Annotated in this window: 39 protein-coding genes, 2 tRNA genes and 3 rRNA genes (1 of these 44 only partly in view); 19 read left to right on the top strand and 25 right to left on the bottom strand. The window is 40.3% G+C overall.

Features of this window, described 5'->3' with window-relative positions:
- Positions 1–174 precede the first annotated feature (174 nt).
- The 6 genes from MKL62_RS08380 (at position 175) to MKL62_RS08355 (ending at position 5972) form a co-directional block, all read left to right on the top strand.
- Positions 175–1711: ribosomal RNA gene (locus MKL62_RS08380) — 16S ribosomal RNA — on the top strand.
- A 59-nt stretch (positions 1712–1770) separates the two neighbouring features.
- A tRNA-Ile gene (locus tag MKL62_RS08375) sits at positions 1771–1847 on the top strand.
- Positions 1848–1902: 55 nt separating this feature from the next.
- Positions 1903–1978: transfer RNA gene (locus MKL62_RS08370), tRNA-Ala, on the top strand.
- A gap of 340 nt (positions 1979–2318) precedes the next feature.
- A 23S ribosomal RNA gene (locus MKL62_RS08365) occupies positions 2319–5211 on the top strand.
- A gap of 185 nt (positions 5212–5396) precedes the next feature.
- A 5S ribosomal RNA gene (gene rrf / locus MKL62_RS08360) occupies positions 5397–5511 on the top strand.
- Together the 16S, 23S and 5S rRNA genes with 2 tRNA genes alongside form the textbook arrangement of a ribosomal RNA operon.
- 122 nt (positions 5512–5633) lie before the next feature.
- Complete coding sequence (locus tag MKL62_RS08355) at positions 5634–5972, top strand: ankyrin repeat domain-containing protein (RefSeq protein WP_004843750.1); 339 nt, start codon at positions 5634–5636, stop codon at positions 5970–5972.
- A 56-nt stretch (positions 5973–6028) separates the two neighbouring features.
- On the opposite strand, the gene MKL62_RS08350 is transcribed toward MKL62_RS08355, so the two are convergent.
- From MKL62_RS08350 to ribF, 5 genes are all read right to left on the bottom strand, one after another.
- Positions 6029–6571, bottom strand: a complete 543-nt coding sequence (locus MKL62_RS08350; RefSeq protein ID WP_000964178.1) for an NADPH-dependent FMN reductase — start codon at positions 6569–6571, stop codon at positions 6029–6031.
- Positions 6572–6705: 134 nt separating this feature from the next.
- Positions 6706–7188 carry an FKBP-type peptidyl-prolyl cis-trans isomerase gene (locus tag MKL62_RS08345; RefSeq protein ID WP_000136002.1) on the bottom strand — a complete coding sequence of 161 codons (483 nt, stop codon included), beginning with the start codon at positions 7186–7188 and terminating at the stop codon, positions 6706–6708.
- A 1-nt stretch (position 7189) separates the two neighbouring features.
- Positions 7190–7720 (bottom strand): signal peptidase II, encoded by a 531-nt coding sequence (gene lspA / locus MKL62_RS08340; protein ID WP_001133879.1) that lies wholly within the window; start codon positions 7718–7720, stop codon positions 7190–7192.
- Positions 7713–10550, bottom strand: coding sequence for an isoleucine--tRNA ligase (gene ileS / locus MKL62_RS08335; protein WP_004843746.1), 2838 nt, complete (start codon positions 10548–10550; stop codon positions 7713–7715). Before ileS ends, lspA begins: the two co-directional genes overlap by 8 nt.
- Before the next feature lie 61 nt (positions 10551–10611).
- Positions 10612–11613: a bifunctional riboflavin kinase/FAD synthetase gene (gene ribF / locus MKL62_RS08330; RefSeq protein WP_000771825.1), complete on the bottom strand. Its 1002-nt coding sequence runs from the start codon at positions 11611–11613 to the stop codon at positions 10612–10614.
- 208 nt (positions 11614–11821) lie between these two features.
- Here ribF and MKL62_RS08325 point away from each other — a divergent pair, with 208 nt between their 5' ends.
- Together MKL62_RS08325 and MKL62_RS08320 are read left to right on the top strand one after the other, a co-directional pair.
- On the top strand, positions 11822–12955 hold the full coding sequence (locus MKL62_RS08325; protein ID WP_000828360.1) for a TDT family transporter: 1134 nt from the start codon (positions 11822–11824) through the stop codon (positions 12953–12955).
- Positions 12956–13035: 80 nt separating this feature from the next.
- On the top strand, positions 13036–13602 hold the full coding sequence (locus MKL62_RS08320; protein WP_001090743.1) for a 5'-methylthioadenosine/S-adenosylhomocysteine nucleosidase family protein: 567 nt from the start codon (positions 13036–13038) through the stop codon (positions 13600–13602).
- Between the two features lie 34 nt (positions 13603–13636).
- Here MKL62_RS08320 and MKL62_RS08315 read toward each other — a convergent pair whose 3' ends face one another.
- The 12 genes from MKL62_RS08315 to ubiG all read right to left on the bottom strand — a co-directional run bounded on the left by MKL62_RS08315 (position 13637) and on the right by ubiG (position 24556).
- Entirely contained in the window at positions 13637–14257 is a 621-nt protein-coding gene (locus MKL62_RS08315; protein WP_001186827.1) for a TetR/AcrR family transcriptional regulator, read from the bottom strand.
- Positions 14258–14517: 260 nt separating this feature from the next.
- The gene (locus MKL62_RS08310; protein WP_000183286.1) at positions 14518–15318 is read right to left on the bottom strand and encodes an ABC transporter ATP-binding protein; all 801 of its coding nucleotides are present in this window, start codon (positions 15316–15318) and stop codon (positions 14518–14520) included.
- Positions 15319–15331: 13 nt separating this feature from the next.
- Positions 15332–16129, bottom strand: a complete 798-nt coding sequence (ssuC, locus tag MKL62_RS08305) for an aliphatic sulfonate ABC transporter permease SsuC (protein ID WP_000031022.1) — start codon at positions 16127–16129, stop codon at positions 15332–15334.
- Complete coding sequence (gene ssuD, locus MKL62_RS08300; RefSeq protein WP_000689552.1) at positions 16126–17301, bottom strand: FMNH2-dependent alkanesulfonate monooxygenase; 1176 nt, start codon at positions 17299–17301, stop codon at positions 16126–16128. Before ssuD ends, ssuC begins: the two co-directional genes overlap by 4 nt.
- A 26-nt stretch (positions 17302–17327) precedes the next feature.
- Positions 17328–18311: a sulfonate ABC transporter substrate-binding protein gene (locus tag MKL62_RS08295; RefSeq protein WP_001164667.1), complete on the bottom strand. Its 984-nt coding sequence runs from the start codon at positions 18309–18311 to the stop codon at positions 17328–17330.
- 71 nt (positions 18312–18382) lie between these two features.
- Positions 18383–19351, bottom strand: coding sequence for a sulfonate ABC transporter substrate-binding protein (locus MKL62_RS08290; RefSeq protein WP_001173275.1), 969 nt, complete (start codon positions 19349–19351; stop codon positions 18383–18385).
- A 333-nt stretch (positions 19352–19684) separates the two neighbouring features.
- Positions 19685–21040 carry an amino-acid N-acetyltransferase gene (gene argA, locus MKL62_RS08285; RefSeq protein WP_001142457.1) on the bottom strand — a complete coding sequence of 452 codons (1356 nt, stop codon included), beginning with the start codon at positions 21038–21040 and terminating at the stop codon, positions 19685–19687.
- Between the two features lie 120 nt (positions 21041–21160).
- On the bottom strand, positions 21161–21481 hold the full coding sequence (locus MKL62_RS08280; protein ID WP_000724538.1) for an RcnB family protein: 321 nt from the start codon (positions 21479–21481) through the stop codon (positions 21161–21163).
- Between the two features lie 223 nt (positions 21482–21704).
- Positions 21705–22115: an RcnB family protein gene (locus MKL62_RS08275; protein ID WP_254946466.1), complete on the bottom strand. Its 411-nt coding sequence runs from the start codon at positions 22113–22115 to the stop codon at positions 21705–21707.
- Positions 22116–22332: 217 nt separating this feature from the next.
- Complete coding sequence (locus MKL62_RS08270) at positions 22333–23079, bottom strand: YciK family oxidoreductase (protein ID WP_000877608.1); 747 nt, start codon at positions 23077–23079, stop codon at positions 22333–22335.
- 65 nt (positions 23080–23144) lie between these two features.
- Positions 23145–23846, bottom strand: a complete 702-nt coding sequence (locus MKL62_RS08265; RefSeq protein ID WP_000973871.1) for an HAD family hydrolase — start codon at positions 23844–23846, stop codon at positions 23145–23147.
- The gene (gene ubiG / locus MKL62_RS08260) at positions 23843–24556 is read right to left on the bottom strand and encodes a bifunctional 2-polyprenyl-6-hydroxyphenol methylase/3-demethylubiquinol 3-O-methyltransferase UbiG (RefSeq protein ID WP_000080757.1); all 714 of its coding nucleotides are present in this window, start codon (positions 24554–24556) and stop codon (positions 23843–23845) included. Before ubiG ends, MKL62_RS08265 begins: the two co-directional genes overlap by 4 nt.
- Before the next feature lie 179 nt (positions 24557–24735).
- Here ubiG and MKL62_RS08255 point away from each other — a divergent pair, with 179 nt between their 5' ends.
- A complete protein-coding gene (locus tag MKL62_RS08255; RefSeq protein WP_000737567.1) occupies positions 24736–25353 on the top strand; it encodes a thiol:disulfide interchange protein DsbA/DsbL in 618 nt (205 codons plus the stop codon).
- 79 nt (positions 25354–25432) lie between these two features.
- Here the strand turns inward: MKL62_RS08255 and MKL62_RS08250 are convergent, their stop codons facing one another.
- Both MKL62_RS08250 and MKL62_RS08245 read right to left on the bottom strand, forming a co-directional pair.
- Entirely contained in the window at positions 25433–26080 is a 648-nt protein-coding gene (locus MKL62_RS08250; protein WP_001047027.1) for a TetR/AcrR family transcriptional regulator, read from the bottom strand.
- 136 nt (positions 26081–26216) lie between these two features.
- Positions 26217–26855: a TetR family transcriptional regulator gene (locus MKL62_RS08245; protein WP_000027529.1), complete on the bottom strand. Its 639-nt coding sequence runs from the start codon at positions 26853–26855 to the stop codon at positions 26217–26219.
- Positions 26856–27028: 173 nt separating this feature from the next.
- On the opposite strand from MKL62_RS08245, the gene MKL62_RS08240 reads away from it, so the two are divergent.
- The 6 genes from MKL62_RS08240 (at position 27029) to MKL62_RS08215 (ending at position 33170) form a co-directional block, all read left to right on the top strand.
- Complete coding sequence (locus MKL62_RS08240; protein ID WP_002123339.1) at positions 27029–28054, top strand: ferredoxin reductase; 1026 nt, start codon at positions 27029–27031, stop codon at positions 28052–28054.
- Positions 28055–28084: 30 nt separating this feature from the next.
- A complete protein-coding gene (locus MKL62_RS08235) occupies positions 28085–29227 on the top strand; it encodes a fatty acid desaturase family protein (protein WP_270899758.1) in 1143 nt (380 codons plus the stop codon).
- Between the two features lie 158 nt (positions 29228–29385).
- Positions 29386–30102 (top strand): ribonuclease PH, encoded by a 717-nt coding sequence (gene rph / locus MKL62_RS08230; protein WP_057694947.1) that lies wholly within the window; start codon positions 29386–29388, stop codon positions 30100–30102.
- 133 nt (positions 30103–30235) lie between these two features.
- The gene (locus tag MKL62_RS08225) at positions 30236–30370 is read left to right on the top strand and encodes a hypothetical protein (RefSeq protein WP_255787789.1); all 135 of its coding nucleotides are present in this window, start codon (positions 30236–30238) and stop codon (positions 30368–30370) included.
- Positions 30371–30391: 21 nt separating this feature from the next.
- Positions 30392–32560 carry a phosphocholine-specific phospholipase C gene (locus tag MKL62_RS08220; RefSeq protein WP_057694946.1) on the top strand — a complete coding sequence of 723 codons (2169 nt, stop codon included), beginning with the start codon at positions 30392–30394 and terminating at the stop codon, positions 32558–32560.
- A 442-nt stretch (positions 32561–33002) separates the two neighbouring features.
- Positions 33003–33170 carry an ABZJ_00068 family colistin stress protein gene (locus tag MKL62_RS08215; protein WP_000938939.1) on the top strand — a complete coding sequence of 56 codons (168 nt, stop codon included), beginning with the start codon at positions 33003–33005 and terminating at the stop codon, positions 33168–33170.
- Here MKL62_RS08215 and nadC read toward each other — a convergent pair.
- Positions 33167–34012, bottom strand: coding sequence for a carboxylating nicotinate-nucleotide diphosphorylase (gene nadC / locus MKL62_RS08210; RefSeq protein ID WP_000026924.1), 846 nt, complete (start codon positions 34010–34012; stop codon positions 33167–33169). The two genes, MKL62_RS08215 and nadC, sit on opposite strands and share 4 nt — an antisense overlap.
- 171 nt (positions 34013–34183) lie before the next feature.
- Here nadC and ampD point away from each other — a divergent pair, with 171 nt between their 5' ends.
- Positions 34184–34753 (top strand): 1,6-anhydro-N-acetylmuramyl-L-alanine amidase AmpD, encoded by a 570-nt coding sequence (ampD, locus tag MKL62_RS08205; RefSeq protein WP_000810005.1) that lies wholly within the window; start codon positions 34184–34186, stop codon positions 34751–34753.
- Positions 34754–34825: 72 nt separating this feature from the next.
- Positions 34826–36376 (top strand): murein biosynthesis integral membrane protein MurJ, encoded by a 1551-nt coding sequence (gene murJ, locus MKL62_RS08200; RefSeq protein WP_169538965.1) that lies wholly within the window; start codon positions 34826–34828, stop codon positions 36374–36376.
- Positions 36377–36421: 45 nt separating this feature from the next.
- Here murJ and MKL62_RS08195 read toward each other — a convergent pair whose 3' ends face one another.
- From MKL62_RS08195 to MKL62_RS08175, 5 genes are all read right to left on the bottom strand, one after another.
- Positions 36422–37117 (bottom strand): BamJ family beta-barrel-assembly machinery protein, encoded by a 696-nt coding sequence (locus MKL62_RS08195; RefSeq protein ID WP_000724220.1) that lies wholly within the window; start codon positions 37115–37117, stop codon positions 36422–36424.
- 49 nt (positions 37118–37166) lie between these two features.
- Entirely contained in the window at positions 37167–37889 is a 723-nt protein-coding gene (locus MKL62_RS08190; protein WP_033917750.1) for a BamJ family beta-barrel-assembly machinery protein, read from the bottom strand.
- A 192-nt stretch (positions 37890–38081) separates the two neighbouring features.
- The gene (locus MKL62_RS08185) at positions 38082–40280 is read right to left on the bottom strand and encodes a polysaccharide biosynthesis tyrosine autokinase (protein WP_038343259.1); all 2199 of its coding nucleotides are present in this window, start codon (positions 40278–40280) and stop codon (positions 38082–38084) included.
- A 21-nt stretch (positions 40281–40301) separates the two neighbouring features.
- On the bottom strand, positions 40302–40730 hold the full coding sequence (locus tag MKL62_RS08180; protein WP_001176901.1) for a low molecular weight protein-tyrosine-phosphatase: 429 nt from the start codon (positions 40728–40730) through the stop codon (positions 40302–40304).
- Position 40731: 1 nt separating this feature from the next.
- The gene (locus MKL62_RS08175; protein ID WP_001190671.1) at positions 40732–41874 is read right to left on the bottom strand and encodes a polysaccharide biosynthesis/export family protein; all 1143 of its coding nucleotides are present in this window, start codon (positions 41872–41874) and stop codon (positions 40732–40734) included.
- 162 nt (positions 41875–42036) lie between these two features.
- Here MKL62_RS08175 and tviB point away from each other — a divergent pair, with 162 nt between their 5' ends.
- Positions 42037–43314 (top strand): Vi polysaccharide biosynthesis UDP-N-acetylglucosamine C-6 dehydrogenase TviB, encoded by a 1278-nt coding sequence (gene tviB / locus MKL62_RS08170; RefSeq protein WP_270899757.1) that lies wholly within the window; start codon positions 42037–42039, stop codon positions 43312–43314.
- A 2-nt stretch (positions 43315–43316) separates the two neighbouring features.
- Positions 43317–44261, top strand: partial view of an oligosaccharide flippase family protein gene (locus MKL62_RS08165; RefSeq protein WP_033917746.1) — the 5' portion only. Its footprint extends 348 nt past the window's final position; the window shows 945 of its 1293 coding nt (coding positions 1–945); it begins with the start codon at positions 43317–43319; its stop codon lies off the right edge, out of view.

Genomic DNA, 44261 nt, shown 5'->3' with positions numbered 1-44261 from the left:
ATCATTAAGAGAATTGAAGAACAACTTGTGTGGATTTTTACTGATTGATTAATCGAAATAATTTTCATTGATTGATTGGTTTAAATTACTCGAAGTTTATTTGAGCGAAATTTAAGTCAGTAATTGATGAGCCAGAATTGGTACCTTGTCTATAAATAAGGTGCAAAATGATTTTAACTGAAGAGTTTGATCATGGCTCAGATTGAACGCTGGCGGCAGGCTTAACACATGCAAGTCGAGCGGGGGAAGGTAGCTTGCTACTGGACCTAGCGGCGGACGGGTGAGTAATGCTTAGGAATCTGCCTATTAGTGGGGGACAACATCTCGAAAGGGATGCTAATACCGCATACGTCCTACGGGAGAAAGCAGGGGATCTTCGGACCTTGCGCTAATAGATGAGCCTAAGTCGGATTAGCTAGTTGGTGGGGTAAAGGCCTACCAAGGCGACGATCTGTAGCGGGTCTGAGAGGATGATCCGCCACACTGGGACTGAGACACGGCCCAGACTCCTACGGGAGGCAGCAGTGGGGAATATTGGACAATGGGGGGAACCCTGATCCAGCCATGCCGCGTGTGTGAAGAAGGCCTTATGGTTGTAAAGCACTTTAAGCGAGGAGGAGGCTACTTTAGTTAATACCTAGAGATAGTGGACGTTACTCGCAGAATAAGCACCGGCTAACTCTGTGCCAGCAGCCGCGGTAATACAGAGGGTGCGAGCGTTAATCGGATTTACTGGGCGTAAAGCGTGCGTAGGCGGCTTATTAAGTCGGATGTGAAATCCCCGAGCTTAACTTGGGAATTGCATTCGATACTGGTGAGCTAGAGTATGGGAGAGGATGGTAGAATTCCAGGTGTAGCGGTGAAATGCGTAGAGATCTGGAGGAATACCGATGGCGAAGGCAGCCATCTGGCCTAATACTGACGCTGAGGTACGAAAGCATGGGGAGCAAACAGGATTAGATACCCTGGTAGTCCATGCCGTAAACGATGTCTACTAGCCGTTGGGGCCTTTGAGGCTTTAGTGGCGCAGCTAACGCGATAAGTAGACCGCCTGGGGAGTACGGTCGCAAGACTAAAACTCAAATGAATTGACGGGGGCCCGCACAAGCGGTGGAGCATGTGGTTTAATTCGATGCAACGCGAAGAACCTTACCTGGCCTTGACATACTAGAAACTTTCCAGAGATGGATTGGTGCCTTCGGGAATCTAGATACAGGTGCTGCATGGCTGTCGTCAGCTCGTGTCGTGAGATGTTGGGTTAAGTCCCGCAACGAGCGCAACCCTTTTCCTTACTTGCCAGCATTTCGGATGGGAACTTTAAGGATACTGCCAGTGACAAACTGGAGGAAGGCGGGGACGACGTCAAGTCATCATGGCCCTTACGGCCAGGGCTACACACGTGCTACAATGGTCGGTACAAAGGGTTGCTACACAGCGATGTGATGCTAATCTCAAAAAGCCGATCGTAGTCCGGATTGGAGTCTGCAACTCGACTCCATGAAGTCGGAATCGCTAGTAATCGCGGATCAGAATGCCGCGGTGAATACGTTCCCGGGCCTTGTACACACCGCCCGTCACACCATGGGAGTTTGTTGCACCAGAAGTAGCTAGCCTAACTGCAAAGAGGGCGGTTACCACGGTGTGGCCGATGACTGGGGTGAAGTCGTAACAAGGTAGCCGTAGGGGAACCTGCGGCTGGATCACCTCCTTAACGAAAGATTGACGATTGGTAAGAATCCACAACAAGTTGTTCTTCATAGATGTATCTGAGGGTCTGTAGCTCAGTTGGTTAGAGCACACGCTTGATAAGCGTGGGGTCACAAGTTCAAGTCTTGTCAGACCCACCATGACTTTGACTGGTTGAAGTTATAGATAAAAGATACATGATTGATGATGTAAGCTGGGGACTTAGCTTAGTTGGTAGAGCGCCTGCTTTGCACGCAGGAGGTCAGGAGTTCGACTCTCCTAGTCTCCACCAGAACTTAAGATAAGTTCGGATTACAGAAATTAGTAAATAAAGATTGAGATCTTGGTTTATTAACTTCTGTGATTTCATTATCACGGTAATTAGTGTGATCTGACGAAGACACATTAACTCATTAACAGATTGGCAAAATTGAGTCTGAAATAAATTGTTCACTCAAGAGTTTAGGTTAAGCGATTAATCTAGATGAATTGAGAACTAGCAAATTAACTGAATCAAGCGTTTTGGTATGTGAATTTAGATTGAAGCTGTACGGTGCTTAAGTGCACAGTGCTCTAAACTGAAATGTTGAAGTTACTAACTTGTAGGTAACATCGACTGTTTGGGGTTGTATAGTCAAGTAATTAAGTGCATGTGGTGGATGCCTTGGCAGTCAGAGGCGATGAAAGACGTGATAGCCTGCGAAAAGCTCCGGGGAGGCGGCAAATATCCTTTGATCCGGAGATGTCTGAATGGGGGAACCCACCTACTTTAAGGTAGGTATTGCAACATGAATACATAGTGTTGCAAGGCGAACGAGGGGAAGTGAAACATCTCAGTACCCTTAGGAAAAGAAATCAATTGAGATTCCCTCAGTAGCGGCGAGCGAACGGGGATCAGCCCATTAAGTTATGTGTGTTTTAGTGGAACGCTCTGGGAAGTGCGAACGTAGAGGGTGATATTCCCGTACACGAAAGGGCACACATAATGATGACGAGTAGGGCGAGGCACGTGAAACCTTGTCTGAATATGGGGGGACCATCCTCCAAGGCTAAATACTCCTGACTGACCGATAGTGAACCAGTACCGTGAGGGAAAGGCGAAAAGAACCCCTGTGAGGGGAGTGAAATAGATCCTGAAACCGCATGCATACAAGCAGTGGGAGCACCTTCGTGGTGTGACTGCGTACCTTTTGTATAATGGGTCAGCGACTTATATTCAGTAGCGAGGTTAACCGTATAGGGGAGCCGTAGAGAAATCGAGTCTTAATAGGGCGTTTAGTTGCTGGGTATAGACCCGAAACCAGGCGATCTATCCATGAGCAGGTTGAAGGTTGGGTAACACTAACTGGAGGACCGAACCCACTGTCGTTGAAAAGCCAGGGGATGACTTGTGGATAGGGGTGAAAGGCTAATCAAGCCTGGTGATAGCTGGTTCTCCCCGAAAGCTATTTAGGTAGCGCCTCGGACGAATACCATAGGGGGTAGAGCACTGTTTCGGCTAGGGGGTCATCCCGACTTACCAAACCGATGCAAACTCCGAATACCTATGAGTACTATCCGGGAGACAGACTGCGGGTGCTAACGTCCGTAGTCAAGAGGAAAACAATCCAGACCGCCAGCTAAGGCCCCAAAATCATAGTTAAGTGGGAAACGATGTGGGAAGGCATAGACAGCTAGGAGGTTGGCTTAGAAGCAGCCACCCTTTAAAGAAAGCGTAATAGCTCACTAGTCGAGTCGGCCTGCGCGGAAGATGTAACGGGGCTAAAACTATGTGCCGAAGCTGCGGATGTATACTTTGTATACGTGGTAGGGGAGCGTTCTGTAAGCCGATGAAGGTGTGTTGAGAAGCATGCTGGAGGTATCAGAAGTGCGAATGCTGACGTGAGTAACGACAAAACGGGTGAAAAACCCGTTCGCCGAAAGACCAAGGGTTCCAGTCCAACGTTAATCGGGGCTGGGTGAGTCGACCCCTAAGGCGAGGCCGAAAGGCGTAGTCGATGGGAAAATGGTTAATATTCCATTACTTCTGTGTAATGCGATGAGAGGACGGAGAAGGCTAAATCAGCCTGGCGTTGGTTGTCCAGGTGAAAGGATGTAGGCATGTATCTTAGGCAAATCCGGGGTACTCTATGCTGAGATCTGATAGCAAGCTGTACTTGTACAGCGAAGTGGTTGATGCCATGCTTCCAGGAAAAGTCTCTAAGCTTCAGTTACACAGGAATCGTACCCGAAACCGACACAGGTGGTCAGGTCGAGTAGACCAAGGCGCTTGAGAGAACTCTGCTGAAGGAACTAGGCAAAATGGTACCGTAACTTCGGGAGAAGGTACGCTGTTGTTGGTGATGGAACTCGCTTCCTGAGCTGACGACAGCCGCAGAAACCAGGCCGCTGCAACTGTTTATTAAAAACATAGCACTCTGCAAACACGAAAGTGGACGTATAGGGTGTGATGCCTGCCCGGTGCTGGAAGGTTAATTGATGGGGTTAGCGTAAGCGAAGCTCTTGATCGAAGCCCCAGTAAACGGCGGCCGTAACTATAACGGTCCTAAGGTAGCGAAATTCCTTGTCGGGTAAGTTCCGACCTGCACGAATGGCATAATGATGGCGGCGCTGTCTCCAGCAGAGGCTCAGTGAAATCGAAATCGCTGTGAAGATGCAGTGTACCCGCGGCTAGACGGAAAGACCCCGTGAACCTTTACTGCAGCTTGACACTGAACTTTGACCTTACTTGTGTAGGATAGGTGGGAGGCTTTGAAGCTGGAACGCTAGTTCCAGTGGAGCCGTCCTTGAAATACCACCCTGGTAATGTTGAGGTTCTAACTCTGTCCCGTGATCCGGGACGAGGACCGTGTCTGGTGGGTAGTTTGACTGGGGCGGTCTCCTCCTAAAGAGTAACGGAGGAGTACGAAGGTGCGCTCAGCGTGGTCGGAAATCACGCGTAGAGTATAAAGGCAAAAGCGCGCTTAACTGCGAGACCCACAAGTCGAGCAGGTACGAAAGTAGGTCTTAGTGATCCGGTGGTTCTGTATGGAAGGGCCATCGCTCAACGGATAAAAGGTACTCTGGGGATAACAGGCTGATACCGCCCAAGAGTTCATATCGACGGCGGTGTTTGGCACCTCGATGTCGGCTCATCTCATCCTGGGGCTGAAGCAGGTCCCAAGGGTATGGCTGTTCGCCATTTAAAGAGGTACGCGAGCTGGGTTTAGAACGTCGTGAGACAGTTCGGTCCCTATCTACCGTGGGCGCTGGAAATTTGAGAGGATCTGCTCCTAGTACGAGAGGACCAGAGTGGACGAACCTCTGGTGTACCGGTTGTGACGCCAGTCGCATCGCCGGGTAGCTATGTTCGGAAGGGATAACCGCTGAAAGCATCTAAGCGGGAAGCCTACCTCAAGATAAGATTTCCCTAGGACTTTATGTCCTCTAAAGAGCCGTTCGAGACTAGGACGTTGATAGGTTGGATGTGGAAGCATAGTGATATGTGAAGCTGACCAATACTAATTGCTCGTGAGGCTTGACTATACAACACCCAAGCAGTTGTATATGAAGCATCAATCGATTCTTAAATATGCAAGACAACTTGATTTAGTTATACCTCTAGCTAAAATGAACAGATAAAGTAAGATTCAATTCAGCCCAGTCTGTTACAGATTTGGAAAACGCTTCGGCATCAAGTAAGACCTAAGCAAGTATCCATAAACAGTTGTGCTGGCGACCATAGCAAGAGTGAACCACCTGATCCCTTCCCGAACTCAGAAGTGAAACCTCTTAGCGCTGATGGTAGTGTGGGATTACCCATGTGAGAGTAAGTCATCGCCAGCTCATTATTCTAAACACCCCAATCTCAAAAGAGGTTGGGGTGTTTTTTTATAGCAAGAAATCAATCAATAAAGAATTATTTAAATATAGAACTACAAATCATTTTTGGATGCTTACTCGATTCTATGGATATAATGAGGAAGTTTTTTATTTTTGGTGTCCCCGTGAAAATTAATTCTTTCTCTCCCATACCTGAAGACGATGAAGAACTCTCTCTTCCAGAACTGATTTATTGGGCATCTTTAGGTGATCTAGAGCAAGTAAAACAATTATTAATAGATGGAGAAGACCCTAATCAGACTGATGATGAAGGGTATAGTGCTTTGCAAGCAGCGGCTGAGAATGATCATTTAGAGATAGTGAAGCTATTAGTTGAAAAAGGGGCGCATGTCCCTTATAAAAGCGTATATACAGCACTACAGCTTGCAGAAATGGCGGGTAATACTGACATAGTGAATATTTAAAAAGTTTATAAAATTAAAAAGCCCCTTTTATTTAAAAAGGAGGCTTTTTGTTCAATTTAAGACAAATGATATTTCTGTAGTTTCTCAACAATTGATTGAAGTCCTTTTACTTCAAATTCATTGGCTTCGAATTTTTCATCTTTATTGCGTTTGAAGATATCTCGTATTTCTATTACAGCATTTGGGTCAACAATACTTAAACTTGAAGTGACTTGGCGTATTTGGCTAATAGAACGAGAACCATTTGTTGAGCCATAACCTATAAATGCTGCTGGTTTACCGCTCCATTCCTTACCAACATAGTCCAGTGCATTTTTTAAAGCTGGGCTGTAACCGTGGTTGTATTCTGGGCTAATAAAGATAAATGCATCAGCTTGGGCAATTTTATCAGCCCATTCTTGTTGTTTAGGTTGATCATAAATACCTGTAGCAGGTGGGTGAGAACCTGAAAATAAGGGTAGATTCCATTCTTTTAAATCAATTACTTCTGTTTGAAAATCTTTTAGATTAAATGAGGGTATTGTTGTTTCTAACCAATTGGCAATTTTAATAGCTGTGCGCCCTTCGCGAACACTTCCGACGATAATATAGACCAGCATATGTTTTTCCTAAGGATTTTTATCTTTATAACTTAATTCATTATATAGGTGCGTGAGAATATAGAATTTGTAAGGATTCTTATGTCATCAATAAAAGTTAAATAATAAAAAAGCCCTCAATCGAGGGCTTTTTTTTACATGATCTTAATGCCTTGCTGACCAGCTGGAGTCACTTTAAATATCTCTACTTCAAAAGTAATATTCTTGCCGGCTAGAGGATGGTTGAAATCAATTTCAGTAATATCATCATTTACTGACTTCACAACACCAAATAAAGTTGCTTTTGCTTTATCTTCAAATTCAATCATATGACCAGGAATAGGTCGTTGTTCGAATTTAACCGTATCAAAAGTTTGTATATTTTCAGGATTCCACGGACCAAAAGCATCTTCTGGTGGTAGATGTACTGTACGTCGATCGCCTGCACGTAAGCCAAGAAGCGCTTTCTCAAAGCCTGGTAACAAGTTACCGTCGCCAATAGTTAAGCTAACAGGTTCTTCACGGCTACGTGTATTGTCAATTTCTACACCATTTTCAATAGCAACAGAAAAGTGTAGGTCAACTTTAGAACCGTCAGTAATACGAATTTCTTCATTAGGTTGAATAATTTCGGTCATATTATGCATCCGAATTTTTAGGTCTTTGCTTCTCAAGGAAGAATGTATCAATGAGTAGCAAAATGGTACCTAGAGTAATGGCACTGTCCGCAATATTAAAAGCTGGAAAGTGATGATTTTGGTAATAAACATGAATAAAATCGACCACATACCCTAAAGTAATACGGTCAATTAGATTACCAAGTGCTCCACCTAAAATTAAAGCGATAGCTACAGGCAGCACCACCATTTTTTTAGGCATACGTAGCAACCAAAATACAAAAAGTATTGAAACTAAGCCTGCCAAAGATGTGAAGAAATAGCGTTGCCATCCTCCAGCATCAGATAAAAAGCTAAAAGCTGCACCATAATTATGTAATAGTGTCCAGTTTAAAAATGGAAGTACAGGTACAGGATCTGCGTAGTTCAGATGTGTACTTGCAATCCATTTTGTCCATTGATCCAACACAATGGCAAGGACAGAAAGTCCAAGCCAAATGAGGTTGTGAGGATAAAACTGGAATAAGCCTTTTTTAGCTTGTGAATTAGGCATATTTTCTCACTTCGCCACGACCAGTGACGTTCACAATACAACGACCACATAAACCAGGATGATCGGCATGTGTATTTACATCCGGAAGGACATGCCAGCAACGTGCACATTTTTCACCTTCAGCTGCAGATACTTGTACACGTAAGCCTTCCATTTCAGTTGCTTCACCTTGTTCAGCAAATGGATGTACTACTACTTGCGAAGTAATAAGAACAAAACGGAGTTCATCAGCCAGTTGGTTTAAAACTGTTTGTAATGATTCATTTGCCCAAAGTTCAACTTTGGCTGAAAGATTACTACCGACAAGTTTAGCGTTACGAGCTGCTTCAATCTGTTTATTTACTGCAGATTTTACGCTAATCAATGTTTGCCAATCTGCTTCAGAAAGCAAGTTTGCTTTTGATGAAACAGGTAGGTCATACCATTCAGCTGTAAATACATACTTCTCAGTTTGTTCTGGGATAAGTGGCCAAGCTTCTTGAGCTGTGAAGCTAAGAATAGGGCTCATCCAGCGAACAAATGCTTGTACGATATGGTAAAGCGCTGTTTGTGCGGAACGACGTGCTTGTGAGTCAGCCTTAGTGGTGTATTGACGGTCTTTGATAATGTCTAGGTAGAAGCCACCTAAGTCATTAATACAGAAGCTTGTTAATGCACTACACACGACATGGAAGTTCATTTCTTCATAGGCCGCGATAATAGTTTGTTGTACTTCATTCGCACGTTGCAAGATGTATTGATCGAGGGCAATAAGGTCATCTACTGCCAGAGCATCAGTACTTGGTTTGAAACCATTTAAGTTTGCAAGTAAGAAGCGTAGCGTATTACGAATACGACGGTAGCTATCACTTACACGGCTAAAGATTTCTTTCGATGCTGCAATTTCATAGCGATAGTCGCTAGATGCTACATATAAACGTAAACCATCGGCACCAAGGTGTTTGATGATTTCTTCAAGCGGAATATAGTTGCCTAAAGATTTCGACAATTTACGGCCATTTTCATCCACTGTAAAACCATGTGTTAACAAGGCTTTGTATGGCGCACGATTGTGAATTGCCATAGACGTTAATAAAGAAGATTGGAACCAACCACGGTGTTGGTCTGAACCTTCTAAATATAAGTCAGCAGGACTTTCTAATTCGTCGCGTTGCTCAAGTACAGCGTAATGCGTTGTACCAGAGTCAAACCATACATCAAGTGTATCGCGAACAGCATTGTACTGTTCAGCATCTTCACCAATGAAGTCTTTCGCATCACGGTTAAACCATGCATCAATACCTTCTTTCTCGATAAGTTTGGCAACTTCTTCGATGAGCTCAGGCGTACGAGGGTGCAATTCGTTCGTATCTTTATGAACGAAGAAAGGAATTGGTACACCCCAAGTACGTTGACGTGAGATACACCAGTCCGGACGGCCTTCGATCATTGATTCAATACGGTTTTTACCCCAGTTCGGTACAAACTCGATATCGTTTTCAATGGCATTAAGCGCACCGTCACGTAAACCTTTTTGATCCATGCTGATAAACCATTGTGGTGTAGCACGGAAAATAATCGGAGTCTTATGACGCCAGCAGTGTGGGTAGCTGTGTTTAATCGGTTGATGAGCCCATAAGCGACCTACAGCACCTAAAGCTTCAATAATCTTTGGATTGGCTTTATAGATGTGCTCGCCAGCAAAGATTGGTGCGGTTGGTAAGTAAACACCGTTACCACCCACTGGGTTTTCAACTTTAAGGTTGTATTGAAGACCTACTTTATAGTCATCTGCACCGTGGCCAGGAGCAGTGTGTACAGCACCTGTACCGCTTGTTGCGATAACGTGTTCACCTAAAATAACCGGAACTTGACGATCGGTTAGTAAAGGATGTTGTAGGGTAAGGTTCTCAAGAGCTGAACCAGTAAAGTCAGCTAAAACAACTGGGTTTTCAAGCTTGTAACGCTCAATTGCAGAAGCAACTAAGTCTTTAGCAAGAATAAAGTTTTGCTTACCACGTTCAGTAGTCACTTGTACCAATTGATATTCAATTTCGGCATGCAATGCAACTGCTTGGTTCGCGGGTAATGTCCAAGGAGTAGTGGTCCAGATCACGATATCCGTTGGATCTTGAACTTCTACATTTACACGAGCGCTTAAATCTTTTAAATCTACAACGCCAAAACCAACGTCAATTGCGTCTGATTTTTTATCTTCGTATTCAACTTCAGCTTCAGCAAGTGCTGAGCCACAGTCCATACACCAGTTCACTGGCTTTAAGCCCGGCTGGATATGGCCATTTTTTTGGATTAAACCTAAAGCACGAACGATATCGGCTTCTTGTTTGTAGTTCATGGTGAGGTAAGGATTATCCCAGTCCCCTAAAATACCAAGACGTTTAAAGTCAGTACGCTGTAAATCAATTTGCTTTAGCGCATATTCACGGCAGTGTTTACGGAAAGTGGCTGCATCAACTTTTTCACCAACTTTACCTACTTTTTCTTCAACTTTTAGTTCGATTGGCAAACCATGACAGTCCCAACCTGGTACATATGGCGCATCGAAACCTGCCAAAGTACGGCTTTTTACGATGATGTCCTTAAGTACTTTGTTAACCGCATGGCCCAAGTGAATTGTACCGTTCGCATATGGAGGGCCATCATGCAAAATATATTTTTTCTTGCCAATACGCGATGCACGAATCTGCTGATAAATGTTGTCGGTATACCACTCTTCTAACCATTTCACTTCACGTACTGCCAAATTTGCTTTCATTGCAAATTGAGTATCCGGCAGGTTTAGCGTGGCTTTGTAGTCCACTGCATTTTCAGTAGTTTGCTTATCGCTCATGCAAGTTGTCTTCCAGTTTAATCAGCTTGGGAGCCGACATGTTTTACAATCAAAATTCGAATTAAAAAGGAAATTGTGTCGTGTCGTTACGATATTGTCGTAATTGCTGCACGTCATTATCAATTCCTGCCTTAAGTGCTTCAAGCGAAGGGTAGTTCAATTCACCATGAAGATAGTGAAGAAAAGTCACCCGCATAAATAAGCCATACAGATTAGCAGAAACATCAGGGAAATGTACTTCTAATCTCCACTCTGGATGTTCTTGCTGAATGGCTGGACGTGTACCGACATGACCTGCACCATAGAGGCTGTTTTCATGATATCCGGCAATTCCGGGCTTTTCAGGATTATCCTGAAGCACTTTTTGAGTTAGCGAAGTTGTTTCGCAAATGACTTCAACGCCATAAATACCATTTAAACAAGGCTTATGACGGTTGAGACGAACATTAATCGTTGGGAAATCTAAAGTTCGTCCAATTTGGTCACCATATTGAACACGACCGGTAATACTGTACGGACGGCCTAATAATTTAGCTGCTAAAGCGAGATTACCCACTTGAAGCACTTGGCGAATACGGGTTGAACTGACGCGTTCACCTTCGAGTTCAATCGTATGTAAATTTGTGACTTGAAAGCCGTAATTCTTTAAAAATTCGCTATTGCCTTGACGGTCTTTGCCGAAATGAAAGTCATCTCCTAAAACCAAAGCTTGAGCATTTAATTTGTCTTTTAATAGATCTGCAAACTCAGAAGCACTCATGCTACGGAAATGCTGGTCAAACTTGGCAACCGCGATGTAATCCACCCCAAGTTCAGCTAGATATTCAACTTTTTCCCGTAATGAATTAATACGAGGTGGGGCATCGTAGCCTTTAAAGAACTCAAGCGGTTGGGGCTCAAAAATCATGACCAATGTTTTTAAGCCTTGTGCTGCAGCAATTTTTTTGAGTTGAGCAATCATCGCTTGGTGACCTAAATGGACACCATCAAAATTACCAATAGTTACCGCTGTTTGTGGTAACTGGAAATTGGGCGATAACGCATTAAGACGAAGCAGTTTCATGAACTTAAAATATGGCTATTTTTGCAAGGGCTATATATTGCCATAATCTCACAGATTCGTCTTGTTGTTGTGTTTTTACTCAGGTATTTTTCAATACGAATACTTTTTATATCTAAAAAATTGATGAATTAAATAAAAATAAATCAATTTTTCTTATTATTAATTTATCCTACTATAGCCTCATCCACTCTTTGATTAGAGACTTAAGATGAAAAGACCCTTTTACCAATTAAATCAAAGTAAAGATGTTATACGGCATTTTACCCCAAATTGGTTTACAGCAACTATGGGTACTGGCGTGGTCAGTATGATTTTAATTCAGCTTCCATTTGCCAAATCATTTTTATTTATGCTGGCTACGCTGTTATGGCAATTTAATATTGTTCTATTTAGTGTTTTTTCAGTTCTCTATTTATTGCGGTGGTTTCTTTTCCCTCATGAAGCGAAGCAAATATTTAATCATCCAAATATGAGCTTGTTTTTAGGTGCTATACCGATGGGGCTTGCAACCATACTAAATGGCTTTTTAAGCTTCGGAATCGGGCTTTACGGCGAAGTGGCAGTTCATATCGCCCAAGCTTTATGGTATATCGACGTCTTTTTAGCACTGGCTATTGCGTGGATCGTACCATTTTGTATGTTTAGCCGTCAGAATCATCAACTACATACCATGACTGCAATTTGGCTTTTACCGGTGGTTGCATGTGAAGTCGCAGCAAGTTCTGCGGGCATGTTGGTTGCACATTTACCAGCAGATGTGCATAGCTTTCATTTATTGTTAGCGGGTTACGTACTTTGGGGAATCTCTGTTTTACCTGCATTTGCCATTTTAACGATTTTAATGTTGCGTATGGCTTTGCATCAGTTACCAGAAAAAGAAGTCGCGATTTCTAGCTGGCTTTCTTTAGGTCCGATTGGGACAGGTGCTTTAGGTCTATTGTTGCTAGGTGAGCAGGCACAAAGAGTATTTGTAAATGTTGGCTTTCCTGAGTTGGCCCATGTATTTAAAGCCTTGGGCGTTGTGGGTAGTCTGGTACTTTTAGGCTTTGGGTTATGGTGGCTTGGCCTTGCGATTTTAACAACACTTCGTCATGCAAAGACAGGTATTCCATTTAACTTGGGTTGGTGGGGTTTAACCTTCCCATTTGGTGTGTTTATTTTGGCTTTATTTAATTTAGGTCATCAGATTGAAGTTGTATTTTTACAATATGTCGCTGTAGCATTCAGTATTTTATTATTAGTGATGTGGAGCGTGGTAATGAAGAAAACCTTAGCCGGAGCATACAGTGGCAAGCTATTCTTCTCTCCATGTTTAGTGGCTTTACAACAAAGAATGCAGTAAAGGGGAAAAGGTGCAAAAAGCTTTTGCACCTGATTTATACTTACTTTCTAATTTTGTTAATTCTGATTTGAGCTTTTTGAATGAACACAGATACCGCTTTAATTATGGCACTTCCCAACGAGTCTAAAGGTTTATTCGAGCAAGCAGGTATCGAAGTCCATTACAGTGGTATTGGTAAGATCAATGCTGCTTTTAAAGCGTTTGAAGTTATTCAAAAAACAGGCTGTAAAACTTTAATTAACTTAGGTACAGCAGGAAGTTCATCTTTTAATCGGCACGATTTAGTAGAAATAAAAACTTTTGTACAACGTGATATGGACGTTTCACCTTTAGGATTTGAAGTCGGGGTAACGCCGTTAGATGATCACTTGGCGGCTGAAATTCATCTCCAAACGCATTTTGCGGATTTACCAAAAGGAATTTGTGGGACAGGGGACTCATTTGAAACGGGTCAGCCGAAGGTCGCTTGTGATGTGGTCGATATGGAAGGCTATGCGTTAGCAAAAGTTTGCCACAAGTTAGGTGTACGTTTAATTTCGGTGAAATATATTACTGATGGGGCAGATGATACGGCCCATTTGGATTGGGAAGAAAACTTATTATTGGGTGCACAAAAGCTTTTAGCACTTTATCAAAATCATTTCTAAAAAAAGATCGGCAAATTTGCCGATCTTTTTTATTTTAGCGAGGTAATACGCCGTAGAGCATCATATGTACCGTATGCTCAATCGAACGCTGGAACATACTGCGGTTACGAAGCGTTTTCCCGGTTACCATTTCCATTTGAGTCGCAAAATCAGCATAGTTTTGCGTAAGACCCCAAATATTGAGAATTAAAAGTTCCGGGTCGATATCCGGTGAAATTTTTCCTTGCTCTTGCCAAGTTTGAATGACCTTAGCTTTGCGCTTAAATAGCTTTTTCAAGGGCCCTTTCAGTATAGGCAAAATATGCGGTGCCCCTTGAATAATTTCTAAAGCAAATAGTCGCGAAGCTTTTGGTTGGCTACGAGAAAGTTCAATTTTTTGAATTAAATAATGAGACAAGGCTTCGGCTGGTTCTAACTCAGCTTCTAAGGTTTGTAAGGGAGCTAGCCATTTTTGTAAAACTGTGGTCAGCACTTCCACATATAAAGACTCTTTATTTTCATAGTAATAGAAAATATTCGACTTATGCATGTCAGCGAGTTGGGCAATTTCATCCAGACTTGCGCCACTGAACCCATATAGTGAAAACACATCAAGGGCGGCAGCAAGAAGCTGATTGCGCTTTTGGGTACTCTTCTTTTGTTCCATTTGCTGCATAAATTAAAAAGATAGTGTTCCCATTGTAAGGTAAATCGTTTGATTTGTGCACAGGTGTCTCACTTTTTTAGTGAAAAAACGGATAGTTATTTGAGCAATAGATATACTATTGTGCAAAAAATAGAGAGATTCACTAGTTTATTGTTATTCTTAAAAATATTTTTTAATCTTCGCCCTAAAAAAGAGCAATAAATCATCAGTTTTATTGCTCGTTAATTGGGCATTTTTCGGTTGAATGGTTCTCATTACTCATCTCAACCTTAAGTGGCTAAAACGGCATCGAGTACTTGTTGTTCAAGCTGAGCAAAAGTAATGCTCTTTTTCCGTGGACGCGGCAAATTAACTTGAAAACTTTGAGCAATCTGACCTTTATCTAACAATATAATGCGGTCAGCCAGTTGCACTGCTTCACTTACATCGTGTGTAACTAAAATGGCAGTAAAACCTTGCTCTTTCCATAAACGTTCAATCAAGCTTTGCATCTCAAGACGAGTTAACGCGTCTAATGCACCCAAAGGTTCATCTAACAATAAAATACGGGGAGTATGAGATAACGCACGGGCTAGGGCAGTACGTTGTCGTTGACCACCTGAGAGCTGTGAAGGCCATTGTCCAGCTTTTTCTTTTAAACCTACTTTTTCTAATAATTCTTCTGCCAAAGCATGTTGCGATTTTGGTAGCCCAAGTTGCACGTTCTGAAGAATATTTCTCCAAGGAAGTAACCGTGGGTCTTGAAACATAACCCGTATGTCATCGTTAGTAATACCTTCACGCAAATGTCGGGCAGATTTAAATTTGATTTCTCCAAAACTGGCTTTTTCAAGTTGGGCAATTAAGCGCAATAAAGTACTTTTACCGCAGCCACTACGACCAACAATAGCTAAAAATTCGCCCGGTTGAATATGAAGGTTAAGATCTTCAAGAACTTTAACTTCACCATAAAACTTATAAAGCTGTTCAATCAGAATCTCTGCGCCTACCACAGGTTCTTGTGACTCTGGATGGTTTTCTGGAATGAGCTCTACGTCATTCTGATTAATATTTAAATTCAGATTTGTCATATTTTAAGCTCCTTTATTTTTGATAACCGGCATGCCAGCGTAGTAAATAACGTTCCAAAAGTTGCGCTAGAACATCGGCTAATTTGCCTAATAGGGCATAAAGAAGAATACCGACCAGAACCACATCAGTTTGCAAAAACTCTCGTGCATTCATAGTCATATAGCCAATACCTGCTTGTGCTGAAATAGTCTCAGCTACAATGAGCAGCACCCAAACCAGACCTAAAGCAAAACGTAAACCAACTAAAATAGAGGGCATCGCACCCGGTAGAATAATTTCTTTGTAAAGCTGCCAACGTGAAAGACCATAGCTTTTACCCATCTCAATTAATTGTGGATCGACTGAACGGATACCGTGATAGGTGTTGATATAAATAGGGAAGAAGACTCCGACCGCCACCAAAAATAATTTGGCTGTTTCATCAATACCGAACCACAAGATAACCAGTGGAATAAGTGCTAATGCTGGGATGTTACGAATCATTTGCAAGGTTGTATCGAGCAGGGTTGAGGCGAAACGCGAAGACCCATTGAGCAGACCCAATAGCAAACCTAAACCACCACCAATAAATAGTCCGAGTAAGGCCCGTCCTGCACTGACTTTAACGTGCTGCCATAGCTCGCCGCTAATGAGTAGATGCCAAAAAGCAGAAACGACAGCCGTAGGAGCCGGCAGAATACGATTTTCTAAAAGGCCTGAACTCGATGCAATTTGCCAGACAACCAATAGAACAATCGGAAAAATCCAAGGCAGCAGACGCTGCCCGACTTGCTTCGTTCCACGTGAAACAATATTTATATCTTTGCTCATGCAGGCTCCTTGACGGAACTATTTTGTTTCTTCTCGTCTGGAACATAGTTGTTGGCAATGATTTCACCGAATGGACCAGTTAAGTTTGGTTGAGCAAGTTTAGCTCGGGTCTCGATTGGTAATAATGGGAATACTAACTCTGCAAAACGGATTGACTCTTCAAGGTGTGGATAGCCTGAGAAAATAAAGGTATCGATACCTAAATCCGCATATTCCTGAATACGTGCAGCAACGGTTTCTGGGTCGCCGACAAGTGCTGTACCTGCACCACCGCGGACTAGACCGATACCTGCCCAAAGATTTGGAGATACTTCAAGTTTATCTCGATTACCGCCGTGTAGAGCAGCCATACGTTGCTGACCCACGGAGTCCATTTGTGCAAATTTTTTCTGTGCTGCAGCAATAGTTGCATCATCCAGATACTGGATAAGCTCGTTAGCTGCTGCCCATGCTTGTTCATTGGTTTCACGAACAATGACATGCAAACGAATGCCATAAGTTAATTTACGGCCCTTAGCCTCAGCTTTGGCACGGACATGTTCGATCTTTTCTTTCACGGCTGCTGGTGGTTCACCCCAAGTCAGGTAGGTGTCAACTTGCTCAGCCGCGAGTTCAACAGCGACATCTGAAGAACCGCCGAACCAAAGTGGTGGATAAGGCTTTTGTACAGGTGGGTAAAGTAGTTTTGCATCATCTACTTGTAAGCGTTCACCGTGGAATGTAAAAGCTTCACCCGTATGTGAGCGTGTCAAAATTTCACGCCAGATTTTTACGTATTCATTGGCTGTTTGATAACGCGTTGAGTGATCTTCATATAAACCGTCACCGCGTAGTTCTGCTTCATCGCCACCTGTCACTAAGTTGAGTAGAACACGACCATTCGACAAGCGGTCAAATGTTGCAGCCATACGAGCTGCCAACGCTGGTGTTGTTACCCCTGGACGTAATGCAACTAAAAACTTAAGGTGTTGAGTTGCATCGATTAGGCTAGCCGCCGTAATCCATGGGTCTTCACATGAACGACCTGTTGGAATAAGTACTCCTTCGTAACCCAAGTTATCTACTGCCACAGCAATTTGCTTCATATAGGCATGGTCAACCTGACGAGCGCCTTTACTTGTACCTAAATAGCGACTATCACCGTGGGTAGGAATAAACCAGAAAATTTTCATGTGCATTACCTATATATCTATTGAAATTACTTGGCACCCCAAACAGCTTGTTTAATGCTGATTGGTTTAGGGATGATGCCTTGTTGAGTAAAGATGTCTGCAAGCTGCTGTTGTTCAGCAATGACTTTGCTGTTAAGTGGAGCTGCCGATGATGGACGTGGACGGCGTTTAATAAATAAGTCACTGGTCGCAGGTTTTAGGCCTGTACTTTGGCCAATCGCACTTGCAGTTTCTGCTTGATGGCTTTGGACCCATTTGTCAGCTTGATTGATCTGCTTGATGAGTCCTGGAACAGCTTTTGGATATTGCTTAACAAAATTTGGAGCGGCTAAGTAAAAGGTATAGTTCGGGCTTAGGCCTTTACCAGATGCAAGAACACGAGCTTGGTCTTCTAGTTGTGCTGAAGCGTAGTACGGATCCCATATTGCCCATGCATCAACAGCACCCTTTTGGAATGCAGCGCGAGCATCGGCAGGTGTGAGCCAAATTGGGGTAATGTCGCTCCATTTTAAGCCTGCTTTACGCACGGCCTGTACAAGTAGGTAATGTGAGCTAGAACCTTTCTGTAGCGCAATACGTTTACCTTTTAGGTCCTTAAGCTGTTTTAGTTGTGAGTTTTTGGGAACTAAAATTGCTGAGGCCAATGGTTTGGCTGCTTCATAAGCAATGTAATATAAAGGCTTGCCAGCGGCTTGAGCGTAGACCGGGGGCGTGTCTCCAGTAACGCCAACATCGAGTGAGCCAACAGCTAAGGCTTCTAAAATTTGAGGGCCAGCGGGGAACTCATTCCAAGTGATTTTGGCATTTGGAAATTCTTGTTCAAATAGTTTTTGCTGTTTGGCAATCGCGAAGTTAATCGAACTTTTTTGAAAACCAATACGAAGTTCTTTCACTGTTGGGTCAATTGCCCAAGCAGGTGCTGCGATTGTGAAACCTAATACAGCGACCGCGCTAAAGCGCTTAACTAACTGAGTCCACTGACTCTTATTAAATAATGACTGATGTTGCATATTGATATCCTTGTTCCCTTAACACAAGGCACAGCATTTATATCGTTATTTAAGCTGTGCCCAAGCTGGGTTTATTTCAGTTTTAAAATGGCTTCTTGAATGGTGAGCTTGTTGGGAATGAGCTTTTGCGCGTAGAAGGCATCAGCTACATATTGTTGTTCTTGAGCTACCTTGTCAGATATTGGCTGAACTCCAAAACCCATACGTGAAATGGAGGTTTTGAGTACATCGAACTCAAGTGCCGTAGGTTTTTCGAGTAGCTTGGCAGCCTCATCCTGGTGTGTGCTAACCCATTCAGTTGTCTGGTTTAGCGTTTGTACAACCGTGTTCAGAACTTTTGGATTATTTTCTGCAAATTTACGATCAGCTAAGTAGAACTGATGATTGCTTACCAAGTTTTCACCTGTTGCCAGAACGCGGGCCTGAATCTGATGTTCAGCTGCTGCAAAGAACGGATCCCAAATCACCCATGCGTCGACAGCTCCTTTTTCAAAGGCAGCACGCGCATCTGATGGTGGTAAATAAACAGGTTGAATATCACTCAAGCTCAAGTGATTTGCTTCTAAGACTTTTAATAAAAGGTAGTGAACATTCGAACCTTTATTCAGTGCGACACGTTTTCCTTTTAGGTCTTTAATAGACTGGATTGGAGAATCTTTTTGTACCAATAACGCTTCTGCTTTTGGTGCAGCAGGTTGATTTGCAACATAGACTAAATTTGGATTGGCTGCTTGAGCAAAAATAGGTGGTGCTTCACCTGCTTCGCCTAACGAAACACTTCCTACATTTAGGCCTTCAAGTAATTGAGGTCCCGCAGGAAACTCGACCCATTTCACTTGTACGCCTTGATCTTTGAGCGCTTTTTCCAAGTCACCACGTGCTTTTAGAATAGGAAGGATGCCATATTTCTGATAGCCGATATTTAAAGTTGTTGTGGTGTGCTCCTCTTTTTTGGCACAACCACCTAGCATCATCACTCCCGCAAGGCTGGCAGCAATGACTGAATATTTTGCCCATGAAGTGGAATTAAAAAGTGCCATGTGGTTTCGTGCTCCCCGAAAGAGAAAAAGAAAAATAATTGGATGAGCAGATACCCTAAAGGGATTTTTATTTCGTAAAAAATAAATATTCAGTCTTTATTTATACAAAAAAAAGCTAAAAACTTTCGGCGATAAACTTATGCAAAAAAATGATTTATTGAACAGGACAATATTTATAAAAAGATATTTAAGTAGATGTAAATAAAGTAAAAGTTATTAAAAGAATAAAATTTAAAGATTTAAAAAAAGTACAACCATACATTAATTACCTTTATGGTTGTACTTTTTAGACTAAGCTTATCTGAAATAAGAATATCTTAAAAAATGCATAGTCTAGGGAAGCAATTTTTTAAAGACTAAAGAATTTCTTTGATAGTTATAAAGTGCCTGACGGGCATTTGGTAAGTCATCCACACTCACCTGATGGAAACCGTGCTCTAAGAACCAGTGCGCGGTACGGGTGGTTAAAACGAACAATTGACGAATGCCTTGTTGTTTGGCCTTTTCTTCTAGAAATTGCAGAATTTGGCTGCCACGGTTCGATTTACGATAACTTGGGTGTACTGCCACACAAGCAATTTCTGCTGAACGTGTTTCATTAAACTCAGTCGGAATTGGATAAAGGGCAGCGCAAGCCAAAATCATACCGTCTCGTTCAATGACAGCGAACTGGTTAATTTCTTGTTCTAAACGCTCACGTGAGCGATACACCAAAATACCTTCTTCTTCTAATGGGCGTAAAAGGTTCATTAACCCGCCGACATCTTGAATATGCGCCATACGAACTTCTTCATAATGCGCATCGGTAATCATGGTACCCACACCATCACGCGTAAAGAGTTCTTCAATAAGCGCGCCATCATAAGAATAAGAAATTAGATGGACACGATGTACACCCGATAAAGATGCTTTTTTTGCTTCTTGCAAATGTAGGGTTAGGGTTGGGTGTGTGGTTTGGTATTGTTGAATATAGTAATCAAGCTGGTGTGGGCTTAATTCACGCAGTAATTGCCCATCTTCGTTAGGTAAACCTTGTTGCTCACCTAAAAAGATTAATTTATCTGCCTTTAAATAAGTCGCAGTTTTGGTTGCAACTTCTTCAGCTCTTAAATTAAATACTTCACCTGTGGTTGAATAGCCCGTTGGGCCAAGTAAAACAATATTATTGTTATCAAGATGACGTTCAATCGCGTCTGTATCTATTGAACGAACTTCGCCTGTAAGCTGAAAATCCATTCCTTCACGAATACCATAAGGTTTAGCGGTTACGAAATTACCTGATACGACATCTATTCGAGCGCCATACATTGGAGAGTTAGCTAAGCCCATAGATAACAATGCTTCGATTTCTAACCGAATAGACCCTACAGCACTCATGACACAGCTTAAAGATTCGCGTGTAGTAATACGGCAGTTATCATAAAAAGGGGTTTCAATCCCTTTTTCTTTAAGGTTGTGATTAATTTGTGGACGTGCGCCATGCACTAAGATTAAACGGATGCCAAGAGAATGTAATAAGGCAATATCGTGAATAATATGTTCGAAATTAGGATCGCGGACTGCTTCACCGCCAAACATTAAAACAAAAGTTTTATCACGATGCGCATTGATGTAGGGTGCTGAATGTCGGAACCAATGTACATAATGCTGGGTATTATTATGTGATTTCTCTAAAGACTTAGTTGGCATACCGATCTCGAATCAACAGCAAAAAGATATAAAGAGGATTCTAAACAAAAAAGCTCAAAGTCGCATGTTTTAGATAAAAAAACACCCAAATTAGCTTTGGGTGTTAGATGTTTTATGAACTTAACGAATTACTTTAATAATTTTATGGCTTTGCTCATTTACGAGTACATAATTTCCGTTCACCTTATACCATTTTTGATAACGACCTGGCTTAGTCAATTTCTGGTGTGAGCGGTAGTCAATGACATAACGTGGATGTTGGTATTGATGCGGTACGACTTGGCCTGCACGCCAGATATTCGCATGGTCATCTTTATGAATGACTTTAACGGTTTTTGTCTCATATCCTTGGTGGTGATAATGGTCGTGAGGCGCAGCCATTGCTGTTGTTGCGATTAAACCACTCATTGAAAGAATAATTGCTGTTGTTATCTTTTTCATCGTAAACCTCGAATGATCTATTAAATTTCGATAATTGAAGATTAGTGAAAAATTACAGATAAATCGTGAAGGCGAAGAATAATAAATGTGAAACTTTTCTATGAAATAAGAAGAAATTTAGAAGATTTAAATTTTAATATCATATTGATATAAAAATAAAAAAAAGGATAAAGCCGATCAGCTTCATCCTTTCCTACTAAGCGATAGTGAGGAGCTATCTATCTTAGAAACCGCGAATACTCACAATACTGTTAGAGTTCGTGTCGACTAAAATATAGTCATTGTTAATTTTGTACCATTGCTGGTTACGATCGGGTTTAGGTAAGTTATTGTCTTTATAGTCGACTTTATAACCATTACCACGATAGTGCTGTGGCATCACATAACCTGGCTGCCAACGATGTTGTTTCAGACGCTCAAAGCCACGTTCCTCACGCATACGGCGTTCATCGCGAACACGATCACCATTATCGTCACGGTCAAATTTATGCCCACGATCATTCCATTCACCACGAGGTCCGCCTTTAGGACCTTTCGGGCCATGTCCTCGGTCAAAAGGAGGATCAGCAAAGCTTGCCATACTGGTGGTCAGTACAGTGATGCAAAGGGCTAAGATGGTGAACAACTTTTTCATGATGCATCCTCGTTTACATCTGATGTCTCTCATGTTGAATACTGTACGCGCAAAATGCAGAGAAACTGTGAAGATCATTTAATGCTTCAATTAAAATTACGGATAAATCCAGCGTTTTTCTCAATAATAAAAAAGGCTTGTATATATCTTTTCAGGTATAGCCAAGCCAGATGTGATGATCGGCTATAAATTATTTTAGCTTTTCATCTGTAATTATTTAATCCTGTGCATCAATACTTTGCCCATTGAGCGTTAAGCTATCTTCACCCATTAAATAAAGATAAGCCGGCATGATGGACTCAGGTGTTGGTAAGGTTTTCGGATCTTCTTCAGGATAAGCTTTAGCACGCATGGCAGTACGTGTAGCCCCTGGGTTAATACAATTAAAGCGAATATTTGGATAAGTATGCTCAGCCGCAAAAATCTTGCTCACCGCTTCAATCGCGACTTTAGAGACAGAATATGCCCCCCAGAGCGCGCGTGCCTCACGGCCTACACCTGAGCTGGTAAATACGACAGAAGCGTTTTCTGACTTTTGTAATAGCGGTAATAAAGCTTGGGTTAAAGCAAAAGGTGCACGTAAATTGACGGCCATCACATCATCCCATACTTCTGCTGGATAATGTGCAAGTTCTACTCGCTCACCCAAAATACCCGCATTATGCAAAATGCCATCCAGACGACCAAATTGTTTTTCTAGCGTACTTACTAAAAAGTCATAATCGCGATCGGAAGCACTCGAAAGCTGGAGGGGTAAAATAGCAGGTTGAGGTGCGCCTAAACCTTCAATTTCATCATAAATTACTTCAAGTTTATTTAAGGTTCTACCATGCAAGACTACAGTTGCACCATGTAAAGCATAACTGAGGGCTGCAGCTCGCCCAATTCCATCACCAGCACCAGTGATTAAAATAATTCGATCTTTGAGTAGATCCGGACGAGGTTGATATTCTGAATATTTCATTGGTAAACCTCCTTCTTTTTATATTGATATAAGTAACCGTTAAAAAAACTTATACAACTCTTGTATTAACTTATCATACGCTGATTTTCCTGTAGAGCAGGAAGCTTTTGACGTAACAACTCGTGTAATTCTGTCACCGTATTTACAATCGAATCGGCTTGCCAAGCGTTTAAATCATCCCGATGTTCGATAGGTAAATAGCCATAAGCTGCTAAGATGGTATACATATCAGCATTGCGGCCAGCATCGATATCACGTGGGTGATCCCCCACATAAATGATTTCATTTGCCGGGATATTTAACTGCTTTGCAGCCAAATACATTGGTTCCGGGTCTGGCTTGGTTTTAGAAACATCTTCAGGACATACCAAAACCGCACAGCGTTCCGTCAGGTTTAACTTTTCTAGAAGAGATTCACTTAAACCACGTGGTTTATTGGTGACAATACCCCACGGAATTTGCTGAGCTTCTAACTCTTCTAAAAGTGGATACATCCCTTCAAACAGGTCAGTATCGACAACTATATTATTGCCATATAAATCTAAAAAATTTTGTCGATGTGCCAAGAAAATTGGATTGGTCACATCCAGCTCTGGGTAGACCAATTTGACCATGGCACGGGCACCTTCAGACACTTGTGTACGAATAAGATCGGCTTCTACAACAGGGCGTCTTGCATCACGGCACATTTGTTGAATAATACGAATAAAGTCGGCAGCCGTATCGATGAGAGTACCGTCTAAATCAAATAAAACAGCTTTCATCATGCACCTGTCTTTATTGTGTGAACCATATAGTTAACATCAACATTTGGTGCTAACCAATAACGCTTCGTAATTGGGTTGTAGTGCAAGCCTGTCATTTCTTTTAAAGTTAAGCCTGCATTACGAATGTCATGTGCCATTTCAGATGGGCGAATAAACTTGTGATAATCATGCGTACCTTTTGGCAGCATGCGCAGCACATATTCAGCACCAATAATGGCGAATAAATAAGATTTCGGGTTACGGTTGATGGTCGAGAAGAACACATGGCCACCGGGTTTAACCAAAGTCTGACATGCTTTTACAATGGATGCCGGGTCTGGAACGTGTTCCATCATTTCCATGCAAGTGACCACATCATATTGGCCTGCTTGTTCTTGCGCCAATTCTTCAACTGGAATTTGACGATATTCAATATTTTGAACATTTTCTTGTTGAGCATGCAAACGGCCTACAGCTAAAGGCGCTTCACCCATATCAATGCCCAGTACATCTGCTCCACGACGTGCCATGCTTTCAGCCAAAATCCCGCCGCCACAGCCGACATCAAGTACTTTTTTACCGGCAAGGCCACCTGCACGTTCATCAATCCAGTTTAAGCGTAAAGGATTGATTTGATGAAGTGGGCGAAATTCAGAATGTTGATCCCACCATTTGGCAGCAAGTGCTTCAAATTTTGCGATTTCTTGTAAATCAACATTCAATTGCGACATGGTGTCACCTCTAAACTTGGGTTATCTTTTTGATGTAGTTCGCCGTTAGTGTAGCGATTATTGGGAAAAAAGCGATAAACCCAATAAAAAACTTCACAGAAGCAAAACGAATTTAGCATATTTGTTTTATATTTAGGGCATAAGCTAATGCATAACAACTTAGAGGAAAAGCTGTAACAATGAAAAAATTGGTTTTGGGTGGTTTGAGTGCAGCAATTATGGCCGTATCGGGTAGTGCAATGGCAGCAGATTTTGTTGCTGGTAAAGACTACACCGTAATCGCCAATCCAGGCAAAGTGGAAGTACCGGGGAAAATCGAAGTTCGTGAGTTCTTTTGGTATGGCTGTCCGCACTGTTTTAAACTTGAACCACATATGCAAACGTGGTTAAAACAAATTCCGAGTGATGTACGTTTTGTGCGTACGCCAGCAGCCATGAACAAAGTATGGGAACAAGGGGCACGTACTTACTATACATCTGAGGCATTAGGTGTACGTAAGCGCACGCATTTACCATTATTCCATGCAATTCAAGTGAATGGTCAGCAGATTTTTGACCAGGCTTCTGCGGCTAAATTCTTTACTCGTTACGGTGTGCCTGAACAAAAATTTAATAGCACTTACAACTCATTTGCTGTAACTGCAAAAGTTGCCGAGTCAAATAAACTTGCTCAACAGTACCAATTAACAGGTGTTCCAGCAGTTGTCGTTAATGGTAAATATGTTGTACAGGGTGAAGATGGTAAAGTTACCCAAGTCCTTAATTACTTAATTGAAAAAGAACGTAAGGCAAAATAAAAGTTTATTGCTTTAAAAAAGGGCTTCTTATGAAGCCCTTTTTTTATAAAATTTATTTCATAATCACGAAATAATTCAATTAATTTTGAGAATTCTCGTCTTCAATCTGAAAATTGAGCGCATCAAAATTGGTGGTTTGGGTGGGTAGTGATAATGCTTGGTTAATATATAAATTAATTAATTTTTGGCGAGAACCAATCGAGCGCTGATAATAAGTCGAGTTTAAAAGCAACGATGCACCGTAAGTGAGTGACCAGATATAAGATAAATAGTCACGAATCGACATATCATAATTTAATGATTTTAAATAACTTTCTGTAATGTCTTTAATCGCTAGAATACGTTGTTGACGAACTTCATAAAGCTCTTCAAAAAGATGCTTCAACTTAGACTCTGTCATCGTCAGATTTTCTTCAAGTTGATGCAATAAAATCGTTTTTCCCGGTGTGAGCAAATGGTGGAGCATGTACCGTGGTGCATACTCTTTAAAATCAGTATTATATTTTTGAGAAATTTCTAAAATTTGTTTTTCATTTTGAATAATCAATTCAAGCAGAAGTTCATTTTTACTTCTAAAGTGCTTATAAAGCGTACCTTTTGCAATATCTAGCTCGGCCACTAATTCATCTAGAGTAATTTCCTGATTGTTTTCTAGTAACAATTTTTCTGCAACGCTTAGAATTTTTTCTTTGCGCATCAAAAACTGTGTATGACGATCAAGATTCATAGGTATTCCCACACCAGTTTGGCCTAACGAATAGTTTACTTCCTGTAAAAAGAAAAAGACTTTTCTCGAAATTTTCGCCTTTTTCTTTCACTCTTTACGTATTAACACATAACCTGTTTTTTGTCATTTGCCAGTTTTACCGTTCCCAGTTAGCAATGCCTCTAAACAGTAAGCGAACTTGTGTAGACGCATTTTCAATAAATGCAGTTTGTTGCTGTTTAAGTTGCTCACCTTGATATTGTTTGGCGAGGTTGAGCCACGTCATTGCCCATGTAAATGACATATTGGTCAAAATGGTAGATAAGACATTTAAGTCTTGAGGATTTTGAATATGTTTAAAATTTTCGAGTTTAGTCAGATCTGTTGTGAGATCTTCAATCAAAAATTCAATTTCTCTAGCAATTGCTGCACGGACCGTTTCTGAACCACCCCAACGTTCAGCAATCATAAATTGCCACTGTTTAGGGCTATGGTTCACTGCCTGTACAAATAGTTCAATACTGGTTTGGGTTTTTGCAGACTTGTGCTGTAAATAACTCTGGCCGAGTTGATGTAAAACGCTTTTTAAATGTAGGGCAACTTGGTCAACCAACTCTTTCCCGAGTTCATCCATGTCTTGAAAATGACGATAGAACGCTGTTGGCACTAAACCCACTTCACGTGCAACTTCACGCAAACTGATACTACTGAACGAACGCCCAGACGTGCTCAGATGCAAGGCTGCATCGAGAAGTGCCTGACGACTTTGCTGTTTTCGTTCATCCCGTATCGACATTAAAAAAACCTATTTAAACCGTGAGCCAAAGTCTAACAAAAAAGAGCAAACTTTCATAAAAAAAATAGTGAACAAGTGTTGACTGAGTGAACACTTATAAATATAGTGTACATATGTTCACTATACGAACATGTGTTCACTCAAATAAATAGCCAGAAACAAAAGAGGAACGTATGAACGCAACACTTAACTATCAACCACATTGGGTTCGAGAAGATTTCGTTGATTTTGTTTTGCAGAAAATTAACGCAACTTGGGCTTGGAAAAGGGTACTTGCAGAAGTTACCGCTGTTCAGCCGCTTCATACCGATATGGTACTGATCAAGCTTAAACCAAATCGTAATTTTAATTTCGAACAGGTTTGTGCGGGACATAGCATTCTATTGACGTTGCTTATCGATGGCGTTTACCAACAACGTAGCTATTCGATTATTGAAGTAACCACTCAAGGTGAAATCGCTTTAGGTATTAAAGTACAAGGCTTAGTGTCTCGTGCAGCTCAACTATTACATGTAGGCGAGTGTGTTGAGATTTCACAGCCACAAGGTGATTTTACTTTGCATCAAGGTCAGCAGCCTGCAATTTTAATTGCCTCAGGAAGCGGTATTACTGCACTTTATTCACTCTTGCAGCAAGCTTTGAAACAGCAGCTTGAACAAATCCATGTCATTTATTTTAATCGTGCAGAAATTTTTCATGCCGAATTAAAAGCTTTGGCAGAACAGCACCCACAGCTTCAATATCATTTTTTTAATACCACCGAGCAAAAGCAGCATTTAACTGAAAGCTTACTGCAAAAGCTGGTTCCAGATTTTGCGCAGACTGCGACCTATATATGTGGGCACCACGGCATGATGCAGCAGGCGAATGAAATTTATACGCAAAAAGGTGCTCAGTCTCAACTTCACCAAGAATATTTCCAACCACTTCAAGTGACTGGTACACATGCAGCACAGCCTGTTATTTTCCGCTGTGCTCAACACGAATTTTTAGCTGAAACAAATTTACTGAGCAGTGCAGAGCAGGCGGGACTACGCCCGCAACATGGCTGCCGTATGGGTGTTTGTAATAAATGCAGTTGTACCAAAGTGAGCGGAGTCACTCAAAACCTGTTAACAGGTGAAATTGAAGACCAACCAAACCGTCCAATTAAACTATGCGTGAGTCAGGCATTAAGCCCCGTCACGATTGATCTATAAAAAGAATTAAAGAGGATTAACCCTATGAATATGGCATTAGAATTTTCTACCGTTTCTAAATCTGCTCATTTAACACCTGAGCAAATTGAAGAATTTGGCCGCCGTGTTGAACAGATTCGTCAAGATGTTATGCAAAGTCTTGGTGAGCAAGATGCAAAATATATCTACAAAGTCCGTAACTTCGTTCGCTATACCGAAATCGCATCACGTGGCATGTTGATGTTTGGTGGCTGGATTCCTCCTGTCTGGTTATTGGGTACAGGTTTACTGGGTATTTCTAAAATTGTAGAAAACATGGAACTTGGTCATAACGTTATGCACGGTCAGTTTGACTGGTTAAATGAACCAAGTTTGAATGGTAATACCTATGATTGGGATACCATTGCCTCTGGTGATGACTGGCGTGAAACACACAACTATGTACATCACACCTATACCAATATTGTCGGTAAAGACCATGATGTCGGTTATGGCATTTTGCGAGTAAGCGATCAACAGAAGTGGGAACCTCGTCACCTATTTAATATTCCTTTGGCTCTACAGTTAATGTTTTTCTTTGAATGGTATGTAGGTGTACAAAATCTACATCTTGAAGATGCATTAGTTTATAAAACCAAAAGCTGGAAACAGGTGTGGAAAGATGCGGCTAAGGTCCGTAAAAAAGCAACGCGCCAAGTTTTAAAAGATTATGTGTTTTTCCCTGTGATCTCTGGTCCTATGTTTTTACCGGTTTTTGCAGGCAATGTAGTTGCTAATATTATTCGTAACTTGTGGTCATCTGCTGTGATTTTTAATGGTCACTTTACTGAAGATGCAGAAACGTTTGAGCCGGATAATACCGACACTGAAACTAAGGCAGAGTGGTATTTACGTCAGATTCGTGGTTCAAGTAATTTTAGTGGTACAGAATGGCTTCATTTTATGAGTGGTAATTTAAGCCATCAAATCGAACACCATTTATTCCCAGATATGCCTGCCAACCGCTATAAAGAAGTAGCACCGAAAATTAAGGCACTCTGTGCAGAATACGGCATTAACTACAATGAAGCTAATTTCATGCGTCAGTTCTGGAGTGTATGGGTGCGTTTAGCAAAATGCTCATTACCAAAACACACCACTGCAAAAGTGATGCAGACATTAGAAAAATTAAAAGCAAAATTCAAATTTGCCTAATAGATAGACCAATAAATAGCTCCTAAAAAGGGGCTATTTTTATTTTTAAGTTATGAAAAGTGCAGACTTACATTTGAAAGTAGGGAATAAACTCAACCTGTCAAAATCCTTTGCTATACTATGCCCAAGTTTGTATTTAAGAGAATTTAGGAAGGATTATGCGTATTGACCAACGTGCATTAGACCAATTACGTGAAGTGAAAATTACACGAAACTACACCCGTTATGCTGAAGGTTCTGTGCTGGTCGAATTTGGTCACACCAAAGTCCTTTGTACTGCAAGCATTGATAACTCAGTGCCACGCTTTTTAAAAGGCCAAGGTCAAGGCTGGGTAACAGCAGAATATGGCATGTTACCGCGCTCAACACACTCACGTTGTGATCGTGAAGCTGCTCGTGGCAAACAAACTGGTCGTACTCAAGAAATCCAACGTCTGATTGGCCGTAGCCTACGTGCGATGGTTGATTTGAAAAAGCTTGGTGAAAACACGATTACGATCGACTGCGATGTCATTCAGGCAGATGGTGGTACACGTACTGCTTCAATCACTGGTGCTGCTGTAGCATTGGTTGATGCGATGAATGTTTTACTTGCACAGAATAAAATTAAGCAAGATCCGCTTAAAGGCTTAGTTGCTGCAATTTCTGTAGGTATGTATCAAGATGAAGTATTACTTGATCTTTGCTATGAAGAAGACTCGAACTGTCAAACTGACTTAAATGTCGTGATGACACAAGCAGGTGAGTTTATTGAAATTCAAGGTACAGCGGAAGACAAACCGTTTACCCGTGCTCAAAGCAATGCCATGTTAGAAATGGCTGAAAAAGGAATTGCCGAGCTTATTAAAAAGCAACAAGAAGCTTTAGGCTGGTAATTTCAAGTTATCTAAAAAACGCATCTTCGGATGCGTTTTTTTATACCTTCATCAAATCGACATAAAAACATCACTTGTCTGTCACCTTTTCACTTTATTAGTAGTTCGCATTTAAAACGTTTGGAAAGAACTAATGCGAAAACTTTCACTTTTATTAATTACATCTTTAGCACTCATGCTCAGTGCTTGTAACGATGATAATGACTCAGATAATTCATCGCCAACAACACCGCCCACCAGTAATTGCAAAATGCACTGTGCACCATAATAAGAACTCAGGATAGAACTAATGAACCGTCGCGAATTTCTTTTAAACTCTACAAAAACCATGTTTGGGACAGCTGCTTTAGCGAGTTTCCCGCTGAGTATTCAAAAAGCTTTAGCTATTGATGCCAAAGTTGAAAGTGGAACTATTCAAGATGTGAAACACATCGTGATTTTGACTCAGGAAAACCGTTCATTTGATAATTATTTTGGAACACTAAAAGGTGTACGTGGTTTTGGTGACCGCTTTACTATTCCAATGACAGAAGGCCGAAAGGTTTGGGAACAATATGATGCGAATAAAAAGAAAGTATTGCCATACCATTTAGATAGCCGCTTAGGAAATGCTCAGCGTGTTTCGGGTACACCTCACTCATGGTCTGATGGACAAGCAGCTTGGGACAACGGTCGTATGAGTGATTGGGTGGCATATAAAAAACCGCAGTCGATGGGCTATTACAAAAAGCAAGAAGTTGAATATCAATTTGCCTTAGCGAATGCTTTTACGATTTGTGATGCCTACCACTGTGCCATGCATGCAGGAACTAACCCGAACCGTAAATTTATCTGGACGGGAACCAATGGCCCTACAGGTGCAGGTGTTGCCAGTGTGGTCAACGAATTTGATGGAATTGGACCATCGACAGAAGGTTATGAATGGACGACATATCCTGAGCGTTTACACCAGGCTGGCGTGACATGGAAAGTTTATCAAAACATGCCGGATAACTTTACTGATAACCCTTTAGCTGGTTTCAAGCAATATCGCCGTGCAAATGAGCAATCTGGTCAGCCTGTCAGTAACGACACACTAACGTGTCCAGCCTATGATGAAAAGATTGATGCGACTCAACCACTTTACAAAGGTATTGCCAATACCATGCCGGACGGTGGTTTTTTAGGAACTTTTAAAGCTGATATTGCGCAGGGTAAATTACCGCAAGTGAGTTGGTTAGTTGCTCCGGCAACTTACAGTGAACATCCAGGGCCATCTAGTCCTGTACAAGGCGCTTGGTATATTCAGGAAGTATTAAATGCATTAACTGAAAACCCTCAAGTGTGGAGCCAAACCGTTTTATTGGTGAACTTCGATGAAAATGACGGTTTCTTTGACCATGTTCCTTCACCAAGTGCACCTTCTAAAGATATAAACGGTGTTGTATATGGAAAAACCACTTTAACGGACCAACAAGTATCTTATGAATACTTTAACCATCCAGCAGTGGCGACTTCAAAATCTCAACCTAAGCCAGATGGTCGAGTGTATGGTCCGGGTGTACGCGTTCCAATGTATGTGATTTCGCCGTGGAGCCGTGGAGGATGGGTAAATTCTCAAGTCTTTGATCATACTTCTATTTTACAATTCTTAGAAAAACGTTTTGGTGTACAAGAACCTAACATTAGCCCATACCGCCGTGCTGTATGTGGTGATTTAACAACGGCATTTAATTTTAAAACACCGAATCTTTTGCCTGTTGCTGAACTAGATGGGAAGAAAACAAAAGCCGAAGCCGATGCGATTCGTGTCGCTCAAGCTTTATTGCCCCAAGTTCCTGTTCCGAGCCAGCAACAATTTCCTCAGCAGGAAATGGGAATTCGACCATCGCGTGCTTTACCTTATATTTTGCACACCAGTGCCAAAGTCGATGCAGCACAAAAGACTGTAAAGCTGATGTTCTCAAATACGGGCAAGCAGGCAGCTGTTTTCCATGTCTATAACCGTTTGGATCTTACCGTAATTCCACGTCGTTATATGGTTGAGGCGGGCAAACAGCTTGATGACGTGTGGAATACTACAAATGGACAGTATGATTTATGGGTACTTGGACCAAATGGTTTTCACCGTGCGTTTAAAGGTAATTTAAGTCAAGCTAATCAGACTCAAGCATTACCGGAAATTAGAGTATGTGTAGAAGAATGTGATGCGAATTTATATTTAAAAGTGCGTCATGATGGTAATAAGTCAGTCAAGCTCACTGTCAAGGCAAATGCTTATCTGCCAAACAAGACATGGGCGATAGAAACCAATAGTTCTGAAAAAGAACTGGTTTGGGATATGTCTGAATTTGGTGGTTGGTATGATTTTACGGTGACATTAGCGGAAGATGCGACGTTTAGTCGCCGTTTTGCAGGGCGTATAGAAACTCAAGAAGATTCAATTTCTGATCCATATATGGGGTATTTAGAGTCTTAAGCTGGTAAGTTTTTCCCTTAATGAGGGTATTGGAATTTATTCCTCATTTGCTGGTGCTAAAAGTCATCTGCAACCTGTCTATAATCTATAAGGATCTTATTTTTGCAACAAAATAGGATAGAGGATGAAAATGGGCAGGTTTTGCAGATGACAATGCCTTTGGTTACTTTGGGCAAAACCAAAGTAACAGAATGAGCTGTTGGCAAAAAAATTATAAGCGGTAAGACTCTGCCGCGTAGGCCGAATAGAGAAACGAGATATCCACATCACGATAGTAAATAAAGGGAATAGGGTGTTTATATAAAATACTATGTGGGAAGATGCTGTCGTATAGATGAATAATAAAAATAAAGACTTACCTTTTGTAACAGAATCTCCTAAGCCTGGTCATATTTATCTTTTACCTTGAAACCCTAATTTTTTAAAGTGATGGGGAAAATTTATGCTACAAGGTTTTATTGTATTATTAGCAGTAGTTACTTTTGTTTTAATGGCTGCCGATCCACGGGATAGCGGGGCACAAGCGACTCAGTCAGCATGGCAAAAAACACAAGCGGCAGACATGACCAAGTCGCAAAAAAATACCAATAATGATGCTGATTTTATTTAGGCATTAAAACGCATTGATAAATCAACGGCTTTGACATCTTTAGTCAACACGCCCATAGAAATATAGTCGACACCAGTAGTCGCTACTTCGCGTAAGTTTTCAATAGTGATATTACCCGAAGCTTCGAGTTTACAGCGACCCGCCACGTGTTTTACAGCATCAATCATTTGTTGTTGGCTAAAGTTGTCGAGCATGACAATGTCCGCACCTGCTTCAAGCGCTTGGTTTAGCTCATCCCAAGTTTCAACTTCGACTTCAACAGGTTTACCCGGCGCAATTTGATGTGCTTTTGCAATCGCTTGGGTAATACCGCCCGCTGCCATAATATGATTTTCTTTAATTAAGAATGCATCAAATAAACCGAGGCGGTGATTTTTTCCGCCGCCGACGGTTACGGCATATTTTTGTGCAATACGTAAGCCCGGTAAAGTTTTACGTGTATCGAGAAGCTTTGTGTTTAAACCTTCAAGATGCTGAACATATTCAGCAGTTTTTGTTGCAACAGCCGATAATGTTTGAATAAAGTTTAAAGCAGGGCGCTCTACAGTCAGTAAGCTACGTGCAGAACCAGCAAGCTTTAAAAAGGCTTCATTTGCAGCAACACGGTCACCTTCTTGTTTTAACCAAGTCACCTGTACAGTGTTGTCATAAGCTGAGATGAGCGCATTCACCCAAGGCTGTCCAGCTAAAACCATATCTTCACGGCTAATAATAGTTGCGGTAGCCTGTTCATCTTCAGGTGTGAGCATGGCGGTAATGTCACCGTCCCCAATATCTTCTTGTAATGCTTGTTGAATATTGATTTGAATTGACTGTTCAAGCAAAGACTGAGGTATGCTCATACGGTTTCCATTTTGTCGATGACCCTAAAACTTGCGATATATTAGCACCGTCGACTTTAAAAATAAGCTGTTTTATCAGATTAATCGCGATAAACAATCATGCTGACTACTCTGAAAAGCAATTAACTGTTTTAAACTAAAACAATTGGCAAGCAATTTATTGGCATCTCAATGAAGCAAATCACACCGTATGAAGTTATAGATGGACAATTAAAAGGCGCGAGACAAGTACCTTCTCCAAATTTTAACCAGCGTCCCGCTGGTACCGAAATACAAATGATTGTGGTTCATAATATTAGCTTGCCGCCTTCTCAGTTTGGGGGAGGCTATATTGAACAGTTTTTCCAGAATAAATTAGATTGGTCCGTTCATCCCTATTTTCAGACTATTGAAGGTATGCAAGTCTCTACACACCTGTTAATTTTACGAACAGGTGAAGTCCTACAGTTTGTTAACTTTAATGATCGTGCATGGCATGCAGGGCGTTCAAGCTACTTAGCCAAAGTTGAATGCAATGATTATTCAATTGGTATTGAGCTTGAAGGAAGTGATGATTTACCTTTTGAAGACGTACAATATGAAGTGCTAACTGACGTTGTTACTGCTATTCGTCAGGCCTATCCTGAAATTAAAAACCATATTGCAGGGCATTCAGACATTGCACCGGGCCGAAAAACCGATCCGGGACCTTATTTTAAATGGCAGCACTTTAGGCAGTTGTTAGCACAGAAAAAAACTTGAGTTCATTCATCATTTCACAACGAAAAGATTTTCTAGTTTCATTACAATAGCGACTTTCGAATATAGCTGTAGGTGAGTACGATGGCATTATGGCGATCGACTTTTATTGTCAGTGCGATGACGATGTTGTCACGGGTATTGGGCTTAGTACGAGATGTCGTATTGCTCAACGTGTTTGGTGCGGGTAAAGATTTCGATACCTTCGTTGTGGCTTTTCGTATTCCCAACTTCTTTCGACGGTTGTTTGCCGAAGGGGCTTTTTCACAGGCTTTTATTCCGGTATTGACCGAATATAAAACAGGTCGTGCGCATGCAGAAGTGCAGATCTTAATTAGTCGAGTATTTGGTTGTTTGCTGACAGTCATGACGTTACTGACTTTTGTGGCTATGGTTTTAGCTCCAGCAATTATCTATATGTATGCGCCGGGCTTCCATAATGACCCTGAAAAGTTTGATTTAGCGGTCAGTATGTTCCGTCTGACCATTCCCTATTTAATGTTTATGTCGCTTACGGCTTTTGCCAGCAGCATCTTAAACAGTTATGGCTCGTTTGCCTCGCCAGCTTTTTCACCTGTTTTACTGAACGTAGCAATGATTGCAGGTGCTTGGTGGCTTACACCGTATATGGCTGAGCCAATCAAAGCTTTAGGTTGGTCAGTTGTTGCGGCTGGTATTTTACAGTTAGCGATACAAATTCCTGAGTTATGGCGTAAAAACTTACTGATTCCACCGAAAGTTGATTTTAAACATGAAGGTGTAGAACGTATTTTAAAATTAATGCTTCCAGCATTATTTGGTGTATCTGTGACTCAGATTAACCTATTGCTAAATACGATTTGGGCATCTTTTATGCAAGATGGTTCAGTATCTTGGCTCTACAGTGCCGAACGTATGACTGAGTTACCTTTAGGATTAATCGGTGTTGCGATTGGTACAGTGATTTTACCCTCACTGTCAGCACGTCATGCTGAACAAGACCAAGCGAAGTTTCGCAGTATGATCGATTGGGCAGCAAAAGTGATTGTGTTGGTTGGTTTGCCAGCAAGTATTGCTTTATTTATGCTTTCTACACCGATTATTCAGGCATTGTTCCAACGTGGTGAGTTTGATTTACGCGATACACAAATGACAGCACTTGCATTGCAATGTATGAGTGCAGGCGTAATTTCCTTTATGTTAATTAAAGTATTTGCACCAGGTTTCTATGCGCAGCAAGATACAAAAACACCGGTCCGTGTGGGTTTAATGTCGGTTGCTGCCAATGCGATTTTAAACGTTGTATTTATTGGATTTTTTAAACTAATCAATTGGCATGCAGAGCATATGGCGCTTGCATTAGCCTCTTCTGGTTCAGCTTTAGTAAATGCAGGTTTGCTCTATTTTTATCTACATAAGCGTAATATTTTCCGATTTGGTGCACATTGGAAAAAACTGGCACTTCAATATGGTTTGGCTAACCTTGCGATGATTGCAGCACTTTGGTTCGGGTTAAATTGGTATAACGGTGAACTCTCTCAATGGATTCGTGTTGCAGAGGTAGTCGGTTTATGCGTTGTAGGGGTGATCGCTTACTTAATTGGCTTATTACTGACAGGCTTTAGACCGAGAGATTTAAAACACTAAAATAAAAAAGCGATCAATTTAGATCGCTTTTTTTATCTTCGAAAATTATTTTGGCAAAACTTGTAGCAACTCAATATCAAAAATTAAAGTACTATTTGGACCGATACTATCCCCAGCGCCAACTTCACCATAAGCAAGTTTTGCTGGAATGAAGAAACGGGTTTTACCGCCCTCTTTCATAGTTTGTAAGCCTTCGGTCCATCCAGCGATCACTTGATTTAACTGGAAATCAACAGGGTGATTACGTGCAATTGAGCTATCAAATACAGTTCCGTCGAGTAAACGTCCTTCATAGTTTACTTTTACACGAGAGGTGGCTTTAGGTGTTTTACCAGTGCCTTCTTTTAATACCTGATATTGCAGACCTGATTTAGTCGTAATCACACCAGATTTTTTAGCATTTTCTGCCAGAAAAGCTGCACCAGCCTGAGCGTTTTGTTGACCTTGTTTTTGAAATTCGACTAGCTGTTTAGCTTCTAATGTTTTCTTATAATCATTAATTGCTTTCGCCATTTCTTCATCAGTTAGGCGTGCTGTCTTATTTTGAGCACCTTCTTGTAAACCTTGGTAAAAAATATCAAGATTTAAATCTGTTAACGCATCAGTATTATTACGGCCCATTAAATAACCATAACTATAACTAAATTGATCTTTTGCCGGGCTTTTATTTGTTATCGGTGCAGCAGCAAAAACAGATAAGCTCATCGTTGACGCTGCAATAACCAAACTGATTTTTTTCATGTCTTTTTCCAAAAAAACAGGAGAGTATAACGACTCTCCTGGATTGTTATTATTTCACTGAAATGAGTTCTACATCAAAAATCAGTGTACTGTTTGCTGGAATTCCAGGAAGCTCTTGTGGGCCATATGCAAGATTTGATGGTATGAAGAAAGTCGCTTTTCCACCTTCTTTCATGAGTTGAAGACCTTCAGTCCAACCCGGAATGACCTGATTAAGCGGGAATTCTACTGGTTGACCACGCTTATAAGAACTATCGAAAACCTGTCCATTAATTAAGCGACCTTCATAATGTACTTTGACAACAGACTGAGCAGTTGGCTGTTCACCAGTACCTTCTTTAGTAATGATATATTGCAAACCTGATGCAGTGGTTTTTACGCCAGCTTTCGTTTTGTTTTCTGCAAGGAACTGTGCATCTGCAGAGTCAGTAGCTGTACCCGCTTGCTCAGGCTTATCTTGATGCTGCATTTTTTGTTGTAACTCTTTTTCATAAGCAGCAACGGCAGCTTTTAAATCTTCTTGAGTATAAGCACTAGGCTGCTTATTACGCGCATCATGGATCCCTTGAACAAATGCTTTGGTATCCAGTTCAGGAGGAGTTTGCTGAGCAACTTCATACCCAAGAACGTAACTGATTTTTTGAATTGGAGAAGCATTTTTGTCTGCTTTACGTCCGACTTCTGTGGTCGGATGTTGAGTTGCATAATATACAGGTACAAGTGCAGCACCGCCTAATACTACAGCGACAGCAATGGGTAAGGCTTTACTCATAAAAGGTTCCAAAAATAATCATTTGAGTCTAAAAGGCTGCTTCGATCTTAGCATGCTTCGACTTAAGCATAGAATGTTTAACAAAAAAAACGAGTGGTTTTTTATATATTTTAGTTAGTTTTAATGTGGCAAAACTTAAAAAGCAAATAAAAAACCGGATCATTTGATCCGGTTTTTTATGAAGAGTTTTAATTAGTCTTCTTTTTGTGCCTTATAGGCATAAGCATAGTTATAGCCATAACCATAGCCAGCGCTAGCACGTTGAATATCATTGAGAATAAAGCCGTTGACTTTAACACCCGCCTGTTCAAAACGATTAACAGTTAGTTCAAGCTCTTTCATTTGTGACTTGGCGTAGCGTGCAACAATTAAGTTCACACCAGTATATTGCGAAATAATAATACCATCGGTTACTGCAAGCACTGGTGGAGTATCAATAATGATGTGGTCGTATTGGCTTTGTAGCTGCTCAAGTAATTCCTTAAACTGGTTTGAGCTTAAAATCTCTGAAGGATTTGTTGGGCTCTTACCACGGGTAATCACGTCGAGATTCGCAACTTGCGTTTTATGTAAAACTTGTGTCAAGTCAGCTTGGCCACTTAGTAATTCAGAAAGGCCAGGTTTTACATCAACATCGAAGTATTTATGCATATAGCCACGACGCATATCAGCATCAATCAATAATACGCGTTTATTTCCTTGTGCAAAAATGGTCGCCAAGTTAGTTGAAATAAAAGATTTACCAACCTCTGGAGACGGGCCAGCAATCATAATAATATTATTTTTTGCTGAGGTTAAAGCGAAGTGAATGGCAGTACGAATACTACGCAAACTTTCAATCGCAATATCATCACTACTTTTAACTGCTAAAATAGGAATACTCTTTTTCTTTTTCAAAATACTCATACGAGTCTCTTGAATAGGGGAACGAGGTACAGTCGCATAAACTGGCAGATCTAATTCATTTTCAATTTGAGTTGAATCATTAACTCCGCTACGCATCATATTGCGTAATAATGCAATTAATACACCGATAAAACCACCAACAAAAATAGAAAGTACTAGAACAATCAATTTTTTAGGTTTAATAGGTTTAACAGGTTCTACCGCAGTATCAATAATGCGAACATTACCTATCTCACCTGCATTGGCGATTTTGAGTTGCTGATATGAGTTGAGTAATGATGTATATAGCTCAGTATTGACCTTTACATCACGATAAAGTTGTAAATATAAACGTTGAGTCTCAGGAAGTTGAGTTAAACGATTGTTAAGATCAGCAATCTTTTTATTAATCTCTGTAATTTGCGCATCAATTTGCAAGATTAATGGATGATCATTAGTATATTTAGCAGAAAGCTCAGCTTGTTTCTGTTGTAACTCGATCTTAAGCTTTTCTAAATCAATATTTTGTTTAAGTAACAGCTCCGATTCAGCATTCACATCGACAGTTTTGTACTTTTCACGAAATTGGTTAAACTTGATCTCAGAATCTTCTAGCTGCTTTCGAAGCTCTGGTAATTGTTTCTCAAGAAAAGCTAAAGTTTGTTTAGATTCTAAAGACTTTCGCTCAATGTTTTGTTGGTGATAAACAGTTAGAACATTATTTAGTACTTGTGTAATGTGCTCAGGATCTTGACCTAGATAATTTAAACCAATAACACCAGTCACTTTACCTTTTTCAGCAACACTATAGATATCATTAAAATTTTTAACGGCTGTTGGTAGAGCGAGTTTAGTTAAAGTATAGCTTTGTTCTTTCAGGTTACCTTGAGCATTAAGTTGTACCTGCCAAAGACCTCTATTTGTATTTAGTATATTTTTTTTGTTTAATTGACCATTAAATACAACTTGATCTTTGTATGTTAAAGTGAATTGATTTGCACCTTTGAACTCTAACTTTAAGGGTTTATCTAAATAATATTCAGGTACTTTAAGTTCTCGTATAATCAAATTATTATTTTGATTACTGTACAGTACAGATTCATGACGATACTCAAGTCTACTCTTATCTTGTGAAATTAACTTGTCGATCAATCCTGATTGGTTATCTTTGACGTTAATATCAAGATTAAGGTTCTGAATGACTTGTCCTAAAACCATTCTAGAACGAAGAATCTCTATTTCTGGATCAGCTGGTGATTTTTGAGATAGACCTCCACTGACTTTAGAAAGGTCACCAAGCAAAGCAGCAGAGGCAGCGCCTTTACTGTCCTCAACTTGTACCATTGCATCTACAGAATAAGTATCTGGCGTTATCCGTAAGTATAGCAAGGCACAAATTAAACTTAAGACCACGCAGCATGCTATGATTTTCCACTGTGCAATCAATGAAAAGAATAACTCTTTTAAATCGATGCTATCTTCGCTAGTTTTAGAGTTTTGGTTCATAAATTTACAACTAATATACAATTATAATTGAGTGCGCCAATCTTGCACATAGCTTTGAATATTACGGCAAGTCTGATCAAAAAAAGCTTGGTCATGCTGATAAGGATCAGGTACATTTTGCCCTTGCCAATGGCCAAGTCTAAAAATTTTACCCTTAGCAAATGGCCAAGTTTGTTCAATATGCTTTTGTTGATTATTGCTCATGACCAAAATTAAATCATTTTGTTTGATTAATTCGGCACTGAGCTGACGAGCAATATGGGGACGTATATCAATACTCAGCTGATCCATGCAATAAATAGCCTTATCATCTGCAGCATGGCCTACTAGAGCCGAAATACCAGCAGATGAGATATTTAATGTAGGATGTTGAGCCTTTAAAAAGTACTCTGCCATTGGGCTGCGGCAAATATTACCAACACAGACCACTAAGATGTTTTGTAACTGCATGCTAGTTTTTACCCAATTGATCAAAGGTATAAAGTGCACTTGAGAACGGTACAATCTGGTTCATGATACGCTGCCAGCGTGTTAAACCAGTTGCATCGATATAAACAATATCATTTTTTTGCATTTGAAATTGATTAGATAATGCAAGGTTACCAATACTACTTAAATTAAGCTGATAAATAGTTGATTTTTTTGTTTGTAAATCTGTGCGCATAACATAAATACGGGCTGCACTTGCTGAGTATGGGTTAACTCCTTCACTTTCACCCAATACATCACTTAAAGTCATACCTTGATCTCGTAATGGAATAGCTGAGCTTTTATTAGACTCACCCATAACATAGAGTTTTTGGTTTTGTTTGGTATTTACGTAAATTGTATCATTGGGTTGTACTAGTAACTTGTGTAATGAGTAACCTTGCTTTTCAAGAGCAACAACATTTAAGTTATAAACTTCGCCATTACGAATAAGCTGAATATCAGTATTGTCACCAGATTCTTGATTTACACCACCTGCCATACTGAGGGCCGTATAAATACTGATAGGTTGATCATCTAAGGTATATTGACCACTTTTCATAACCTGACCATTAACAAAGTAGCGTTTTGCCTGATAAGACAAGACTCGAACTACAACGTCAGGTGTTTTTAAATATTTAGCAAATTGATTACGTAAATATTTATTGGTCTCAGCAAGTGTTTTTCCGGCAATATGAACTTGGCCTACAAGTGGTAATTGAACATTTCCAGCAGAGTCAATTGGATAACCAAATGCTTTAATATCACTTGAAGCCCCTTGAATAGGGGGAGTAATTTCAGGATATGCCCAAAGTTGAATGGATAAGACATCTCCTGGACTTAAGCGATATTGATAAAAGGGAGTATTAAACAGAGCACTAATATTTCCTTGCGGTCGCAAAGATTCAGAACTGATTTTTGGAATATTGTTTTGGGTGAGTTGAACAACAGAAACTTCTGCTCCTTGAGCTGTTTTAAAAGTTCCCTGTTCAGGTAAGTCATAAGTTTGTAAGCCTGAGGTGACTGCACATCCTGTAAACGAAAGTGAAATGGCTAAAAATAATAATGTGCTTTGGTGCTTCACATTCAAACCCTTTATTGTTTGTAATCCAATGATACTTTGCATGAAGACATTGGATTGTAGTCTATAATTAACCCAAATCATACTTTATTTGCCAAGCAGTGATTGTATATTTCGAGAAAATTTTGTTTAAAGTCTGCTATATTAACGTAGTAGGTCGTATCCATGATGTTTCTCCATTTAAAATTAAATGGTTAGGTTTTATATATGTTTCAACTTGAACAACTAAAAATAGCAATTATCGGCTTAGGGTATGTTGGGCTGCCTTTAGCGGTTGAATTTGGTAAACATAAACCTACAATCGGCTTTGATATAAACCCGCAACGGATACGAGAGTTACAAAGTGGCTATGACCATACATTAGAAGTCACTTCAGATGAGCTAAAACAAGTAGAACATCTCTCATACACTGCTGATATCAACGATTTAAAAAATTCAAATTTTTTTATAGTTACTGTACCTACACCAATCGATGACTTTAAACAGCCAGACCTGACCCCGCTTATAAAAGCATCCCAAAGCATTGCTAAAGTTCTAAAAAAAGGCGATATCGTTGTTTATGAGTCAACGGTTTATCCTGGTGCGACAGAAGAGGTATGTATACCTGAATTAGAAAAACATTCAGGCTTGATATTTAATCAAGATTTCTTTGTTGGTTATAGTCCTGAACGTATTAATCCTGGTGATAAACAGCGACGTGTAACCAATATTTTAAAAATTACATCGGGTTCCACTCCTGATGTCGCTGATTATGTTGATCAAGTTTATAAACTAATCATTGAAGCGGGTACACATAAGGCCCCAAGTATCAAAGTCGCTGAGGCTGCTAAAGTCATTGAAAATACACAAAGAGATGTGAATATCGCTTTAATCAATGAGTTGGCTCTGATTTTTAATAAAATGGGTATCGATACAGAAGATGTACTCAAGGCAGCAGGTACAAAATGGAATTTTTTAAACTTTAGACCTGGTTTAGTTGGTGGTCATTGTATTGGTATTGACCCGTATTATTTAACGCATAAAGCAGAGTCAATTGGTTTACATCCAGAAATTATTTTGGCAGCTCGTCGTTTAAATGATCGTATGGGAGAATATGTTGCAACCCAATTGATCAAAGAAATGGTAAAGCAGCGCATACAAGTGGTAGGTGCTCGTATATTAATTTTAGGTTTAAGTTTTAAAGAAAACTGCCCTGATATCCGCAACACTAAAATTGTAGATATGGTGAAAGCACTAAAGGAATACGATTTAGATCTTGATATTTACGATCCTTGGGTAGATAGTGCCGAAGTTGAAGGCGAGTATGGCTTAGCTCCAGTTACGGAATTAAAGCAAGGTCATTATGATGCAATAGTTATTGCTGTTGCCCATGATCAGTTTAAAGCAATGTCGAGTCAGGAGCTCATTGCATTAGGCAAAGAGAAACATGTTCTATATGACTTAAAGTACATACTTGATAAAACTGAAAGTGATTTACGACTGTAAATATGATGAACTTAATTTATAAATTAAAAAATGATCCTAGAATTAGAAATTCACTATGGATGCTTTTTGAAAAAGGTATATCTCTTTTTGGTTTAATTTTTATTATTTCGGCTGTAGCTAAATACACAGGGCCAGCTATATATGGTGAAATTGCATTAGCCGCTTCAATTTTTATTGTATTAAAAACAATTGCTCAGTTGGGGTTGGATCAAATATATTTTAAATATGTTAGCCAAAATAAACCTCATCATAGTCTTTTTTTAAAGAATTCGATGATATTTGTTAGTATTATATATATAGTTCTATCTATATTAGTAGTGATGTGGGCTTATTTTAACACAAGTTTTACAGGTTTCTTTTTTATTTCTTCTACTGCAATAGCTTATTATTTTACTTCTATTGACTTGGCTAATTCCTTTTATGAAGGACAGTTATTATCAAAATTTAATGTATTGGCAAATATTGTTGGCTTACTTATAGCACTTGCTCTAAGATATAGTATAGTGTATTTTAAATTAAATGTGCTTTACTTAAGTATTCCCATAATTTTAATGTCTTTAATACCGTTTTTGATTAAATTTATTATATATAAATGTAGATATCATATCAATTTTAATAAAGTTAAATCTAAAAAACAAACTAAAAAATATTTTGGTTATTTTTTAGGTGCTGGTATACCATTAACATTGGCTATTTTAACCGCTACTATTAATGGCCAAATATCAAATTTTTTGTTGGCTTATTTAGAGGGAACAAAAAGCGTAGGAATATATTCTATTGCATTTGTTCTCGCTGGCGCGTGGTGCATTATGCCTACAACTTTAATTATGAGTTATATGACTTCTATATATAATATTAATATTGAAAATAAATATGAATACATAAAGTTATCTAATAAAGTTTTATTTAATATAATTATTTTATCATTAATTATAGTCATTCTACTT

Source organism: Acinetobacter sp. AOR01_HL, from assembly GCF_027855455.1.
Lineage (GTDB): Bacteria > Pseudomonadota > Gammaproteobacteria > Pseudomonadales > Moraxellaceae > Acinetobacter > Acinetobacter baumannii.
This window is presented reverse-complemented; position numbering and strand designations above follow the sequence as displayed.

Coding starts and splice junctions, on each gene's coding strand:
- MKL62_RS08175 (WP_001190671.1), bottom strand. CDS start 41,874: ATGCAAAGTATCATTGGATTACAAACAATAAAGGGTTTGAATGTGAAG.
- ubiG (WP_000080757.1), bottom strand. CDS start 24,556: ATGTCGCAATTGAATGTTGATTTACAAGAAATCGCAAAATTTGAAGCA.
- MKL62_RS08195 (WP_000724220.1), bottom strand. CDS start 37,117: ATGAAAAAAATCAGTTTGGTTATTGCAGCGTCAACGATGAGCTTATCT.
- MKL62_RS08235 (WP_270899758.1), top strand. CDS start 28,085: ATGGCATTAGAATTTTCTACCGTTTCTAAATCTGCTCATTTAACACCT.
- MKL62_RS08350 (WP_000964178.1), bottom strand. CDS start 6,571: ATGCTGGTCTATATTATCGTCGGAAGTGTTCGCGAAGGGCGCACAGCT.
- MKL62_RS08325 (WP_000828360.1), top strand. CDS start 11,822: ATGAAAAGACCCTTTTACCAATTAAATCAAAGTAAAGATGTTATACGG.
- MKL62_RS08225 (WP_255787789.1), top strand. CDS start 30,236: ATGCGAAAACTTTCACTTTTATTAATTACATCTTTAGCACTCATGCTC.
- MKL62_RS08265 (WP_000973871.1), bottom strand. CDS start 23,846: ATGATGAAAGCTGTTTTATTTGATTTAGACGGTACTCTCATCGATACG.
- rph (WP_057694947.1), top strand. CDS start 29,386: ATGCGTATTGACCAACGTGCATTAGACCAATTACGTGAAGTGAAAATT.
- MKL62_RS08280 (WP_000724538.1), bottom strand. CDS start 21,481: ATGAAAAAGATAACAACAGCAATTATTCTTTCAATGAGTGGTTTAATC.
- MKL62_RS08190 (WP_033917750.1), bottom strand. CDS start 37,889: ATGAGTAAAGCCTTACCCATTGCTGTCGCTGTAGTATTAGGCGGTGCT.
- lspA (WP_001133879.1), bottom strand. CDS start 7,720: ATGCCTAATTCACAAGCTAAAAAAGGCTTATTCCAGTTTTATCCTCAC.
- MKL62_RS08315 (WP_001186827.1), bottom strand. CDS start 14,257: ATGCAGCAAATGGAACAAAAGAAGAGTACCCAAAAGCGCAATCAGCTT.
- MKL62_RS08270 (WP_000877608.1), bottom strand. CDS start 23,079: ATGAAATATTCAGAATATCAACCTCGTCCGGATCTACTCAAAGATCGA.
- MKL62_RS08215 (WP_000938939.1), top strand. CDS start 33,003: ATGCTACAAGGTTTTATTGTATTATTAGCAGTAGTTACTTTTGTTTTA.
- ileS (WP_004843746.1), bottom strand. CDS start 10,550: ATGAGCGATAAGCAAACTACTGAAAATGCAGTGGACTACAAAGCCACG.
- MKL62_RS08180 (WP_001176901.1), bottom strand. CDS start 40,730: ATGCAGTTACAAAACATCTTAGTGGTCTGTGTTGGTAATATTTGCCGC.
- argA (WP_001142457.1), bottom strand. CDS start 21,040: ATGCCAACTAAGTCTTTAGAGAAATCACATAATAATACCCAGCATTAT.
- ampD (WP_000810005.1), top strand. CDS start 34,184: ATGAAGCAAATCACACCGTATGAAGTTATAGATGGACAATTAAAAGGC.
- MKL62_RS08255 (WP_000737567.1), top strand. CDS start 24,736: ATGAAAAAATTGGTTTTGGGTGGTTTGAGTGCAGCAATTATGGCCGTA.
- MKL62_RS08345 (WP_000136002.1), bottom strand. CDS start 7,188: ATGACCGAAATTATTCAACCTAATGAAGAAATTCGTATTACTGACGGT.
- MKL62_RS08250 (WP_001047027.1), bottom strand. CDS start 26,080: ATGAATCTTGATCGTCATACACAGTTTTTGATGCGCAAAGAAAAAATT.
- ribF (WP_000771825.1), bottom strand. CDS start 11,613: ATGAAACTGCTTCGTCTTAATGCGTTATCGCCCAATTTCCAGTTACCA.
- MKL62_RS08220 (WP_057694946.1), top strand. CDS start 30,392: ATGAACCGTCGCGAATTTCTTTTAAACTCTACAAAAACCATGTTTGGG.
- MKL62_RS08185 (WP_038343259.1), bottom strand. CDS start 40,280: ATGAACCAAAACTCTAAAACTAGCGAAGATAGCATCGATTTAAAAGAG.
- MKL62_RS08245 (WP_000027529.1), bottom strand. CDS start 26,855: ATGTCGATACGGGATGAACGAAAACAGCAAAGTCGTCAGGCACTTCTC.
- tviB (WP_270899757.1), top strand. CDS start 42,037: ATGTTTCAACTTGAACAACTAAAAATAGCAATTATCGGCTTAGGGTAT.
- MKL62_RS08355 (WP_004843750.1), top strand. CDS start 5,634: ATGGATATAATGAGGAAGTTTTTTATTTTTGGTGTCCCCGTGAAAATT.
- MKL62_RS08275 (WP_254946466.1), bottom strand. CDS start 22,115: ATGAAAAAGTTGTTCACCATCTTAGCCCTTTGCATCACTGTACTGACC.
- MKL62_RS08290 (WP_001173275.1), bottom strand. CDS start 19,351: ATGGCACTTTTTAATTCCACTTCATGGGCAAAATATTCAGTCATTGCT.
- MKL62_RS08240 (WP_002123339.1), top strand. CDS start 27,029: ATGAACGCAACACTTAACTATCAACCACATTGGGTTCGAGAAGATTTC.
- MKL62_RS08295 (WP_001164667.1), bottom strand. CDS start 18,311: ATGCAACATCAGTCATTATTTAATAAGAGTCAGTGGACTCAGTTAGTT.
- nadC (WP_000026924.1), bottom strand. CDS start 34,012: ATGAGCATACCTCAGTCTTTGCTTGAACAGTCAATTCAAATCAATATT.
- ssuD (WP_000689552.1), bottom strand. CDS start 17,301: ATGAAAATTTTCTGGTTTATTCCTACCCACGGTGATAGTCGCTATTTA.
- MKL62_RS08320 (WP_001090743.1), top strand. CDS start 13,036: ATGAACACAGATACCGCTTTAATTATGGCACTTCCCAACGAGTCTAAA.
- ssuC (WP_000031022.1), bottom strand. CDS start 16,129: ATGAGCAAAGATATAAATATTGTTTCACGTGGAACGAAGCAAGTCGGG.
- MKL62_RS08310 (WP_000183286.1), bottom strand. CDS start 15,318: ATGACAAATCTGAATTTAAATATTAATCAGAATGACGTAGAGCTCATT.